Annotated in this window: 49 protein-coding genes and 1 pseudogene (2 of these 50 running past the window's edge); 33 read left to right on the top strand and 17 right to left on the bottom strand. The window is 70.5% G+C overall.

Going from position 1 to position 57671, the window contains the following annotated elements:
- From J8M50_RS11330 to fabF, 5 genes are all read left to right on the top strand, one after another.
- A protein-coding gene (locus J8M50_RS11330) for a PucR family transcriptional regulator (protein WP_029184000.1) crosses the window boundary here: on the top strand, positions 1-1059 show its 3' portion. The gene continues 144 nt to the left of window position 1, outside the view; 1059 of the gene's 1203 nt are visible here — the last part of the coding sequence; the start codon falls outside the window, past its left edge; it ends in the stop codon at positions 1057-1059.
- A gap of 89 nt (positions 1060-1148) precedes the next feature.
- On the top strand, positions 1149-2063 hold the full coding sequence (locus J8M50_RS11325; protein ID WP_010354713.1) for an ACP S-malonyltransferase: 915 nt from the start codon (positions 1149-1151) through the stop codon (positions 2061-2063).
- Positions 2064-2075: 12 nt separating this feature from the next.
- Positions 2076-3077 carry a ketoacyl-ACP synthase III gene (locus J8M50_RS11320; protein ID WP_010354714.1) on the top strand — a complete coding sequence of 334 codons (1002 nt, stop codon included), beginning with the start codon at positions 2076-2078 and terminating at the stop codon, positions 3075-3077.
- A gap of 87 nt (positions 3078-3164) precedes the next feature.
- Positions 3165-3413: an acyl carrier protein gene (locus J8M50_RS11315; RefSeq protein ID WP_010354715.1), complete on the top strand. Its 249-nt coding sequence runs from the start codon at positions 3165-3167 to the stop codon at positions 3411-3413.
- Between the two features lie 93 nt (positions 3414-3506).
- The gene (gene fabF, locus J8M50_RS11310) at positions 3507-4778 is read left to right on the top strand and encodes a beta-ketoacyl-ACP synthase II (protein ID WP_010354716.1); all 1272 of its coding nucleotides are present in this window, start codon (positions 3507-3509) and stop codon (positions 4776-4778) included.
- Positions 4779-4883: 105 nt separating this feature from the next.
- Here the strand turns inward: fabF and J8M50_RS11305 are convergent, their stop codons facing one another.
- Complete coding sequence (locus J8M50_RS11305) at positions 4884-5378, bottom strand: DUF3145 domain-containing protein (RefSeq protein WP_010354717.1); 495 nt, start codon at positions 5376-5378, stop codon at positions 4884-4886.
- Positions 5379-5672: 294 nt separating this feature from the next.
- Here J8M50_RS11305 and J8M50_RS11300 point away from each other — a divergent pair, with 294 nt between their 5' ends.
- The 3 genes from J8M50_RS11300 (at position 5673) to J8M50_RS11290 (ending at position 9102) form a co-directional block, all read left to right on the top strand.
- On the top strand, positions 5673-6569 hold the full coding sequence (locus J8M50_RS11300) for an SGNH/GDSL hydrolase family protein (RefSeq protein WP_050987259.1): 897 nt from the start codon (positions 5673-5675) through the stop codon (positions 6567-6569).
- Between the two features lie 45 nt (positions 6570-6614).
- Entirely contained in the window at positions 6615-7589 is a 975-nt protein-coding gene (locus tag J8M50_RS11295) for an aldose epimerase family protein (protein ID WP_010354720.1), read from the top strand.
- A gap of 277 nt (positions 7590-7866) precedes the next feature.
- Positions 7867-9102, top strand: coding sequence for a pyroglutamyl-peptidase I (locus tag J8M50_RS11290; RefSeq protein ID WP_010354721.1), 1236 nt, complete (start codon positions 7867-7869; stop codon positions 9100-9102).
- Between the two features lie 315 nt (positions 9103-9417).
- Here the strand turns inward: J8M50_RS11290 and J8M50_RS11285 are convergent, their stop codons facing one another.
- The 3 genes from J8M50_RS11285 to J8M50_RS11275 are packed head-to-tail and all read right to left on the bottom strand — an operon-like array spanning position 9418 to position 11861.
- Positions 9418-10578, bottom strand: coding sequence for a winged helix DNA-binding domain-containing protein (locus tag J8M50_RS11285; protein WP_010354722.1), 1161 nt, complete (start codon positions 10576-10578; stop codon positions 9418-9420).
- Positions 10575-11369 (bottom strand): EI24 domain-containing protein, encoded by a 795-nt coding sequence (locus J8M50_RS11280; protein ID WP_010354723.1) that lies wholly within the window; start codon positions 11367-11369, stop codon positions 10575-10577. Before J8M50_RS11280 ends, J8M50_RS11285 begins: the two co-directional genes overlap by 4 nt.
- Before the next feature lie 9 nt (positions 11370-11378).
- On the bottom strand, positions 11379-11861 hold the full coding sequence (locus J8M50_RS11275; protein ID WP_010354724.1) for a MarR family winged helix-turn-helix transcriptional regulator: 483 nt from the start codon (positions 11859-11861) through the stop codon (positions 11379-11381).
- Positions 11862-11953: 92 nt separating this feature from the next.
- On the opposite strand from J8M50_RS11275, the gene J8M50_RS11270 reads away from it, so the two are divergent.
- The 3 genes from J8M50_RS11270 (at position 11954) to J8M50_RS11260 (ending at position 16738) form a co-directional block, all read left to right on the top strand.
- The gene (locus tag J8M50_RS11270) at positions 11954-12952 is read left to right on the top strand and encodes an NADP-dependent oxidoreductase (protein ID WP_010354725.1); all 999 of its coding nucleotides are present in this window, start codon (positions 11954-11956) and stop codon (positions 12950-12952) included.
- 148 nt (positions 12953-13100) lie between these two features.
- Positions 13101-15590 carry a M14 family zinc carboxypeptidase gene (locus J8M50_RS11265; protein WP_029184002.1) on the top strand — a complete coding sequence of 830 codons (2490 nt, stop codon included), beginning with the start codon at positions 13101-13103 and terminating at the stop codon, positions 15588-15590.
- Positions 15587-16738: an EstA family serine hydrolase gene (locus J8M50_RS11260; protein WP_010354727.1), complete on the top strand. Its 1152-nt coding sequence runs from the start codon at positions 15587-15589 to the stop codon at positions 16736-16738. The genes J8M50_RS11265 and J8M50_RS11260 overlap by 4 nt, the downstream gene beginning before the upstream one ends.
- A 55-nt stretch (positions 16739-16793) precedes the next feature.
- Here the strand turns inward: J8M50_RS11260 and J8M50_RS11255 are convergent, their stop codons facing one another.
- On the bottom strand, positions 16794-17621 hold the full coding sequence (locus tag J8M50_RS11255) for an SCO2400 family protein (protein WP_029184003.1): 828 nt from the start codon (positions 17619-17621) through the stop codon (positions 16794-16796).
- A 212-nt stretch (positions 17622-17833) separates the two neighbouring features.
- On the opposite strand from J8M50_RS11255, the gene J8M50_RS11250 reads away from it, so the two are divergent.
- From J8M50_RS11250 to J8M50_RS11215, 8 genes are all read left to right on the top strand, one after another.
- Entirely contained in the window at positions 17834-18991 is a 1158-nt protein-coding gene (locus tag J8M50_RS11250; RefSeq protein WP_010354729.1) for a mandelate racemase/muconate lactonizing enzyme family protein, read from the top strand.
- Positions 18988-19992, top strand: coding sequence for a zinc-dependent alcohol dehydrogenase (locus tag J8M50_RS11245; RefSeq protein WP_010354730.1), 1005 nt, complete (start codon positions 18988-18990; stop codon positions 19990-19992). The genes J8M50_RS11250 and J8M50_RS11245 overlap by 4 nt, the downstream gene beginning before the upstream one ends.
- Positions 19993-20144: 152 nt before the next feature.
- A complete protein-coding gene (locus J8M50_RS11240; RefSeq protein ID WP_010354731.1) occupies positions 20145-21113 on the top strand; it encodes a hypothetical protein in 969 nt (322 codons plus the stop codon).
- Positions 21114-21190: 77 nt separating this feature from the next.
- Positions 21191-22300 (top strand): multiple monosaccharide ABC transporter substrate-binding protein, encoded by a 1110-nt coding sequence (gene chvE / locus J8M50_RS11235; RefSeq protein WP_029184004.1) that lies wholly within the window; start codon positions 21191-21193, stop codon positions 22298-22300.
- Between the two features lie 32 nt (positions 22301-22332).
- Positions 22333-23883 (top strand): multiple monosaccharide ABC transporter ATP-binding protein, encoded by a 1551-nt coding sequence (gene mmsA / locus J8M50_RS11230; RefSeq protein WP_010354733.1) that lies wholly within the window; start codon positions 22333-22335, stop codon positions 23881-23883.
- Complete coding sequence (mmsB, locus tag J8M50_RS11225) at positions 23880-25124, top strand: multiple monosaccharide ABC transporter permease (RefSeq protein ID WP_010354734.1); 1245 nt, start codon at positions 23880-23882, stop codon at positions 25122-25124. Before mmsA ends, mmsB begins: the two co-directional genes overlap by 4 nt.
- A gap of 57 nt (positions 25125-25181) precedes the next feature.
- Positions 25182-26378 (top strand): aldose epimerase family protein, encoded by a 1197-nt coding sequence (locus tag J8M50_RS11220; protein WP_010354735.1) that lies wholly within the window; start codon positions 25182-25184, stop codon positions 26376-26378.
- 209 nt (positions 26379-26587) lie between these two features.
- Positions 26588-28426: a pyridoxal phosphate-dependent aminotransferase gene (locus J8M50_RS11215; protein WP_010354736.1), complete on the top strand. Its 1839-nt coding sequence runs from the start codon at positions 26588-26590 to the stop codon at positions 28424-28426.
- 110 nt (positions 28427-28536) lie between these two features.
- Here the strand turns inward: J8M50_RS11215 and J8M50_RS11210 are convergent, their stop codons facing one another.
- Complete coding sequence (locus J8M50_RS11210) at positions 28537-29508, bottom strand: arabinan endo-1,5-alpha-L-arabinosidase (RefSeq protein WP_010354737.1); 972 nt, start codon at positions 29506-29508, stop codon at positions 28537-28539.
- Between the two features lie 268 nt (positions 29509-29776).
- Here J8M50_RS11210 and J8M50_RS11205 point away from each other — a divergent pair, with 268 nt between their 5' ends.
- The gene (locus tag J8M50_RS11205) at positions 29777-30556 is read left to right on the top strand and encodes an intradiol ring-cleavage dioxygenase (protein WP_010354738.1); all 780 of its coding nucleotides are present in this window, start codon (positions 29777-29779) and stop codon (positions 30554-30556) included.
- A gap of 51 nt (positions 30557-30607) precedes the next feature.
- Here the strand turns inward: J8M50_RS11205 and J8M50_RS11200 are convergent, their stop codons facing one another.
- The 7 genes from J8M50_RS11200 to J8M50_RS11170 form a co-directional block, all read right to left on the bottom strand.
- Complete coding sequence (locus J8M50_RS11200; protein WP_010354739.1) at positions 30608-31258, bottom strand: DUF4360 domain-containing protein; 651 nt, start codon at positions 31256-31258, stop codon at positions 30608-30610.
- A 215-nt stretch (positions 31259-31473) separates the two neighbouring features.
- The gene (locus tag J8M50_RS11195; protein ID WP_010354740.1) at positions 31474-31932 is read right to left on the bottom strand and encodes an RrF2 family transcriptional regulator; all 459 of its coding nucleotides are present in this window, start codon (positions 31930-31932) and stop codon (positions 31474-31476) included.
- A gap of 52 nt (positions 31933-31984) precedes the next feature.
- Entirely contained in the window at positions 31985-33496 is a 1512-nt protein-coding gene (gene arfA / locus J8M50_RS11190) for an arabinosylfuranosidase ArfA (RefSeq protein WP_010354741.1), read from the bottom strand.
- A gap of 63 nt (positions 33497-33559) precedes the next feature.
- On the bottom strand, positions 33560-34540 hold the full coding sequence (locus tag J8M50_RS11185) for an arabinan endo-1,5-alpha-L-arabinosidase (RefSeq protein ID WP_223786194.1): 981 nt from the start codon (positions 34538-34540) through the stop codon (positions 33560-33562).
- A gap of 23 nt (positions 34541-34563) precedes the next feature.
- Positions 34564-35424, bottom strand: coding sequence for a carbohydrate ABC transporter permease (locus J8M50_RS11180; protein WP_010354743.1), 861 nt, complete (start codon positions 35422-35424; stop codon positions 34564-34566).
- A complete protein-coding gene (locus J8M50_RS11175) occupies positions 35421-36368 on the bottom strand; it encodes a carbohydrate ABC transporter permease (protein WP_010354744.1) in 948 nt (315 codons plus the stop codon). The genes J8M50_RS11180 and J8M50_RS11175 overlap by 4 nt, the downstream gene beginning before the upstream one ends.
- A 70-nt stretch (positions 36369-36438) precedes the next feature.
- Entirely contained in the window at positions 36439-37797 is a 1359-nt protein-coding gene (locus tag J8M50_RS11170) for an extracellular solute-binding protein (RefSeq protein WP_010354745.1), read from the bottom strand.
- A 226-nt stretch (positions 37798-38023) separates the two neighbouring features.
- On the opposite strand from J8M50_RS11170, the gene J8M50_RS11165 reads away from it, so the two are divergent.
- The 4 genes from J8M50_RS11165 (at position 38024) to J8M50_RS11150 (ending at position 42620) form a co-directional block, all read left to right on the top strand.
- Complete coding sequence (locus J8M50_RS11165; protein WP_010354746.1) at positions 38024-39196, top strand: M23 family metallopeptidase; 1173 nt, start codon at positions 38024-38026, stop codon at positions 39194-39196.
- Positions 39197-39313: 117 nt separating this feature from the next.
- A complete protein-coding gene (locus J8M50_RS11160) occupies positions 39314-39886 on the top strand; it encodes a hypothetical protein (RefSeq protein WP_010354747.1) in 573 nt (190 codons plus the stop codon).
- Positions 39883-41241 (top strand): DUF6545 domain-containing protein, encoded by a 1359-nt coding sequence (locus J8M50_RS11155; protein ID WP_010354748.1) that lies wholly within the window; start codon positions 39883-39885, stop codon positions 41239-41241. The genes J8M50_RS11160 and J8M50_RS11155 overlap by 4 nt, the downstream gene beginning before the upstream one ends.
- Complete coding sequence (locus J8M50_RS11150) at positions 41238-42620, top strand: FAD-dependent monooxygenase (protein ID WP_010354749.1); 1383 nt, start codon at positions 41238-41240, stop codon at positions 42618-42620. The genes J8M50_RS11155 and J8M50_RS11150 overlap by 4 nt, the downstream gene beginning before the upstream one ends.
- 82 nt (positions 42621-42702) lie before the next feature.
- Here J8M50_RS11150 and J8M50_RS11145 read toward each other — a convergent pair whose 3' ends face one another.
- Together J8M50_RS11145 and J8M50_RS11140 are read right to left on the bottom strand one after the other, a co-directional pair.
- Positions 42703-43545: an SMP-30/gluconolactonase/LRE family protein gene (locus tag J8M50_RS11145; protein WP_010354750.1), complete on the bottom strand. Its 843-nt coding sequence runs from the start codon at positions 43543-43545 to the stop codon at positions 42703-42705.
- Positions 43545-44318, bottom strand: a complete 774-nt coding sequence (locus tag J8M50_RS11140; protein WP_010354751.1) for an IclR family transcriptional regulator — start codon at positions 44316-44318, stop codon at positions 43545-43547. The genes J8M50_RS11145 and J8M50_RS11140 overlap by 1 nt, the downstream gene beginning before the upstream one ends.
- Before the next feature lie 115 nt (positions 44319-44433).
- On the opposite strand from J8M50_RS11140, the gene J8M50_RS11135 reads away from it, so the two are divergent.
- On the top strand, positions 44434-45063 hold the full coding sequence (locus J8M50_RS11135) for a hypothetical protein (protein WP_010354752.1): 630 nt from the start codon (positions 44434-44436) through the stop codon (positions 45061-45063).
- Between the two features lie 9 nt (positions 45064-45072).
- Here the strand turns inward: J8M50_RS11135 and J8M50_RS11130 are convergent, their stop codons facing one another.
- Positions 45073-45939 (bottom strand): ATP-grasp domain-containing protein, encoded by an 867-nt coding sequence (locus J8M50_RS11130; RefSeq protein WP_010354753.1) that lies wholly within the window; start codon positions 45937-45939, stop codon positions 45073-45075.
- Between the two features lie 194 nt (positions 45940-46133).
- On the opposite strand from J8M50_RS11130, the pseudogene J8M50_RS11125 reads away from it, so the two are divergent.
- Positions 46134-47143 (top strand): annotated as a pseudogene (locus J8M50_RS11125) (MerR family transcriptional regulator).
- Here J8M50_RS11125 and J8M50_RS11120 read toward each other — a convergent pair.
- On the bottom strand, positions 47140-47865 hold the full coding sequence (locus J8M50_RS11120; protein WP_010354755.1) for a FadR/GntR family transcriptional regulator: 726 nt from the start codon (positions 47863-47865) through the stop codon (positions 47140-47142). The pseudogene J8M50_RS11125 and the gene J8M50_RS11120 sit on opposite strands and share 4 nt — an antisense overlap.
- A 321-nt stretch (positions 47866-48186) precedes the next feature.
- On the opposite strand from J8M50_RS11120, the gene J8M50_RS11115 reads away from it, so the two are divergent.
- The 7 genes from J8M50_RS11115 to J8M50_RS11085 all read left to right on the top strand — a co-directional run.
- Positions 48187-49632: an SLC13 family permease gene (locus tag J8M50_RS11115; RefSeq protein WP_010354756.1), complete on the top strand. Its 1446-nt coding sequence runs from the start codon at positions 48187-48189 to the stop codon at positions 49630-49632.
- Positions 49633-49782: 150 nt separating this feature from the next.
- Positions 49783-51225 (top strand): acyl-CoA synthetase, encoded by a 1443-nt coding sequence (locus J8M50_RS11110; RefSeq protein WP_010354759.1) that lies wholly within the window; start codon positions 49783-49785, stop codon positions 51223-51225.
- Entirely contained in the window at positions 51222-52634 is a 1413-nt protein-coding gene (locus J8M50_RS11105) for a carboxyl transferase domain-containing protein (RefSeq protein WP_010354761.1), read from the top strand. The genes J8M50_RS11110 and J8M50_RS11105 overlap by 4 nt, the downstream gene beginning before the upstream one ends.
- Positions 52635-52737: 103 nt before the next feature.
- Positions 52738-53079 carry a CU044_2847 family protein gene (locus J8M50_RS11100; RefSeq protein WP_010354762.1) on the top strand — a complete coding sequence of 114 codons (342 nt, stop codon included), beginning with the start codon at positions 52738-52740 and terminating at the stop codon, positions 53077-53079.
- Positions 53080-53088: 9 nt separating this feature from the next.
- Positions 53089-54906, top strand: coding sequence for a VMAP-C domain-containing protein (locus J8M50_RS11095; protein WP_010354763.1), 1818 nt, complete (start codon positions 53089-53091; stop codon positions 54904-54906).
- A 32-nt stretch (positions 54907-54938) separates the two neighbouring features.
- Entirely contained in the window at positions 54939-55949 is a 1011-nt protein-coding gene (locus J8M50_RS11090) for an AAA family ATPase (RefSeq protein WP_059047617.1), read from the top strand.
- A protein-coding gene (locus tag J8M50_RS11085; RefSeq protein ID WP_010354765.1) for an SAV_2336 N-terminal domain-related protein crosses the window boundary here: on the top strand, positions 55939-57671 show its 5' end (the start). The gene runs 2368 nt beyond the window's last position; only the first 1733 of its 4101 coding nucleotides appear in the window; its start codon is at positions 55939-55941; its stop codon lies beyond the right edge, outside the window. The genes J8M50_RS11090 and J8M50_RS11085 overlap by 11 nt, the downstream gene beginning before the upstream one ends.

Raw genomic sequence — 57671 nt, 5'->3', positions numbered from 1 at the left:
GCGATGCCCCCGGAGAACCGTTCCTGGATCGGCCTGGTCGCGCAGGCGGGCATCGCGGCGTTCACCGAGTGGTTCCGGCAGCCGGACGCCCCGCAGGCGATCTCGACGGACGTCTTCGGGACCGCGCCGAGGGAGCTGACGCGGGCGATCACGCTGCGGCAGACCGTCGAGATGGTCCGCACGACGATCGAGGTCATGGAGTCGGCGATCGACGAGGTGGCCGCGCCGGGCGACGAGGCGGTGCTCAGGGAGGCGCTGCTGGTGTACGCCCGGGAGATCGCGTTCGCGACCGCGCAGGTGTACGCGCAGGCCGCCGAGGCACGGGGTGCCTGGGACGCGCGCCTGGAGTCGCTCGTGGTGAACGCGGTGCTGAGCGGCGAGGCCGACGAGGGGGCGGTGAGCAGGGCCGCCGCGCTGGGCTGGAACTCCCCGGAGCACGTGTGCGTCGTTCTGGGCAAGGCCCCGGACGGTGACTCCGAGCTGACCGTGGAGGCGATCCGCCGCGCTTCCCGGCACTCCAAACTCCAGGTCTTGACCGGCGTGTTGGGCACCCGGCTCGTCGTCATCGCGGGCGGCAGCGACAACCCGCTCGCGGTCGCCAAGTCGCTGATCGGCCCGTTCGCCGCGGGCCCGGTGGTCGCAGGGCCCGTCGTACCGGACCTCCAGACGGCGACCCGCTCCGCGCAGGCGGCGGCGGCCGGGCTCAAGGCGTGTCTGGCCTGGCAGGACGCTCCCCGGCCGGTGCTGGCGGACGATTTGCTTCCGGAACGCGCGATGGCGGGCGATCCCACCGCGCGCGGTCAGTTGGTGGAGGAGATCTACAGACCGCTCGAAGAGGCCGGTTCCGCACTCCTGGAGACACTCTCCGTATATCTCGAACAGGCCAGCAGTCTCGAAGGCGCCGCCCGGATGCTCTTCGTCCATCCGAACACCGTGCGCTACCGGCTGCGACGTGTGACTGACGTCACCGGATGGTCACCCTCCGATGTACGCTCGGCCTTTACTCTGCGGATCGCGCTGATCCTGGGGCGCCTGGCCGACGGAGATCCCCAGACCTAGGCTTTTGTCGGGGCTCCACAAAACCCCCTGCTGTTCTTCGTCCCTGTCACCACGGGCGGCCGTGCCCGTCCCCAAGAGAGAGTGTGAGAGTGCTCGTACTCGTCGCTCCCGGCCAGGGCGCCCAGACGCCCGGCTTCCTGACCCCCTGGCTCGAACTCCCCGGTGTCTCCGACCAGCTCTCCGCCTGGTCCGAGGTCATCGGGCTCGACCTGGTGCACTACGGCACGAACGCCGACGCGGACGAGATCCGTGACACCGCCGTCGCCCAGCCGCTGCTGGTCGCGGCCGGGATCGTCTCCGGCGCGGCACTCGGTGCCATCACGCCGGGCGCGGTCGCCGGGCACAGCGTCGGTGAGCTGACCGCCGCCACGTGGGCGGGTGTCCTGACCCCCGAGGACGCGCTGTCCCTCGTCCGTAAGCGCGGTCTGGCGATGGCCGAGGCCGCCGCCGTCACCGAGACCGGCATGGCGGCGCTGCTCGGCGGCGAGCCCGAGATCACCCTCCCGCACCTGGAGAAGCTGGGACTGACCCCGGCGAACATCAACGGCGCGGGCCAGATCGTGGCGGCCGGTACGGCCGAGCAGATCGCGGCGCTGATCGCGGACAAGCCGGAGGGCGTACGGAAGGTCGTGGCGCTGAAGGTGGCGGGCGCGTTCCACACCCACCACATGAGCCCGGCCGTCGAGAAGCTCGCCGAGGCGGCACAGGCCCTCACCCCGGCCGACCCCACGGTCGCGTACGTCTCCAACAAGGACGGCAAGGCGGTCGCGACCGGCGCCGAGGTGCTGGAACGCCTCGTCGGCCAGGTCGCGAACCCGGTCCGCTGGGACCTGTGCATGGAGACGTTCAAGGAGCTGGGCGCCACCGCGATCATCGAGGCCGCCCCCGGCGGCACTCTGACCGGCCTCGCCAAGCGTGCCCTGCCCGACGTCCCGAGACTGGCCCTGAAGACCCCCGACGACCTCGACGCGGCCCGCGAGCTGATCGCGGAACACGGCGCCTGAGAGGAGATCCCGATGGCGAAGATCAAGCCCGGAAAGGGTCATCCGTACGCGCGCATCCTCGGTGTGGGCGGCTACCGCCCGACCCGTGTCGTACCGAACGAGGTCATCCTGGAGACGATCGACTCGTCCGACGAATGGATCCGGTCGCGTTCCGGCATCGAGACGCGGCACTGGGCGAACGACGAGGAGACCGTCGCCGCCATGTCGGTGGAGGCGTCCGGCAAGGCGATCGCGGACGCGGGCATCACCGCCGGGCAGATCGGCGCGGTGGTCGTCTCGACCGTCTCGCACTTCAAGCAGACCCCGGCCGTCGCGACGGAGATCGCCGACAAGCTGGGGACGAACAAGGCCGCCGCGTTCGACATCTCGGCGGGCTGCGCGGGCTTCGGCTACGGCCTCACCCTCGCCAAGGGCATGATCGTCGACGGCAGCGCCGAGTACGTGCTGGTCATCGGCGTGGAGCGGCTCTCCGACCTGACCGACCTGGAGGACCGGGCGACCGCCTTCCTGTTCGGTGACGGCGCCGGAGCCGTCGTCGTCGGCCCCTCGAAGGAGCCGGCGATCGGCCCGACGGTGTGGGGCTCGGAGGGCGACAAGTCCGAGACGATCCGGCAGACGGTGCCGTGGACGGACTACCGCGACGGCGTCGTCGACAAGTTCCCCGCCATCACGCAGGAGGGTCAGGCGGTCTTCCGCTGGGCCGTCTTCGAGATGGCCAAGGTCGCCCAGCAGGCGCTGGACGCGGCCGGCATCACCGCGAGCGAGCTCGACGTCTTCATTCCCCACCAGGCCAACGAGCGGATCATCGACTCGATGGTGAAGACGCTGAAGCTGCCGGAGCACGTCACGGTCGCGCGTGACGTACGCACCACCGGCAACACCTCGGCCGCCTCGATCCCGCTCGCTATGGAGCGGCTTCTGGCGACCGGGGAGGCGAAGAGCGGCGACACGGCGCTCGTCATCGGTTTCGGGGCGGGTCTCGTGTACGCGGCGACGGTCGTTACCCTCCCCTAGGCACCCGTTGCCGGATCACGCAATCCCGCACCCGGCGCGGTCAGCAGCACAGCCAACCCTCTGGAAAGAAAAAGAAGGAGCGCCACCATGGCCGCCACTCAGGAAGAGATCGTCGAAGGTCTCGCGGAGATCGTGAACGAGATCGCCGGCATCCCGGTTGAGGACGTCCAGCTGGACAAGTCCTTCACCGACGACCTGGACGTCGACTCGCTGTCCATGGTCGAGGTCGTCGTCGCCGCCGAAGAGCGCTTCGACGTCAAGATCCCGGACGAGGACGTCAAGAACCTCAAGACCGTCGGCGACGCGACCGACTACATCCTCAAGAACCAGGGCTGACCCTCCCTGGGCTCTGAGCCTGTGGGGTGATTGCCCCGCCACCCGGCGGTGGCGCCGTTTCATCCTCGAAATTCCGTAGGAGAGAGAATTCCCGTGAACTCGACCAATCGCACCGTGGTCGTCACCGGTATCGGCGCAACCACACCGCTGGGTGGCGACGCAGCCTCGACCTGGGAAGGTCTGATCGCCGGCAGGTCCGGCGCCAAGGCGCTGACCCAGGACTGGGCGGCCGACCAGGCCGTCAGGATCGCGGCCCCCGTCGCGGTGGACCCCTCCGAGGTGCTCCCCCGCCCGCAGGCCCGCAAACTCGACCGCTCGGCGCAGTTCGCGCTGATCGCCGCGCAGGAGGCGTGGGCCGACGCCGGCTTCACCGCCCGCGCCGGTGAGGACACCTCCGTCAACCCCGACCGGCTGGGCGCGGTCATCGCCTCCGGCATCGGCGGGGTGACGACGCTGCTCGACCAGCACGACGTGCTGAAGGAGAAGGGCGTACGCCGGGTCTCCCCGCACACCGTCCCCATGCTCATGCCGAACGGCCCCGCGGCCAACGTCGGCCTGTACGTCGGTGCCCGCGCCGGTGTCCACACGCCGGTCTCCGCCTGCGCCTCGGGCGCGGAGGCGATCGGCTACGCGATCGAGATGATCCGCACCGGCCGTGCGGACGTCGTCGTCGCCGGTGGCACGGAGGCGGCCATCCACCCGCTGCCGATCGCCGCGTTCGGCAACATGATGGCGATGTCCAAGAACAACGACGACCCGCAGGGCGCGTCCCGTCCGTACGACAAGGCGCGCGACGGGTTCGTCCTCGGCGAGGGCGCGGGCGTGATCGTCCTGGAGGCCGCCGAGCACGCGGCGGAGCGCGGCGCGCGGGTCTACGCCGAGGCCGTCGGGCAGGGCATCTCCGCCGACGCGCACGACATCGTGCAGCCGGAGCCGGAGGGGCGCGGCATCGCCGCCGCGCTCAACCACCTGATGGCCTCCACCGACCTCGACCCGGCCGAGATCGTGCACGTGAACGCTCACGCGACCTCCACTCCGGCCGGTGACATCGCCGAACTCAAGGCGCTGCGCAAGGTGTTCGGGGACCACGCGGACCACTTCGCGGTGTCCGCGACCAAGTCGATGACCGGTCACCTGCTGGGTGGCGCCGGTGGGATCGAGTCGGTCGCGACCGTCCTCGCGCTGTACAACCGGATCGCGCCGCCGACCATCAACGTCGAGAACCTCGACCCGGAGGCGGAGGCCAACGCGGACGTCGTCCTCGGCGAGGCCCGCAAGTTGCCCGTCGAGGGCCGTATCGCCGCGCTCAACGATTCGTTCGGGTTCGGTGGGCACAACGTGGTACTGGCGTTCCGGACGGTCTGAGAAAGCTCCGTACGACGCTTCCGTACGACGCTGAAGGGGCCCAACCTCACTGAGGTCGGGCCCCTTTGGCGTGTCCGGGGGTTGGTGGGTCTTGCGGTGTGATGATCAGACCACCTGGTGCAGCCACCGCACCGGCGCGCCCTCACCGGCGTACCGGAACGGCTCCAGCTCGTCGTCCCACGGCTTGCCGAGCAGCTTCGTGATCTCGGCCTCGATGTCGGTCTCCCCGCGCTGGGACCTCAACAGGGCGGCTCTGAGCCGGTCCTCGGGGATCAGGATGTCGCCGTGGATGCCGGTGACCGCGTGGAAGATGCCCAGGTCCGGCGTGCAGCTGTAGCGCTCGCCCTCGGCGCTCGCGCACGGTTCGGCCGTGACCTCGAAGCGCAGCATCTGCCAGCCCCGCAGCGCGGACGCGAGCTTGGACGCCGTACCGGCCTGGCCCTTGAAGGAGAACTCGGAGCGCCAGGTTCCGGGCGCGGCGGGCTGGCGGATCCAGTCGAGGTTGACGCGCGTGCCGAGCACCCCGGCGATGGCCCACTCGACGTGCGGGCACAGCGCGCGCGGCGCGGAGTGCACGTACAGAACTCCACGTGTCGTCACCGGGACCTCCGGGCAGAGCGGGACATCTTGCAGGGCTGGTTGAGCGGCGGCGTCAGGGCAGCCACGTTGATGGCGAGGCTACCGTGCGACGGGGTGAGGAGTGTGACGTACCGTCGGTCCAGGTGCCCCGAAAGGCCCGCCATTCACTCGGCAGGACGCCTGTGCGGGTGGGGAACGTTCCGTGGATCACGTCAGAAGTCGGCAAGGAAATGTCCTGAAGACAGTCCGGGAACTCGGGTGCGTTGTACTGGGTACGGGGGTCAGGGACCGGACGGCCGAAGGGACCAGTCGATCATGGGGACGACGCGAGGGCGGGGCGTGTTCGCCGGGGTGATGGCGGGGGTGTCGCTGACGGTGGCGGGATGTACGGGCGGGGTCGTGGGCGGGGGCGCTTCGGGCTCCGCGACTCCTTCGGGGACCCGCGCGGGGGCGAAGCCGCCTCCGGTGTGGAACACGCGGCCGGGGTCGCTGGCGGCCGTCGGGGACTCCATCACGCGCGGGTTCGACGCGTGCGGGATCCTCCAGGACTGTCCGCAGGTGTCGTGGGCGACGGGCGACAGCGAGGACGTCGACTCGCTCGCCGTACGCCTGCTGGGGCCCGCGAAGGCGACGACGCACAGCTGGAACTACGCCAAGACCGGTGCCCTGATGGCCGATCTGCCGGGCCAGATGGCGCAGGCGGGGACGCGGAAGCCGGCGCTGGTGACGGTCATGGCGGGGGCGAACGACGCGTGCCGGGACACGGTCGAGGCGATGACGCCGGTCGCGGCGTTCCGTACGTCGTTCGAGCAGTCGATGGCCGCGCTGCGGTCGGTGTCGCCGACGTCCCAGGTGTACGTGTCGAGCGTGCCCGATCTGAAGCGGCTGTGGTCCGAGGGGCTGACCAAGCCGCTCGGCAAGGTCGTCTGGAAGCTGGGGATCTGTCCGTCGATGCTGGCCGACGCGACCTCGAAGGACCAGGCGGCGGTCACGCGGCGGGACTCCGTGCAGGAGCGGGTGCGGGAGTACAACTCCGTGCTGAAGGAGGTGTGCGCGAAGGATCAGCGGTGCCGGTTCGACGGTGGGGCGGTGTACGACTTCCGGTTCGGGACGGAGCAGTTGAGCCGGTGGGACTGGTTCCATCCGAGCAAGGACGGGCAGGCTCGGCTGGCGGAGATCGCGTACGGCAAGGTGACGGCGCCGGAGGCGTGAAAGGGACGTGTTCCGGGGGCTGGGCCGTGACTTAGGGTTTCGCTCATGAGCGAACACTTCGGCACACTTTCCGACGGCACCCCGGTGCACCGCTGGACCCTGGAGCGGGCCGGGACGCGGGTGCGGATCCTGTCGTACGGCGGGATCGTGCAGTCCGTCGAGGTCCCCGACCGGGACGGGCGTACGGGCGATGTGGTGCTGGGGTTCGCCGATCTCGCGGGGTACCTCGGCCATCCGGAGCCGTTCCTGGGCGCGTTGATCGGGCGGTACGCGAACCGGATCGCGGGGGCGCGGTTCGCGTTGGACGGGCGGGAGTACACGCTGGCGGCCAACAACGCGCCGAACTCGCTGCACGGGGGGCCGGTGGGGTTCGACAAGGTCGTGTGGGACGCCGAGGAGGTCGGTCCGTACGGTGTGCGCCTCAGCCGCGTCTCCCCCGACGGCGAGGAGGGGTTCCCGGGGCGGCTGGACGTCTCGGTGACGTACGCGCTCGACGCGTCCGGCGGACTGCGGATCTCGTACGAGGCGACGACCGACGCGCCGACCGTCGTGAACCTCACGAACCACAGCTACTTCAACCTCGCGGGGTCCGGCGTCGCGACCGGCCACGAACTCCGCGTCGCCGCCTCGCGGTACACGCCGGTCGACGCGACGCTGATCCCCACGGGCGAGCCGGCCGACGTCTCCGGCACGCGCTTCGACTTCCGTACGTCCCGCAAGGCGGGCGACGGGTACGACCACAACTTCGTGCTGGACAAGGGGGTGACGGCGGAGGCGGAGGAGATCGCCGAGCTGCACGATCCGGCGTCGGGGCGGACCCTCACGGTCGCGACCACGGAACCCGGTATCCAGGTCTACACGGCCGACCATCTCTCGGCGCCGTTCGCGCCCTGCGAGGGCATCGCGCTGGAGACCCAGCACTTCCCTGACTCGCCGAACCGGCCGGAGTTTCCGGGGACTGTGCTGCGGCCGGGTGAGGTGTACCGGTCGGAGACGGTGTACGGGTTCTCGGCACGGTAGTTGAGCGGGGTGGTCGGGCGGGGTTTCATGCGGGGTGTACCCCGGTCCAGGGGTCAGGGTCCCGGACCGGGGTAGCTCCCGAGGGGAACCCCGCATCGCAGGCTATCCGCGTGCGGCGATTCCACCGTCCTCGGACGATCTACCCGCGTTAATTCCGAACGAACCCTTCACAACTCCCGCTCCATGGGGGCTTCTTGTGGACCACTCCCGTCACGGGATAATTCTGGGGCCCCGGCCGTCTCGGCCTCGGCACCTCGGAAGGAACGGAAACCCCCACATGCCCTCCTCCCTTCGCGTCCACTTCGGCGCCCTCGGTCTGGCCCTCCTCGCGGGCCTCGCCTCCCCCGTCGCCGCGAGCGCGGCACCTGCGCTCGCACCGACCGTCGAGGAGCAGCGCCTCGACCGTGCCGTGCCTCAGGAGATCCTCGCCCGGTCCGGATTCGCCTCCGTGGCACCGGAGTTCGCGCGGGCGCTCGGCGGGGCGCGCAGCTATGCGCAGGCCCGTGCGGTCGTCGTGCGGGAAGGGTCGGCGCTGTGGCGGCGGGCGGTGGACCGTGCGCAGGGGCGGGGGCCGGTGGTTGGTGATCTGAGCCGGGGTGACGATCGGCCGCTGTACTGGGCGCGGTTGGGGATGACGCGTGAAGTGCGGGGCTGGGAGCCGTCGTTCGGGCTGAGCCCGGCGCAACGTGCCGCGCTGCTGGACGAGTTGGAGCGTACGTCCCGTGGGCAGACGGACATCGCCTATCCCGCCCGCGACAAGGGCCTCAAGCGTGTCCTCGTCACCGGGTTCGACCCCTTCACCCTCGACGCTGACATCCGTATCTCCAACCCGTCCGGCGCTACGGCGCTCGCGCTGGACGGCACGGTGATCGAGACCGCGCACGGTCCGGCCCGCATCGAGACGGCCGTCTTCCCTGTTCGCTGGCAGGACTTCACGGACGGCACGGTCGAGCGTGTGTTGAGGCCGCAGCTCCCCCAGGTCGACCTCTTCACCACCGTCAGTCAGGGCCGCGTGGGCCGCTTCGACATCGAGCGCACCAACGGCGCGTGGCGCGGCGGCTTCGGCGACAACGAGAACATCGGCCGCACGGAGACGATCCCGGTCACGGACCCGGCGACGCAGCCGCAGTGGACGACGACAACGCTCCCGTACGCGGCGATAGTCGCGGCCCACACGGGCCCGTTCCCGGTGTACGACAACACGACGGTCACGGAGATCCCGGCGGGCGCCACAACACCGGTGGACCGCCCGGACGGCCCGACCCCGGGTTCAACTGCGCGCGAAGGGGGCGGCGGTGACTACTTGTCCAACGAAATCGCGTACAGGGCAACCCTGTTGAGGGACCGCCTGGGCCTGCACAACTCCCTGCCGGGAGGCCATGTGCACACGCCGGTACTGCAGTTCGGGGCGAGCAACACGACAGAGGTAACAGACCCGGAGTTCGTGAGGAACAGGGAGGAGATCGTGAGCCAGGTGAGGGAGATAGTGCGAACGGCGGCGTCGGGGAGCTGACGACACGGCGGGTGGGCGGGGGTCTTCAGGGGCGCGGAACTGTCTGCACCGGCGGGTCGGCGCGGCTCTTTCAGAGGCGCGTAACTATTGCAGCGGCGGTCAACGCGGCTCTTTCAGGAGCGCGGAACTGTTTGCACCGGCGGCTCGGCGCAGCTCTTTCAGGGGCGCGGAACTTACAACGGCGGACCGGCGTGGTTCTTTTAGCGGCGCGGGACTGCTGGCAACGGCGGGTCGCAAGTCTTTTAGGGGCGCGGGGAACTGCGCGACAAGCCACAACGGCGCCGCACCCGCCAACGCACCCCATCGCGGCACCCCCTATTGCGCACCCCCCACCACCCGCACCTCCTCCGCCTCCGGCAACTTCCCCCACCACCTCCCGTACCTCTTGTACGGATCACCACCTCTCCCCTCCAACACCCCCCACAACTCCCCCGCCTCAGCCGCAACCCCCTCCCACGCCTCCCCCGAGATCCGCCGAAACGCACTCACCTCGATCCCCCCGTCGACCACCCGCCACACCCCCGCAACCCGCCCATCCACCAACACCGTAGGCAGCACATCCCCGTTCACCCGGATCACCACCCGCCGATACTCCTCCGGCAACACCCTCCCCCGCTCCGCATGCGCCAACAACACGCTGTCCCACATGGGCAGAAGCCGAGGCGGCGCAACAACGTCCGCATCGGGCCGCACCCCACCGGGAACGTCGTAATAGACCACACCCCCAGGCCCACTCAACCGCTCGACCTCATCCCCGAGTTCCCGCAACGCCTCCTTCACCGGCCCCGTGTACAGCAACCCGAACCGCGCAACATCCGCAGCGGTCGCCGGCCCGAACGCGGCAAGGTACCGAAGGATCAACTCCCGCAACCCCACAGGATCCGGCACCCGGTCAACGTACGGAAACCCTCCCCCGACCGGCGCCGAGACGTACGAGTTACGCGGCCCGCCGAACAACCAGGGCCCACCCGTGGGGACATGGAGCAGCGGCGCATACGCCCGCAACCCCCACCACGCCCCCGCCGCCTTCTCCGCCCCGAGCCGCTCCCGCAACCACCCCTCGACCTCGGTCGACACACGGGGCCGGGACGCGAACTCCAGCAGCTCCGGCACGACCCGGTTCGCGTCGGCGGGAGTGAGCCCCGCTTCGGCGAAGGCGTACCCGAGGCGCGCGGCGTACAGCGTCTGCTGCATGGCACCGCGCAGGACAAGGTGATCGTCGGCGTGAACGGCATGCAGCGTGATCCGCATCAACGTCGCCTTGACGACGCTCTGTTCGGCGAACGCCGTGTCCAGCTCGGCGGGGTCGAACCCGGCGACCCGGTTCCACAGGGCGAGATAGGGCGACGCGGCCTGCTGAGCCTGGAGCGCGAGGACGCGCCGTACCGCCTCGGGAACCGTCAACGGCTCGCGGCGCAGAAGGAGTTGCCGCGCGAGGGTGGCACGGCCGAGCGCGCGGGGGCTGAGATCGGTCAAGCGGCGTTCACCTCCGCGTCGTCGTCCTGGTGGTCCTCTGCGCGGTTCTCCTCGTCGAGCAGGTGCCGGGACATGAGGGTCGCCCCGGCGACCGCGCCCGGCATGAGGAAGACGGCGACGACGGGGACGAGGAAGGCGATGCCCAGGGGCGTACCGAACCCCCAGACGAGCAGCTTGCGGGAGCGCAGCATGCCGAGGCGGGTGCGCAGGTCGATGCCCCGGCGCTGGAGGGCGACGGCGGTGAGTTCTTCCGTGAGGAAGAAGCCGGTGACGAAGAAGCCGATCACGGGGACGACGGTCTGGCCGACGACGGGGAGGAAGCCGAGGCCGAAGAGGAGGACGCTCCACAGGCCCGCGCGCAGGAGGACGCGGAGGCTGTCGCGGGCGGAGATCAGGAGGTCGCGCCAGAGGGGGAGGCCGGACTCGGGGGCGGTGCCGTCGGCGGAGACGTCCCGGTCGACGCTCTCGGAGAGGCTCTCGTAGAACGGCTGGCCGATCAGCAGCGTGACGGCCGTGAACGTGAGGACCGCGAGGAGCAGCGCGAGGGCGAACAGGACGACCGTGAGGAAGCCGCGGAAGAGGCCCTGCCAGGGGCTGGACCAGTCGTCGGCGAAGGGCGTCGCCCAGGAGACGAGGTCGCCGCCCCACATGATCAGGGAGGCGAGGGCCGCGACGTACAGCACGAGCGTGATCAGGCCGGGGATCAGGCCGAAGCCGTACTGCCTCCCGTGCCCGGCCACCCACCGCTGGCCCTGCACCAGATACCCGAAACCCGCCCCAAGATCGCGCATGGGAAAACTCTATCGGCCGCCACTGACAACGCCCTCCGCTCCGCCCGAACCTTCTTCGGGCTCGCCGATCATGCGGCGCAGCAAGCTGCGCAGGACCTCCCGCTCGGTCCGGGTGAGCTCCGCGAACGGCTCGTGCGCGAAGCGCAGCGAGTCGCGCAGGTCGCGGGCGACCTTGCGGCCCTCGTCGGTGGCGGCGGCGAGCTTGACGCGGCGGTCGGCGGGCGCGGGGCGGCGCTCGACGAGGCCGCGGGTTTCGAGGCGGTCGACGATGCCCGTGACGTTCGACGGCTCGCACTTCAGGCGCTCGGCGATCTTGCGCATGGGGAGCGGTTCGACGGCGAGGAGGCTGAGCAGGCGGGCCTGCGCGCCCGTGAGGGAGTGTTCCGTGGCCGCCGAGTCGTAGTCGTCGTGGAAGCGGGCCACGACCTCGCCGATGAGTTCGATGACTTCCACGGTGAGGGGGTCGTAGCGGCGGATGCTGTCTGTGGCCATGCTCACCAGGGTACCCCGATACTTGACAACATGAAATATCCAGAGGCATGGTTGTTTCAGGTAATGAAGTAAATGTGAGGAAGGGTCCCCCCATGCTCAACCGTGAATGGCACCTGCTCAGCCGTCCCGTCGGCTGGCCGAAGACCGAGGACTTCGCCCTGGTCGAGGCGGAGGTCCGCCAGCCCGGTGAGGGTCAGGTGCTGGTCCGGAACAAGTACCTGTCGGTGGACCCGTACATGCGCGGGCGCATGAGCGCCGCGAAGTCGTACACCGCCCCGTTCGAGCTGGGCAAGGCCATGCAGGGCGGTGCGGTCGGCGAGGTCGTCGCGTCGAACGCGGAGGGCATCGCGGTCGGCGACCACCTCCTGCACTTCGGCGGCTGGCGCGAGTACGCGACGTTCGACGCGAAGCAGTCCGTCAAGGTCGACCCCGAGGCCGCGCCGCTCTCCACGTACCTGGGCGCGCTCGGCATGACCGGCCTCACCGCGTACGCGGGCCTGCTGCGCACCGGCGCCTTCAAGGAGGGCGACTCCGTCTTCGTCTCCGGCGCGGCGGGCGCGGTCGGCAGCCAGGTCGGGCAGATCGCCAAGCTGAAGGGCGCCTCCCGGGTCATCGGCTCCGCCGGGTCCGACGAGAAGGTCAAGCTCCTCGTCGAGGAGTACGGCTTCGACGCCGCGTTCAACTACAAGACCGGCAAGGTCTCCGACCTGCTGCACGAGGCCGCGCCGGACGGGGTCGACGTCTACTTCGACAACGTCGGCGGCGACCACCTCGAAGCCGCCATCGGCGCTCTCAATGTCAACGGCCGGATCGCCGTCTGCGGCATGATCTCGATCTACAACAACACGGAGCCGGCCCCCGGCCCCCGCAACCTCGCCCGTCTCATCCAGACGCGCGGGCGCATCGAGGGTTTCCTCGTCAGCGACCACAGCGACCTCCAGCCCGAGTTCGTCGCCGAGGTCGCCCCCTGGATCGCCTCCGGCGCCCTCAAGTACCGCGAGACGGTCACCGAGGGCATCGAGAGCACCCTCGACGCGTTCCTCGGCGTCCTGCGCGGCGACAACATCGGCAAGATGGTCGTCAAGGTCTGACCCCGCCCCGCGCACTCCGAAGGCCGTACCCCTGGACGTGGGGTGCGGCCTTCGCGCGTACGTGTGCGAGCCGTGGTGATTTCCGCGCCCTCTTGTTGCCGTTGAGTCGAACGGGTACATCTCGCCGTACCGATCTGAGGAGGTACGCGTGAGGAGCACGAGAACCATCCCTGTCAGACCGTTGCTGATCGCCGGCGTCGTGGGGGCCGTTGCGGGTTCGTTTTTGTTGGGGCCGGGGACGGCCAGTGCGGAGAACGAGCGGCCCAGCAGGGAACGGGAGTTCACCGGCGGTGCTGCCGACTCGGGCGCGGAGGCGGCCAGTCGGGCGCTCGGGGCGCCCGTCGCCGAGTTGGGGAAGGACACGCGGGGGTATCCCCGGCGGGTGGTGCTCTCGCCGGACCCCGTCAACTCCGGTGACAAGTCCATCAAGTTGGGGCTCACCCCGTATCACGCGATCGCGACCAAGCTGAACTCGCTCCAGCGGCTGGGCAACCGGGTGAGTGTGGAGGTCACCGGGCGGTCTGCGGGCGGGCATCGGCTGTACCTGGTGACCGTGACCGCGCCGGAGAGTGCCGCGCAGGCGCGGATGCAGGAGCGGACCCGGCGGCTGATCGAGGACGCGAAGGTGTCGTGGGCGAGGCAGGTCGCCGGGTACAAGGCGCCCGTCTTCTTCAACAGCAACATCCACGGCAACGAGTGGGAGGGCACCGACGCCTCCCTGAAGGTGATCGAGCGGCTCGCGACGGCGAACGACGCCCGGACGAAGGATCTCCTCGCCCACACCCGGCTGTACTTCAACGTCACCGCCAACCCGGACGGCCGCATCGCCGGCACCCGCGCGAACGCGAACGGCTTCGACCTGAACCGCGACTTCGTGACGGCCTCGCAGCCGGAGACGAGGGCGATGCGGCAGATCCAGATCGACAAGCAGCCGGCGGTCATGCTGGACCTGCACGGGTACGTGAACGGCACCCTGATCGAGCCGACCACTCCCCCGCACGGCGAGAACTACGAGTACGACCTGTTCCTGAAGAACACGTACGCGAACGCCCTCGGCATGGAGAAGTCCGTCAACTCCCTGGGCTACACGCCGAGTCGGGACGGAGTCGAACCCGCGCAGATCCCGTTCCGCGACCAGCAGGAGGGCTGGGACGACTGGCCGCCCATCTTCACCCCGCAGTACGCGGCCTTCCACGGCACGGTCGCCGCGCACACGGTCGAGATCCCGCTCACGGTCAACAACTCGGCGTACAACCTGCCGGTCGAGGAACTCCGGCGTCGCTCAAGCATCAACACCGCGGTCGCCGCCGCAGCCGTGAACGCCACCCTCGACTTCGTCCGCACCCGCCGCACCCAGCTGATCGCCGACCAGGTCGAGGTCTTCCGGCGCGGCGCGCGAGGCGCGGCCCAGACCCCGGTCTCCCCCGCAACTGTCCCCGGCGTACCGGGAATCGGCCCGGAGGACGTCTACACGACGAAGTTCCCGCGCGCGTACCTGATCCCGTCCGGCACGACGGCAGCGGCCCGCCTGGTCGACCACCTCATCGCCAACGACGTACGCGTCACCCGCGCCAACTCCCCTGCGGGCACCTACCTCGTGGACATGCGCCAGCCCAAACGCGGCCTGGCGAACGCCCTGTTGGCCGACGGCCGCGACATCAGCGGCAAGGTCACGACGATGTACGACATCTCGGGCTGGAGCCTGGGCCGCCTGTGGGGCGCGAAGATCGAACCGGTCACCACGGGCCGCCTCCCCGCAGCACACGCCATCTCCCGTGCGGCGCCGGTGAGTTCGGTCCCGTCCTACGGCAACCTCCGGCTGAGCCTGGACGACCCGAACGCGTACGCGGCCCTCAACTCCCTGCTGAAGCAAGGCGTTTCGGTACGCCGGGACAGCGCCACCAGTGTCATCGTCCCGGCGTCCGCCCGCCGCGCGGCTCTGGCAGCCGCCCGCACCCACAATGTCGCTTTCACCGCGACGCCGTTCACCGGCACGGCCCCGCTGCACCGGGTCCGCGTCGCCGCCGCCGTCACCTCCGGGGAGCTGTTCGCCCTGCGGGAGATGGGCTTCGAGGTGACGCCGGTCTCCACCGAGGTCCTCAACGCGGGCTTCAAGTGGTCTTCCGTGGACGTCCTGTTCGCGTCGGCCGGGCTCGACCACGCCGGCCTGAACGCGGACGCGCGCAGCGCGCTGGACACGTTCCTGGCGGGGCACGGGCTGGTCGGCCGGGGCGTCGTCGGGGCTGAGGTCAACGCCGGGGCGGGGCTGTTGGCGGTGACCGCCGTCGAGGGCAACGAGGACGCCAACGGGGTTGTCCGCGTGGCGAGTTCTTCCTCGAAGGGGTACGCGTTCGCGTACGCCCCCGTCTGGTTCACCGGCCTCGGCGCGGGGGTGCGCGTGGAGGAGTCGTACGCCGCCGGGAACCCGCTCCTCTCCGGCCACTGGCGGTCGCGGTCCGACGGCACCGGCGGTCCGGCCGCCGCAGCCGGGCGGCCGTCGGTCGTGAGCGGGCCGCATGCCGTCCTGTTCGGCACGGAACCCCTCTTCAGGGATCATCCGAAGGGGGAATTCCCCCAGGTCGCACAGGCTTTGTTCACCATGGCACACGCAAGCGGTCTGGTTGAGGAGAGCGGATGACCCTGGAGATCCACGGCACCGTCGCGGACGGTTTCGCGTCCGTACGGGAAGAGTTCGCCGCGTTCGTGGCGACCGAACGGCCCGATTACGAGGGCCAGTTGTGCGCGTACGCGGACGGCCGCAGAGTGGTCGACCTGTGGGCCGGCGAGGAGGCCGGTCCCGACTCCCTGTACGGGGTGTTCTCGTCGTCGAAGGGCGCCGCGCACCTGGTCCTCGCGCTGCTCGTCCAGGACGGCACGCTGGAGCTGGACCGCAAAGTCACCTACTACTGGCCGGAGTTCGCCGCCGAGGGCAAGGGTCAGCTGACCCTGCGGGACCTGGCCACGCACCGCGCGGGCGTGGTCGGTCTGGACGCCGGTTTCTCGGACGCGGAGCTGGCCGACGACCGGCTGCTCGCCGAACGCCTCGCCGACCAGCGGCCGTTCTGGCGCCCCGGCACGGCGTTCGGGTATCACGCCCTGGTGATCGGGGCGTTGACGGGCGAGGTGGTGCGCCGGGCCACCGGCCGCAGCCTTCAAGAAGTGTACGAAGACCGGGTGCGGGGGCCGTACGGGCTCGACTTCTTCCTCGGGCTGCCGGAGGCGCTGGAACCGCGCTTCCGGTCCGTGCAGCCGATGCTGCCGACTCCCCGGCAGCAGGCGGAACTCGACGCGGTTGCCCGCGACCCGCACTCCCTGGCGTCCATCGCGTTCAACACGCACGTGCCGGATCCCGGGGACCTCGTCTCGTACGCCAACTCCCGTGCCGTGCGCGCCAAGGGGCCCGCCTCGGCGGGTGGCGTCGGCGCCGCGCGGGGGCTCGCGGGGATGTACGCGGCGGTGCTGTTCGAGGTGGACGGGCGGCCTCCGCTGCTGAAGCCGGACACGATCGCCGAGGTCGGGCAGATCCACTCCACGGGGTACGACCTGGTGGCGCGGACGCACAAATCGTTCGGGCTCGGGTTCCAGGCGGTCGCCGACAGCGCGTACCCGTTCCTCGGCGCCGGCTCCTTCGGGCACAGCGGCGCGGCGGGGTCCCAGGCGTTCGCCGATCCGCGCGGGGGGTTCGCCTACGGGTACACCCGGCGCCGGCTGGCGTTCCCGGGCGGGGCGGCGCCGGAGAACGAGCGGCTGGTGCGGGCGGTGCACGAGGCGGTGCTCGCGATGTGAGGCAGGGCGCTCCACATCGTACGTAGGTCGTACCCCGGTACCCCCGAGGTACGGCCTACGTGCACCACCACAGGAAACGGTTGCAGGTTTCCGACGGCGACGGCTGCGGGGACGGCGCGGTGGGTGTCGGGTCCGCCGAGGGGCTCGTGGGGTCGGGGTCCGTCGGGGTGGACCCTGCCGGGGCCGTCGGCGCCGCGTCGGCCGGGGCCGTGCCGGGGCCCGTCTCCGTCGGCGTCGGGGACGCGCTGCCCGACGCGGAGGGGGAGGGCGAGGCCGACGGGGAGGCGGACGCGCTCGGGCCGGACGTCGCAGGTGAGGGGTTGTCCAGGGGGCGGGCCGGGTCGCCGGGCGTCGGGGACGCGCCGTCCACCTCGGCGGACTCGCCGCCGGCCGCCGCCGGCTTGCCGGAGGAGGAGCCGGGGGCGTCCATGCCGAGTTCCGCGAGGCCGACACCGGCCGTCAGCAGGATCACGCCGGCCGCGATCATGACGACACGGCGACGGCGTCTTCGGTGCGCGGACGCCTTGCGATCGCGACGGCTCGCTCCGGACGTGGGGTGCGCGTCCTCGCCGTCGGCGCCATCGTCGTCGTAGGCGTCGTCGTTCTCCGGGGGGACGGTACGGCCCCGGCGGCGGGCGGCGCGGCCACCCTCCGCGAGTGGTGTCGTACCCGTAGTACTCGCGGGGTCCTCGGGTGCTACCGATTCGATAACGGGCTCCGTGACCGGTTCCGGGGCCGGCTCGTACCCGTACGACTCCTGAGTCACCCCGCCCTGCTCCCCGTACCCCTCGGGATACGCGCGTAGAGACGCGGCAGCGGCGCCGCAGCCAGGGCAGACGAGTGCGCCGTTCAGGTGGCGTCGGCAGGAGTGGCAGTAGTCCATGACGCGGGAAGACTAGGTTCCCGACACGGGGATTTCCTAGACGAGTCTGTGGAGGTTTCGTGGGAACAGGCGCCCGAAACCTCGGCGCCCGGAGCGAAACTGTCGAAACCGTTATGCGTTCGACCCATTGACACTCCCCTCACGCCATCCTTACTGTCACGCCAGCATTTCGAACGTGTGACGAAATCTCGAACAGCTGAGGGGCAACATCCGTGCGTATCACCGGAATCAGCACACACGTGGTCGGGACGCCGTGGCGCAACCTGACCTACGTGCAGGTGCACACTGACGAAGGGATCACCGGAGTCGGCGAGACCCGGATGCTGGGCCACACCGACGCACTGATCGGCTACCTGCGCGAAGCCGAGAACAACCACATTCTCGGCTCCGACCCGTTCGCGACGGAAGACCTCGTGCGCCGGATGAAGTACGGCGACTACGGCCGCGCCGGCGAGATCGTGATGTCCGGCATCGCGGTCATCGAGATGGCCTGCTGGGACATCAAGGGCAAGGCCCTGGGCGTGCCGGTGTGGCAGCTGCTGGGCGGCAAGGTGACCGACAAGGTCAAGGCGTACGCGAACGGCTGGTACACCACCGAGCGGACGCCTGAGGCGTACCACAAGGCCGCGCAGGGCGTGATGGCGCGCGGGTACAAGGCGCTGAAGATCGACCCGTTCGGAACCGGCCACTTCGAGCTGGACCACGACGAGACGCTGTACGCGGTGTCGCTGATCGAGGCCGTGCGCGACGCGATCGGTCCGGACGCCGAACTGATGCTGGAGATGCACGGCCGGTTCTCGCCGGCCACCGCCGTACGGCTCGCGAACGAGCTGGCGCCCTTCAAGCCCGCGTGGCTGGAGGAGCCGTGCCCGCCGGAGAACCTGAAAGCTCTCGAAAAAGTTGCGGCGAAGGTCGGCATCCCGGTCGCGACCGGTGAACGCATCCACGACCGCATCGAGTTCCGCGAACTCTTCGAGAGCCAGGCCGTCGACATCATCCAGCCGGACGTCGGCCACATCGGCGGCATCTGGGAGACCCGCAAGCTCGCGGCGACCGCCGAGACGCACTACGTGCTCGTCGCGCCGCACAACGTCGGCGGGTCCGTGCTGACCGCCGCCTCGCTCCAAGTCGGGTTCAGCTCACCGAACTTCAAGATCCTGGAGCACTTCAACGACTTCGCGGACGCGGAGATCAAGAAGATCGTGAAGGGTGCGCCGGAGGTCGTCGACGGGTACTTCCACCTGTCGGACGCCCCGGGTCTCGGCGTCGAGTTCGACGCCGACGCGGCGGCCGAATTCCCGCAGCAGCAGGCCCGGTTCGACCTGTGGGCCGAGGGCTGGGAGCAGCGCAAGCCGAAGGGCACGCAGTGAGCACGCAAGTCGTCGTCCAGGCGCCGGGCGAGCACCGCGTCGAGCCGCACACGCCGCGCGAGCCGCTGGCGGGCGAGGCGCTGGTGCGGGTCCACGCGACGGGCATCTGCGGCAGCGACCGCGAGGTGTACCAGGGCAACAGGCCCGAGGGGTACGTCCGTTACCCGCTCACGCCGGGTCACGAGTGGTCCGGGACCGTCCAGGCCGTCGGCGCCGGTGTGCCTTCAACTCTCGTAGGCCGCAAGGTCGTCGGGGAGGGCTTCCGCAACTGCCAGGTGTGCGACCGGTGTCACGCCGGTGAGACGACGCTGTGCACCGACGGGTACGAGGAGACCGGGTTCACGCAGCCGGGCGCGATGGCCTCGACGCTGACGCTTCCGGCGCGGTTGCTGCACGTCCTGCCGGACGACGCGGACCTGACCGCCGCCGCGCTGCTGGAGCCGGCCGCCTGCATCGCGGCTGCCGCGATCAAGGCGAACGCGCTGCCGGGCGAGCGGGTGGCGGTCGTCGGGACCGGGACGCTCGGAATGTTCGCCGTTCAGTTCCTGAAGGCGGGCTCGCCGGCCGAGCTGCTCGTCGTGGGCACCCGGGGCGACCGGGAGGCGCTGTCGCGGCAGTTCGGCGCGAGCGACTTCCGGACGCGCGACCAGGAGTTGCCGGACGACTTCGACGTGGTGATCGAGACGGCCGGTTCCGCCTCGGCGGCGCGTACGGCGGCCTCGCTGCTGCGGCGCGGGGGGCGGCTGGTGCTGACCGGGATCCCGGCGCCGGGCGCCGACGGTCTCGACCCGACCGACCTCGTCGTACGGCAGCTGGAGGTGCACACCGTGTTCGGGGCGCCGCCGGACGCCTGGGCGCACACGGTGCGGGTCTTCGGTGCCGGGCTCCTCGATCCGCTGCCCCTGGTGACGCACGAGCTGCCGCTCGCGGAGTTCTCGGAGGCGATCGAGCTGGTCGGCTCCGGGGATCCGAAGGTCGGCAAGGTCCTGCTGAAGCCGTAGTCCTCACGTCGTACGCCGGTACGGGGACACCTGACGGTTCCCGTACCGGCGTACACCCCGTAGCTCCCGAGAACTACCCCGCGCTCCACCCGTACCCCGAGCCGCGAACCTCGTCCGAAATATCGAACCTCCAGGACAACGAAGGAAAGCTAGTGACCGACGCTTCCGTTCCGGCAGCCCGTCGTCCCGGTGAGCCCGTGCTCACCGCGCTCGGCCTGGGTGCGCCCGCCCTCGACCCCGCCGACGCCTCCGCCCACACCTTCCCGGGCGGCGGCACCTGGCGCACCGAGGTCCCTTCCTGCGAGGGTCCCGAAGCGCTGGCCGTCATCCTCAAGGAGTCCTCCCGCCTCGATGTGCCGATCCACCGGATCAGCCAGGGCAGCGGGGTGTGGATGCTGTCCGACGCCGAGATCACCGAGATGGTCGAGGCGACCGCCGAACGCGACATCGAGCTCTGCCTGTTCACCGGCCCGCGCGGCACCTGGGACATCGGCGGCTCGACGCGCACCGACTCGCGCGGCGGCGGTCTGCGCGCCCGCGGCCACGACGCGGTCGCCGGCTGTGTCGAAGACGCCGTCCGGGCAACCGAGTTGGGCGTCAAGTGTCTGCTGGTCGCCGACGAGGGCGTGCTGTGGACCTTGCACCGCGCCCGCGAGCAGGGCATCATCCCCGCCGACACCACGCTGAAGGTGTCCGCGCTGATCGGCCCGGTCAACCCGGCGGCGTACGCGGTCTACGAGCGTCTCGGCGCCGACTCGCTGAACGTCCCCAGCGATCTGACGCTGGATCACCTCACCGAGATCCGGCGGGTGTCGGGCGCCCCCATGGACATGTACATCGAGGCCCCCGACGACCTCGGCGGCTATGTGCGGATGTACGAGGTGGCCGAGCTGATCCGGCGCGGCGCACCGCTCTACCTCAAGTTCGGTCTGTCCAAGGCTCCTTCGATCTACCCGTGGGGCACCCATCTGCGGGACGTCACCCTGGACACCGCCCGGGAACGGGTCCGGCGCGGCCGGCTCGCCCTGGACCTGCTCGCCCGGCACGGCGCGGACGGCGCGATGGCGCCGCTCGGCTCCCGGCTGCCGGGAACGCTCAACCGCTTCCCGACCGGGGACTGAGCAGTCATAGCTCGCACGACCCGGCGCCTGACGGGGACGCCGGCCTCTCAACGACGAGAAACCAAGGATTGATCACCATGCGCAACCGCAGAGCCGTACTCGCCGCCATAGCCGGCGCCGCCTCCCTCGCCCTGACCCTGTCCGCCTGCGGCCAGAGCGGCGAGGGCGGCAGCGACGACAAGACGGGCGACACCACCAAGGGCGCCCTGGTCGGTATCTCGATGCCGACGAAATCCTCCGAGCGGTGGATCGCCGACGGCAAGAACGTCGTGAAGGACCTTGAGGCCAAGGGCTACAAGACGAAGCTGGTCTACGGCGAGGACGAGCCCGACCAGCAGGTCTCGCAGATCGAGAACCTGATCACGCAGGGCGTCAAGGCGCTGATCATCGCGGCGATCGACAACAAGTCGCTGGGCAACGTCCTCCAGCAGGCCGCCGACGCGAAGATCCCGGTCATCTCCTACGACCGCCTGATCCTCGGCACGAAGAACGTCGACTACTACGCCTCGTTCGACAACGAGAAGGTCGGCCGCCTCCAGGCGCAGTACCTCGTCGACAAGCTGGGTCTCGCGAGCGGCAAGGGCCCGTTCAACATCGAGCTGTTCGCCGGCTCCAACGACGACAACAACACCAAGTACTTCTTCGGCGGCGCGATGAGCGTCCTCAAGCCGTACATCGACTCGAAGAAGCTCGTCGTCAAGTCCGGCCAGACCGAGCTGACCAAGGTCACCACGCTGCGCTGGGACGGCGCGACCGCGCAGCGCCGCATGGAGGACATCCTCACCTCGACGTACACCTCGGGCCGGGTCGACGCGGTGCTCTCGCCGTACGACGGCATCTCGATCGGCATCATCGCCGCGCTGCGCTCCGACGGCTACGGCACCGCCGCCAAGCCCCTGCCGGTCATCACCGGCCAGGACGCCGAGATCGCGTCGGTGAAGTCGATCATCGCCGGCCAGCAGTCGATGACGGTCTTCAAGGACCTGCGCAAGCTCGCCCAGTCCGCGACCGACATGGTCGACGCGTCGCTGAACGGCAAGACGCCGCAGACCAACGACACGAAGACCTACGACAACGGCACGAAGGTCGTCCCGGCCTTCCTGCTGGAGCCGGTGAGCGTCGACAAGACCAACTACGAGAAGGAGCTCGTCCAGAGCGGCTTCTACACGGCGGACCAGCTCAAGTAAGCGTCGGCCCTTAAGGATTGGAAGGCACGACCATGGCGGGACCCGTCCTGGAAATGCGCTCGATCGTCAAGACCTTTCCCGGTGTCAAAGCGCTCTCGGACGTCACTCTGACCGTCCGTCAGGGCGAGGTCCACGCCATCTGCGGGGAGAACGGCGCCGGCAAGTCGACCTTGATGAAGGTCCTCTCCGGCGTCCACCCGCACGGGAGTTACGAGGGGGACATCCTCTTCGAGGGTGAGCCCTGCGAGTTCAAGGACATCCGGGCGAGCGAGCACCGCGGCATCGTCATCATCCACCAGGAGCTGGCGCTGTCGCCGTACCTCTCGCTGGCGGAGAACATCTTCCTCGGCAACGAACATGCCAAGGGCGGGTTCATCGACTGGCGCGAGACGCTGCGGCACGCGACCCAACTGCTGCGCCGGGTGGGCCTCACGGACCACCCGGACACCCGGGTCGCCGACATCGGCGTCGGCAAGCAGCAGCTGGTGGAGATCGCGAAGGCGCTCTCCAAGAAGGTGAAGCTGCTGATCCTCGACGAGCCGACGGCGGCGCTCAACGACGAGGACAGCGACAAACTCCTCGATCTCATCCTGGAGTTGAAGAACCAGGGCATCACCTCGATCATCATCTCCCACAAGCTCAACGAGATCCGCAAGGTCGCCGACTCGGTGACGATCATCCGCGACGGCCGGTCCATCGAGACGCTGGACGTGAAGGCCGCGGAGACCACCGAGGACCGGATCATCAGCGGCATGGTCGGCCGCGACCTCGACCACCGCTTCCCCGAACGCAGCACGTACGACGGGGAGATGGACGACGCGCCGGCCCTGGAGATCAAGGGCTGGACCGTGGGGCACCCGATCGACCAGCACCGCAAGGTGGTTGACGATGTGTCACTTCACGTACGGCGCGGGGAGATCGTCGGCATCGCGGGTCTGATGGGCGCCGGCCGCACCGAGCTGGCGATGAACGTCTTCGGGCGCACGTACGGCCGTTACGGCGGCGGCACGGTCCTCAAGGACGGCCACGAGATCCGCACGAAGACGGTCGCCGAGGCCGTCCAGCACGGCATCGCGTACGTCACCGAGGACCGCAAGCACTACGGCCTGAACCTCATCGACACCATCAACCGCAACATCTCGCTGACGGCGCTGAACAAGGTCGCCAAGCGGGGGATCGTCGACGAGCACGAGGAGCAGAAGGTCTCCGAGGGCTACCGCAAGTCGATGAACATCAAGGCGCCGACGGTGTTCGAGCCGGTGGGCAAGCTGTCCGGCGGCAACCAGCAGAAAGTCGTCCTCAGCAAGTGGATCTTCGCGGGTCCCGAGGTGCTGATCCTGGACGAACCCACGCGCGGTATCGACGTGGGCGCCAAGTACGAGATCTACACGGTCATCGACCAGTTGGCCGCCCAGGGCAAGGCGGTCGTCTTCATCTCCTCCGAACTGCCCGAACTGCTCGGCATGTGCGACCGCATCTACACCATGGCCGCCGGGCGGCTCACCGGTGAGTTCTCGCGGGCCGAGGCCACGCAGGAAGTGCTGATGCGTCAGATGACGAAGGACAAAGAGGTAACGCGATGAGCACCGACGTGACCAAGAGCCCGGCAGCGGCTCCGCCCGGCAAGAGCGGGGGCTCCGGGGCCGGCGGCAACCTGCTCCAGCTGATGCTGAACGGCCTGCGCCGCAACATGCGCCAGTACGGCATGCTGATCGCGCTCGGCCTGATCATCGTGCTGTTCCAGGTGTGGACGGGCGGCGACCTGCTGCTGCCGCGCAACGTCTCCAACCTGGTCCTCCAGAACAGCTACATCCTGATCCTGGCGATCGGCATGATGCTGGTCATCATCGCCGGGCACATCGACCTGTCGGTCGGTTCGGTGACGGCGTTCGTCGGTGCTTTCGCGGCCGTACTGACCGTGCAGCACAACGTGTCCTGGCCGGTCGCGCTGGTGCTGTGCCTGCTGGTGGGCGCGGTCGCCGGCGCCGTACAAGGCTTCCTCATCGCCTACTTCGGCATACCGTCGTTCATCGTCACTCTCGCCGGGATGCTGCTCTTCCGCGGTCTGACGGAGATCCTGCTGGAGGGCCAGACCCTCGGCCCGTTCCCCGACGGGCTCCAGAAGATGGGCAACGGCTTCCTGCCCGAGGCCGGTCCGAACACCAACTACCACAACATCACGCTGCTGTTGGGGTTCGTCCTGATCGCCTTCACGGTCATCCAGGAGGTCCGGGACCGCAAGCGGCAGCAGGAGTTCGCGCTCGACGTCGTGCCGCGCAACCTGTTCCTGCTGAAGATCGTCGCGATCTCGGCGGCGATCCTCGCGGTGACGATGCTGCTCGCCAGCTACAAGGGCGCGCCGATCATCCTGCTCATCCTCGGTGTGCTGGTGGTGGGTTACGGCTACCTGATGCGCAACTCGGTGTTCGGGCGGCACATCTACGCGATCGGCGGCAACCTCCCGGCGGCCAAGCTGTCCGGCGTCAAGGACAAGAAGGTCACCTTCCTTGTCTTCCTCAACATGGGCGTGCTCGCGGCCCTGGCGGGTCTGGTGGTCGCCGCCCGTCTGAACGCGGCCTCTCCGAAGGCGGGGCTCAGCTTCGAACTGGAGGCCATCGCCTCCTCGTTCATCGGTGGCGCGTCCATGAGCGGCGGTGTGGGTACCGTCCTCGGCGCGATCATCGGTGGTCTGGTCCTCGGCGTGCTGAACAACGGCATGAACCTTCTGAGTGTCGGCTCCGACTGGCAACAGGTCATCAAGGGCCTCGCCCTGCTGGCGGCGGTCGGGTTCGACGTGTGGAACAAGCGCAAGTCCGGTTCGTAACCATCTCCGGGCCTCACCCCCGAGGGGGTGGGGCCCTTCCCATAAGGGGCCGCAGATATGGAACTGAACAGACGCACGGTCATCGCGGGCGCCGCAGCGGCGGGTATCGCCGCGAGCACCCTCGGCGGGACGGCCGAGGCGAGCACGGGCAGTACTTCAGGGGCGGGTACTTCGGGGGGTGCTTCGGGCGGCGGCAAGACGCCGTCGAAGAAGCTCTTCGGCACGCTCGCCGACGGCACCAAGGTGTACGTCTGGTCGCTGGCCAACGGCGGCACGAAGCTCAAGGTCCTGTCGTACGGCGGTATCGTCCACTCGCTGGAGACGCCGGACCGGCACGGTCACTACGCGAACGTCTCCGCCGGGTTCGACAACCTGGACGACTACGTCGCCAAGTCCCCCTACTTCGGTGCGCTGATCGGGCGGTACGGCAACCGCATCGACAAGGGCCAGTTCACCCTGGACGGCAAGAAGTACCAGCTGTCCGTCAACGACGGCGTCAACAGCCTGCACGGCGGCGCCAAGGGCTTCGACAAGCACGTCTGGAGCGTCGAGCCGTTCGTCAAGGGCACGGACGTCGGGCTGCACCTGCACTACACCAGCGCCGACGGGGAGATGGGGTACCCGGGGACGCTCAAGACCAAGGTGACGTACACGCTCACCAAGCACGGCGACTGGATCATCGACTACGAGGCCACCACCGACAAGGCCACCGTCGTCAACCTCACGAGCCACGTGTACTGGAACCTCGCGGGCGAGGGCAGCGGCACGATCGAGAACCACGAGCTGACGATCGCCGCCACCCGCTACACCCCGACCGACTCCGGCCTCATCCCCACGGGTGAGCTGGCGCGGGTCGCCGGTACCCCCTTCGACTTCCGCAAGGCCAAGCCCATCGGGCGTGACATCCGCGCCGGGCACGACCAGCAGATCCTGGCCAAGGGGTTCGACCACAACTGGGTGCTGGACAAGGGGATCACGGCGAAGCCGGTGCACGTCGCGACGCTGCGCGACCCGAAGACCGGCCGCACCCTGAAGATCGCCACCGACCAGCCGGGGCTGCAGTTCTACTCCGGCAACTTCCTCGACGGCACCCTGTCCGGGACCGGCGGCCACGTCTACCGTCAGGGTGACGCGCTCTGCCTGGAGACGCAGCACTTCCCGGACGCGCCGAACCAGCCGACGTTCCCGTCGACGACGCTGCGGCCGGGGCAGACGTACCGGACGCGGACGGTGCACACCTTCAGCGCGCGGTAACTTCCCTTTGGGGGCCGGGCTTTGGGGAACCAGCCGTAGCTGTACGGCTGTTGCCCACAGAAGACTCACAACTTCTTACCGATTTCTCAGTGGGTGAACAGCGTCACCCCAGCCTCCGTATGTAAGGGCGGCCCGTGCTTCTCCGCACGGGCCGCCCAGCCGCGACGGGCCCGGTCGTCCCCAACGGGCCCGCCCACAACGGAGGTTCCATGGCCGACAACGTCACCTCGTTGTTCCGCAGCACGGCGGCGCACAGCCCGTCGATGGCCGCGTTGACGCGAGAAGGCGGGGAGGGCACCGGCCCGGTCGACTTCTGTATCCCGTGCAACCCGTACTTCCCGACGCCCGCGATGTACGACGACATGGCGGCGCGGTTCCGCGACATCATCACGTACTACCCGAGCAGCGCCGACACGATCACGTCCGAGCTGTGCAACCTCCTCCAACTCCCCCCGCAGGCCGTGGCGATGGGGAACGGCTCCACCGAACTCATCACCTGGATCGACCACTTGCTGGTGCGCGAGTCGCTCGCGGTGCCGGTGCCGACGTTCGGCCGGTGGACCGACCAGCCGATGGAGACGGGCAAGCGGGTCGACATGTTCCCGCTCCAGGAGGCCAACGGGTTCGTCCTCGACCTCGCGCAGTACGCGGAGTTCATCCGCACCCGGGGGACGCGGGTCGCCGTGATCTGCAACCCCAACAACCCCGACGGCGGCTTCCAGCACCGGCAGGCGCTGGTGCAGTTCATGGACGCGATGGCCGACCTCGACCTCGTCATCATCGACGAGTCGTTCCTGGAGTTCTCCGACGCCGAGCAGGAGCCCAGCGTCGTCCAGGAGGCCATGCTGCGGCCGAACGTCATCGTGCTGCGCAGCCTCGGCAAGAACTTCGGGCTGCACGGGATCCGGTTCGGCTACCTCGTCGCGAACCCGTCGCTGGCCGGCAAGATCCGCTCGATGCTGCCGAAGTGGAACCTCAACTCCTTCGCCGAGCACGTGGTGTTCATGCTGAAGGACCACGGGCCCGAGTACGCCCAGAGTCTGATGCAGGTGCGCAGGGACCGGCTGGAGATGGCGAGCCAGCTCTCCGCGCTGCCGGGTCTCACGGTCTACCCCTCGCAGGGGAACTTCCTCTTCGTCCGTCTTCCGGTGGGGGCCGAGGGGACGGTGGTCCGCGACCGGCTGCTGACCGAACACCGGGTCCTGGTCCGGGAGTGCGGCAACAAGATCGGCTCCTCCAGCCGCTTCCTGCGGCTCGTGGTGCGCCCCCAGGTCGACGTACGCCGTCTGGTGTCCGGCATGGAACAGGTGCTCTACGGGACGCGCAGGGGCAACCCCGTGCCCGAGCTGGCCCCCGCGGTGGGGTACAGCTCCGGTACGGCCGCTGTCGACCGGCTGGTCACGAACGGCGCCGGCATGCAGGGACTTGCCGCTCAGGCCCTCGCGGCCGGCGCCCCGGCTCCGATGGCGGCGGCCGTCGGAGCCGGATTGCCTGCGCAGGTGGCTCCGCCGGTTCAGCCGACTCCCTTGGCGCCGGTGGCTTCCATGGTTCCGGCTGCTCCGGTGGCCCCGGCTGCTCCGGCTGCGATGCAGCCTGCGGCGATGGCTCCGATGCCTATGGCGCCGATGCCTATGGCGCCGCCTGCGATGGCGCCTGCCGCTATGGCACCGGCCATGGCTCCTGCCGCCGCTATGGCGCCGCCGCCCGCCGCGCCGGCTCCTATGGGGCAGGCCATGGGTCAGGCGCCGATGGGGCAGGCGCCGATGGGGGCGCCGATGATGGCTCCCCAGGTGCCGCAGCAGATACCTATGCCGTCGAACGGGGCGGGGATTCCAATGCCGGCGCCTCAGGCGGTTCCGGCTCCTCCTCCGGCCCCGATGCCGACTCCGGTTCCGCCTCAGGGGATGACCCCGCCCGGTGTGCCCGCGCGGGGTGGGCTCACCGCGGCTCAGGTCCGGGGGACGAACGGGTTGACTCCGGCGCCGGCCACGGGGTGGCCGAACGCGGGGAGCTGGCCGAACGCGGCGGGGATGGGGCAGGCGGGGTAGGGGCGGGGTAGTACCTGAGAGCCAGGGCGGTATCCGTAGTACTTCAGTATCGGGAGGGATACTGGGGGACTACGGGTGCCGCCCTTTCTTCGCGCCGGTGGCGGTGCCGGTCAGTAGGCCACCGGCCAGCCCGAGCTCCAGTTCAGCAGGTTGATGCCGAGCTTGGGGGTGCCGTTGTCGTTGCCGTCGTAGTAGTGGTAGACGATCAGGTCGCCGTCGGAGTCGGCCATGACGGACTGCCCGCCAGGGCCGATGACACTGCCGTGGGTCTCCAGGACGGGGGTGCCGCCGTTGTTCGTCAGGGCGACGCCGTTCTTGTCGTAGTACGGGCCCGTGACACCGGTGGCGCGGCCGACCTTGACCTTGTACGTCGAACTCGTGCCCGCGCAGCAGGTGTCGTACGACGCGAAGAGGTAGTAATACCCGTTCCGCTTCACCACGAACGGCGCCTCGACCGCCTTCGTCCCGGTGGGGCGGGACGCGATGGAGTACCGGGTCGTGTTGCTCGCGAGCTGCTTGCCGGTGCCGGGGTCGAGCTGGATCATCTTCAGCCCCGTCCACCAACTCCCGAACGACAGCCACCACTTGCCGTCGTCGTTCACGAAGAGGTTGGGGTCGATGGCGTTGTAGTCGCTGGAGGTGGCGGAGGTGTAGACGGTCCCCTGGTCGGTCCAGGACCCGGGCAGCCCGGTGGCCGAAGTGGCCAGCCCGATCGCCGACTTGTTGGACCCGAAGGTCGAAACGGCGTAGTAGAGCAGGTACTTGCCCCCACGGTACGAGATGTCCGGCGCCCACGCCTCGGTGGCCCCGTACGAGGACCACCAACTCGGCTTGTTGGCAAAGGCGTCGGCCCCGGCGCTGAAGGCGACCCGGTCGGTGGAGGTCCGGTACGAGATCCCGCCCCCGGTCCCGTACACCAGGTACCGCCCGCCGGACGTCCGGATCATCGTCGGGTCGTGAACGACCGTACTCCCCGTCACCCGGCCGGGGTTGGGGTAGGCGGACGCCGCACTCGGCATCAACGCGAGCAGGAACGCGGCGGGTACCGCGAGCAAGGCGGCCCGGCGGGAGGTGCGGATCATCTGGACGCTCCTTGAAGTGGGGGGAGGCGAGGGGGAGTTCGAGGGGGAGGTTGCCGTTCGATGTCCCGAACGGCGGTCGCGTCATCGGACGGGACGGTAGAAGCGAACCCTTTGCGCGTCAACGCCCCCGGCAACCACTCGAAACTCTTCGAAAACACCGGGCCCCACCTCCTCCTCCAACACTCCTGTCCGACACATGACTTGACGAGCCATCACTTTGCTTATCTGACAGCTCAGATACAGAAACCCCTCCTAAGATGCCGTGTCCATGACAGTCAAACCATCGAGCACCCCAGAACCCCGCCTCCCCGTCGGCCGCCGCACCGTGCTGGTCGCGGGCGGGGCGACGGCCGCGGCCCTGGCCGTAGGCGTCGCGTCCGCGCGAGGAGAGGCCGACTCGCAGGCGGTGAAGGCGCAGCCGGTCGCAGCGGCGGCCGTCTGCACGCTGACGAAGGAGTTGACAGAAGGTCCCTACTACCTCGACGGGCAGTACGTCAGGGCGGACATCACCGAGGGCAAGGCCGGCTTCCCGCTGAAGCTCACGCTCACCGTCGTGGACGACGACACCTGCGCGGTGATCCCGAACGCGCTGGTGGAGATCTGGCAGGCGGACGTGCTGGGCGAGTACTCCGGCTTCGTCGGCAGCAACGGCCACAGCGAACCGGACAACGGCACGTTCCTGCGCGGCGGCGTCCTCACGAACTCCGCCGGGGTCGCCACCCTCACGACGGTGTACCCGGGCTGGTACCGGGGACGCTGCATCCACATCCACGTGAAGGTCCACACGAACGTCACGCTCACCCCGGACGGCTCGTTCACCGGCGGCCAGGAACTCCACACCGGCCAGCTGTTCTTCGACGAGACGGTCACGGCGAGGGTCGGCGCGCTGGCGCCGTACAACACGAACACGGTGCCCCGTACAACGCTCGCGCAGGACTCGATCTACGACGACGGGGGCGCCGCGTCGGGCCTCCTCACCCTTGCGGCGCTGGGCAGTTCACCGGCCGCTGGCTACTCCGGCGCTCTCACGCTCGGCGTCGAGCGGTAGCCGGTCGGGGCGGTCCCGGCGTCAACCGGGGCCGCCCTGACGGGTGTTGCGTCACTTCGCCGGGCACTCCTTCCACGCGACGTGGTAGATCGTCGAGAAGTCGCCGTCCGTCGAGTCCATGGTCATGAAGCTGACCTTGCCCGGCGACTGCGACCCGGCGGTCACCCGCACCTCGGTGTTGACGTTGAAGTTGCGCTGAACTCCGCAGGGCGCCCACACCAGTTGGGCCCACTCGGTGGAGTCGGTGGCCTGCCAGTTGTCGGTGAGGGCGCCGTTGAAGCTGTGGCTCTTGGCCACCGTCTGCGAGGACCCCTGGAAGTAGTACGAGGCCCGCTGCATGCCGCTCGCGCCGCGCTGGAGGGACGCGAAGCCCCGGTAGTCGACGCTCGCGATCGCGTAGGTGAAGCCGCCGGGGACGTGGACGACCATGCTGAGCTGGCAGTTCTTGCGGAACGCCGTCGGGTCGGAGCTGCCGCCCGCCTGCGCGAGGTAGTCGCTGTAGGTGACGGTGAACGCGGTGTTGTCCTCGGAGACCGCGACGGCGGCGGTGCCCGCGGGGCAGCCGGAGCCGTTGATGGTCGCGAGGTTGATGACGATCTTGTCCGGCGGCGGGTCGACGAACACCGGGTCCGCCTGGGCGGGAAGCGCCGTGGCGAGGAGGGCGGCTGTCGCGCCGCCGAGCAGAAGTGCACCGGTTCTCATGGGGTCTCCCGTGAAACGGTCCGTGGGGGGTGGTCACGCCTCGGCCGGAAACCTATGGAGAATCTGTGCGGTTTCCGTGAAGGCCGGGGCGAACGCATCGTAGGGACTGGGGAGTTCGGCGCCTACGTCGAACTCCGGCCATTCACAGGAGTCCCGTTCACATACGGGTACTACGTGAGTACTACACGGTTACGACTCAAGGGCTACCTCGGTGCTCAGGGGTTCTCCCAGGCCGCCGGTTCCGCCGCCAGCGCCCGTACCGGACCCGGCAGCGCGTCCCCCGCGAGGTCCGCGATCGTGACGCCCTCCAGGATCCGCCGCACGTTGGCCCGCAGCGCGATCCACAGCGGGAGCAGCGGCTCGGCGGTCCCCTTGTACGTCAGCTCCGTCGGCCGCTCCCCCCGTACGGAGACGATCGGCCCGTCCACCCCCCGGATGACGTCCGCGACGGTGATCTCGGCGGCGTCCCTCGCGAGCCGGTATCCCCCGCCCCCGCCGCGCCGGCTGTCGACGACGCCCACGCGACGCAGATCGCCGAGGATCCCTTCCAGGAACTTGTGCGGAATGTCCTGCGCGAGGGCGACGGTCTCCGTCTTCACCGGGTCGTCGCCCTGGCGTACGGCGATCTCCAGTACCGCCCGTACCGCGTAGTCCGCCCGTGCCGAGATCCTCATGCGCCCATTGTGGGGGCAGTCTCCGGCACGGGCGGAACGAGGCGGACGCGCCTCAGGCGAGCCGGATGACGTTCCAGGAGAGCGGCTCCAGTACGGCCGTGAGGGTACCGTCCGTCAGCGCGGTGCCCTCGGCCGTGTGCGGGGCGACCCGCTCGGGCTCGGCGAGGGTATTACGCGCATCGGGGTCGGCGTCGGCGAGGACGCTGTGCTCGACGATCCGCTCGACGCCGAGCCCCCCGAGGGCTACCTCCAGCGGTAGCCCTTCAGTACGACTCCGGTTCACCGCGAACACGGTCACCGACCCGTCCTCCCCGCGTACGGCGGTGGCGTGCAGGAGGTCGGTCTCGCCGAACTTCTTCGTGTCGTACGTCGGCGAGTCGGCCCGGACGTCGAGGACCTCGCCCCGGCCGTACCGGGAGGCCTGGGCGAACGGGAAGAAGGTCGTCTGGCGCCAGGCCTGGCCGCCGGGCTCGGTCATGATCGGGGCGATCACGTTGACCAGCTGGGCGAGGCAGGCGACGGTGACGCGGTCGGCGTGCCGGAGCAGGGCGATGAGCAGCGAGCCGAAGACGACGGCGTCCATGACGCTGTAGTTGTTCTCCAGGAGGCGGGGGGCCTCGGCCCAGTCCCGCGCGCCGGAGTTCTCGATCTCGTGCCACTCCGAGATGTACCAGACGTTCCACTCGTCGAAGGAGAGGTTGATCTTCTTCTTCGACTTCAGCTTCGCGCCGATGTGGTCGGCGGTGGCGACCACGTTCTCGATGAAGGACTCCATGTCGACGGCGGAGGCCAGGAAGGAGTCGACGTCACCGTTCTCGGGCTGGTAGTAGGCGTGCAGGGAGATGTAGTCGACGAGGTCGTACGTCTCCTCCAGGACCGTCGCCTCCCAGGCGGCGAAGGTCGGCATGGACTGGCTGGAGGAGCCGCAGGCGACGAGTTCGACACCGGGGTCGATCTGGCGCATCGCGCGGGCGGTCTCGGCGGCGATCCTGCCGTATTCCCCGGCGGTCTTGTGGCCGGTCTGCCAGGGGCCGTCCAACTCGTTGCCCAGGCACCAGAGTTTGATGCCGAAGGGCTCCTTGTCGCCGTGTGCTACCCGTAGCTCCGCGAGGGTAGTACCTGAGGGGTGGTTGGCGTACTCCTGAAGTTCGAGGGCCTCGGCTACCCCCCGGGTACCGAGGTTGAGGGCCATCATCGGCTCCGCCTGCGGGCCGAGCTTGCGCAGGAAGTCGATGTACTCGGAGAGGCCGAAGCGGTTGGTCTCGGTGGAGCGCCAGGCGAGGTCGAGGCGGCGGGGGCGGTCCTCGGCCGGGCCGACCGAGTCCTCCCACTTGTAGCCGGAGACGAAGTTCCCGCCGGGGTAGCGGATGGTGGTGACACCGAGTTCACGGACCAGGTCGAGGACGTCCTGGCGCAGGCCCTCGGCGTCGGCCGAGGGGTGGCCGGGCTCGAAGATGCCGGTGTAGACGCAGCGGCCGAGGTGCTCGACGAACGAGCCGAAGAGCCGGGGGCTGACCTCGCCGACCGTGAAGGCGGGGTCGAGGGTGAAGCGGGCGGTGCGCATGTCTTCCTTTCGTGCTGCGGTGCTGTGGGCCGGGGCGTGCTGCGGTGCTGTGGGCCGGGAGGGCTAGGCCACGTGCGGCCAGCCGTCCCTCGTCCAGTCCAGCCGGTTCAGTCCCAGCTTCGGGACGCCGTTGTCCTCGGCGTCGTAGTAGTGGTACGCCAGCCAGTCCCGGCCCCGGTCCCGGAAGACCGACTCGCCCCCCGTACCCACGTACCTCCCGTGGCTCTCCAGTACGAGATCGCCGCCTCCCTCCAGCATCGGCCGGCCCTGGCTGTCGGTATAAGGGCCGGTCACCGAGGTGGAGCGGCCCACCCTGATCTTGTACGTGGAGTTCACTCCGGCACAACAGGTGTCGTAGGAGGCGAAGAGGTAGTAGTACCGGCCGTGCCGGACGACGGACGGCCCCTCGACCGCGTACGGCGCGTCGGGGCGGGTCGCGAGGTGGTGGACCTCGGCGCCCTCGACGGCCCGGCCGGTCCTGCGGTCCAGTTCGACCATGCGGATGCCGGTCCAGTACGAGCCGAAGCTCATCCAGAGCTTCCCGTCGGCGCGGATCAGCGCCGGGTCGATGGCGTTGAAGGTGTCGGTGCGTTCGGAGGTGAACGCCTTGCCGTGGTCGGTCCAGGTGCCGGGGAGGCCGGAGGGGGAGGTCGCGAAGCCGATCGCGGAGTGGTTGGTGCCCCAGGACGAAACGGCGTAGTACAGCCAGTACTTGCCGCTGCGGTACGAGATGTCGGGGGCCCAGGGGTCGCCGGTGTCGTTGTACTCGTACCACCAACTCGGGGGCGTCGCGAAGGCGTTGCCCGCGTCGGTCCAGTGGACGCGGTCCGTGGACAGGCGGGCGCCGATCACGCCGCCGGTCGAATAGGCCACGTATCCGCCGGAGTTGAGGCGGGTGACGGTGGGGTCGTGGATGATCTGCTGGCCGGTGATGGGCTGGGGGTCGGGGTAGACGGGGGTAGCCGCGCGGGTGGGGGTGGAGGTGGCGGCGTTCGCCGTCATGGGCGCGAGCGCGAGGAGTGCCGCGGCCAGAACTGTCGTCATCCGCAGGCGCATCGGAGCCCCTCTCACTGGCCCGCCAGACCGGTGTGGGCGACGCCGCGCACGATCTGGCTCTGGAAGAAGACGAAGACGATGATGAGCGGCAGCCCGGCGATGAGGCCGCCGGCCATGAGCTGCGGCCAGACGATGCCGAACGCGTTCTGGACGGTGGCGATGCCGTTCGGCATGGTCATCAGGTCGGGGTTGTTGGTCACCATGTACGGCCACAGGAAGTTGTTCCAGGACGCGATGAAGGTGAAGATGCCGACCGCCGACAGGGACGGCTTGGACAGCGGCAGCACGATCGTGAAGAAGATCCGCCAGCGTCCGGCGCCGTCGATGAACGCCGCTTCCTCCAACTCCCGTGGCAGGGACTGGAAGAACTTGTACAGGATGTAGACCATCGCGGCCGGCGCGCACTGCGGCAGGATCATCCCCCAGTACGTGTCGACCATGCCGAGGGACTGGACGGTCGTGAAGAGCGGCACGCCGAGGATCGCCGGGGAGAACATCAGGCCGGCCATGGTGAGCGCCAACAGGGCTGATTTTCCCCGGAATTCGGTGCGCGCGAAGCCGTATCCCGCGAGGGCGGAGACGATCAGGACGAGGAAGGTGACGCAGACCGACACCACCACCGAGTTCACGAACCAGTTGGGGATGTTGCCGGCGTCGAAGACCGCCTTCCAGGACTCCAGGGTGAAGTCCTCCGGGATCCAGTGCGGGGCGGCGACCGACTCCTCGGGTGTCTTGAGGGACGTCGACAGCGCCCACGCGAGCGGGGCGAGCCAGAGCAGGGAGAGGCCGGCCGCGACGACGGTCAGCGCGATCTGTCCGGGCGTCCAAGTGCTACGGGGCTTGCGGAGCACGGGAGTTGGCGTGGTGCTCATCGGGTGCCCGCCTCCTCTCGGTTGCGCAGCAGCCACATCCGGCCGAGCGCGACGGCCGCGACGATGACGAACAGGACCATGGAGATCGCCGAGGCGTATCCCACGCGGTAGTTGGTGAAGCCCTCTTCGAGCGTGTACTGCACGAACGTGCGCGTCGATTCCTCCGGTCCGGGGCCGAACTGGTACATGACCACCACCTGGTCGAACACCTGGAGCGAGGCGAGGACTTGGAGCGCGATGACGAGCCCGGTGATGTTCCTGAGGCTCGGGACGGTGATGTACAGCAGCCGCTTGAAGGCGTTCGCGCCGTCCAACTCGGCGGCCTCGTACAGGTGTTGGGGTACCGCCTGGAGTGCGGCCAGGTAGAGGAGGAAGGAGAAGCCGACCGTCCACCACAGGGTCGCGACGACCACGGCGAGCAGGGCCGTCGACTTCTGGGTGAGCCAGGGGGTGTCGAGGCCGAGGACGTGGTTGACCATGCCGTTCGTCGGCTGGAACAGCCACCACCACAGGTTGCCGATGACCGCCGAGGGCAGCAGGAACGGCGCGAAGAAGCACAGCCGCCACACCCACTTGAAGTGCGCGGCGTGGTGCGCGATGAGGGCCATCAGCAGGGCGACGACGACGATCGCCGGGACGACGTACAGGGTGAACTTGACGCTGTGCCACAGCGAGGACCAGACCAGGGAATCCCCCAGCGCCTCACGGTAGTTGGCGAGTCCGACGAAGCTCGTGTGGTCGCCGGAGATGTTCGCGTCGGTGAGGCTGAGGTAGAGGCCGCGCACGACCGGCAGCAGCACGAACAGGCCGTACAGGACGAAGAAGGGGGCGACGAACCAGCCGCCGTGCTGGAAGCGGCGGCCCCAGCGGGCCCTGGCCGAGTCGGCGGCGGTGGCGGTGCGGGGGCGCGCGGCGCGGGCGCCGAGTACGCCGGTGCTGCTCATACGTCAACTCCCTTGTGTTCTCCCCGGTGTTGGGCGAGGTGGCGGGCGGCGCTCTCGCGGTCGGCGGTTCTCATGCGCCCTCCCCCTTCGCCTCCTGTGCGGCGGTCAGTCCGTCCATCGGGTTCTTCGACGCCAGCAGGTCCTCCAGCTCGCGCTTCATGCGGCGGGCCGCGTCGGCGGGCTTGCTGGAGCCGAGGCTGGAGGCGGCGATGACGGGGCCGACCTTGTTGGCCAGTACGCCGGTCGACCCCGCGAACCAGATGTGCGGCTCGGTCGCCGGGTGGTCCATCGCGGGCCGGGAGTACTCGTTCTGCGGGCTGAGCTTGACGTACTCCGGGTCTCTGAACGTCGGGAGATAGGCGGGGATATGGCCGCCGCCCGCCCATGCGGTGGCGTGTTGCACGAGGTACGCGGCGAGCCGGTGCGCGCCGTCGTTCGCGGCGCCGCCCCGGTCGGCCTGGTGGGGCAGGACGAAGGAGTGCGACTCGACGTGCGTCGCTGGCCTGCCGAAGACGGGCGGCAGCGGCTGAGCGCCGAACTCGACCTTGGCGCCCGCGTAGTACGGCACGGACCAGTTGCCCTCCCACGCGAACGGCGACCCGGCGATGAACGCCTCGCCGTCCGAGGCGCCGACGGTGACGTACCCGTCGGTGACGTGCTTGCGGAGGAACTCCAGTACCTCGGTGGCCTTTTCGGTGTCGAAGGTGACGTGGGTGCGCGCGTCGTCGAAGTAACTCCCGCCGAGCTGCTGGTAGAAGGCGACGAAGAACCACCAGGCGAAATTCTGGTCGTTGGCGTGCAGCCCGAGTGTCTGTACGCCGGGCCCCAGCTGTTTCTTGGCCGCTTTGAGGACGTCGAACCAGGCGTCGACCGAAGTAGCCTCCGGCAGGCGGTCGTTGGCGTCCAGGAGCCCGGCCTTGCGGCAGACGTCCTTGCGGTAGAAGTTGAGCTGCGCGTGGATGTCGAGCGGCAGAGCGTACAACTCGCCGCCGACGAGGCCGCGTTGCCACAGCACCGGGTTGAAGTCGGCTTCCTTCACCCCGTACTTGGCGAGGAGGTTCATGTCCCAGGGGTCGAGCAGCCGGCCCGGCGCGAAGCCGGGGACCCTGCCCTGGTGCATGACCCCGAGGTCCGGCGCGCGGTTGCCGGCGGCGGCCATCGCGAGCTTGGTGTAGTAGGGGCCGCCCCAGGAGAGGGTGGAGTCCTTGACGTCGATGTCGGGGTCGGCCTTGCGGAAGGCGTCGACCATCGCGACCATGTTGCCGCCGTCGCCGCCCTGGAAGAGGTTCCAGTAGCTCACCCGCGTCCGTGAGCCGGAGGCGAGCGCGTCGGCTCCGCTGCCGAGTGCGGCGAAGCCGAAGCTGCCCGCGACCACGAGGCCGCCGGCCGCTGCGAGAAGTTGCCTGCGATTCAGGTCAGGTCGTCCCATTGCCTGCCCTTGCTCTTCGAGTCCCGTTTATTGTCCGAAATATCGAATGATGCTCGTAACTTCGAACAGGGACCGTAGGTTCACTTCCGCCTCACGTCAATGGGTGCGACATGACTCGCACGGAACGCGAACTCCGGGAGGAAACCTCGCCACGTTCTTGATCGTCTTGCAGGTACCCCGGTAGCTGTAGTCCTCAGGTACCCCGCCCCCAGATAGGACCTCCACGATGCCCGACCTCCCCCCGGAAGCCGCGGCCCTGGCCCGCTTCCTCACGGCGGCCCCGGCCGACCGGCCCGCGCTGGCCCCGACCGTGGCCGAGGCGGTCGGTGCCGAGCGGCTGGAGGAGGTCGTCCAGGCGACCCTGGAGCGGATCGGCGGCTTCGAGGCCGTCGAGGACAGCCCCGACGGCCTGCTCCTGCGCGGCGGCGGTACGGACCGGGTCCGGGCCTGGGCGGCGACCACACCCGACGGCGAGCTGACCGGCCTGCTCTTCGAGAACGTCCCCTACACCCCGACGCCCCCGGTACGGCGCCTGCCCGCGCCCCTGACCTGGGCGTTCATCCTGCTCCCGGTCGCCCTGTGGATCGTCCTGCCGCTCTGGGGCGCCGACGACCGCCTCACCTGGCTCGGCGACCTGTCCGTCCTCGCCGCGCTCCTCGTCCTCGCCGGCGGCTGGGGCGCGCCCGCCCAGCAGCCGCGCACCTCGCGCCGGCTCGTCGTCACCGCCGCCGTCACCGCCGCTCTCGCCTCCGCCGTACGCCTGCCGGACCTGCCCACGGGTAGCCCTGGAGTACCCCTGGTCCTGGGTACGGGCCTCCTGCTCGGGGCCGTAGCCCTGGTGACGTACGCGCGCCGCTACCGCTGGGGTACGACTCTGTCCACGCCGCTGCGCTTCCCGCTGGACGGCACCTGGTACGTCCTCCAGGGCGCCGGTGCGCTGATCAACCACCACGCGCGGATCCCCGAGCAGCGCGGGGCCGTCGACCTCGTCGGCATCGGCCCGCTCGGCACCCGGACCGGACCGGGCCGCGACGCGCCCGCGTACGCCGCGTACGGGCGGGCCGTGCACGCCCCCTGCGACGGCCGGGTGGTCTCCGCGGCCTGCTCGATCGACGACCAGAAGCCCGGCGAGATCCGCTACCAGCCCCTGTACGGCAACCATGTGTTCCTCGACACCGGGCACGAGATCGTCAAACTCGCCCACCTGCGCCCCGGTTCGGTCACCGTGCGCCCCGGTGACATCGTCCGCACCGGCCAACTCCTGGGCGAGGTCGGCAACTCGGGCAACACCACCGAACCGCATCTCCATCTGCACGCCGAACGCGACGGGGTCGGCCTGGACCTGTCCTTCACCGACGTTCCCGGCCGGCTCTACCGGGGGCGGACGATCCGCCGGTGAAGGTGGCGGATCCGCTGGTGAGGGTGGCGCCGATTTCCACCGCTCCCTCATGACGCGGACACATCCACCCGCGTAGTCTCGAACCGGCTGCCGCAGGGCAGTCAGAAGGGGGCACCGATGGACATCGCGGGCGCGGCCCGGTTCACCTCCGCGCTGCGGCGGGCGAGGACCGGCTCGGCCATGCGCGGGCTCACCGCCGACCTGCTGGAGGGGCTCGCCCGGCGCGACCGACGCCCGTCCGGCGCACGGGAGTTGTGTCACGCGCTGTGCGAGGAGATGACCGCGCGGCGGGGCGGGCGGCGGGTCGAGGTCCGGTTCGAGCGCTTCCCCGACGAGATCGACGTGACCGGACTGTGGGTGGAGTTCCAGGAGTTCGACCTGGTCATCGTCGAGGAGCGGGCCGAGGAGGTGCAGCAACTCGTCATCCTGGGCCACGAGTTGTGGCATCTGCACGCCCGGCACCGGCATCGGCACGCCGCCGTGGACGCGCTGTCCGGCTGGGAGGGCGTCCCGCTGACGGCCGCCGCCCGCGACGGCTCCCGCAAGGTCGACGAGGCCGAGGCCGACGACTTCGGCCACCGGCTCGCCGCCGCCGTACGCCCCTATCTGCGCCCGGAGGACGGCGAGTTGGTGCCCGGAACAGCGCAACGGCTGCTGGGATACCCCGGGTTCGGGGGCCGGGGCCGATGAGGGTCGACCCGGTCGCCGTCTCCTTCTGGGTGCCGACCGTCATGCTGTGCGCGGCGCTCGCCATCAAGTTGCCGACGATCGTGCGGCTGTGGCGCGACCCTTTGCTGCGCGCGGTCGGCGGGCTGCTGCTGCTCGCCTGCGCGGTGTTCGTGTTCGTGGCGCCGTCGACGATCAGCTGGACGAACCGGGTCACGGGCGTGCCCAACATCTCGGCGCCGTGGTGCTATTCGCTGCTCACCGCGTTCGCCGGTTCGTGTCTGCTGCTCATCATCGCCTGGCGCAACGGCCTTTCGGACCTGACGCCCTCGACGCGACGCGCGATGTGGTGGGTGATCGGCGTCTACTCGGGGGTCATCGTCGCGCTGTGGGTGCTGTTCCTCCTCGCGGACGTGCCCGTCGAGCGGGTCCGCGACCTGGACACGTACTACGCCAACACCCCTTTCATGCGGGAGGAGATCGTCCTCTACCTCCTCGCGCACTGCGTCGCCGTCCTCGTCACGAGCCGCCTCATCTGGAACTGGGTGCGCACCGAGGGCCTCGACGCGTGGCTGCGCTCGGGGCTGGTGTTCCTGGTCATCGGCTACGCCCTGAACCTGGTCTACGACGCCCTCAAACTCACGGCGGTCGTGGCCCGTTGGACCGGCAACGACCTGGACCTGCTGAGTACGACGGTGGCGCCGCTCGCCGCGTGCCTGTCGGCGGTGCTGGTCGCCCTCGGCTTCATCCTCCCGCACACCGGTCAATACCTGCGCGAACGCTGGCTGTTGCACCGCACCCGCATCGAACTGCGCCCGCTGTACGTGCTGTTGAAGAGGGCGCAGGGGTCCGGTGTCCCGTTCACCTTGCGCGCGGGCGCCGAACTCCGCCTGATCCGGCGGGAGACGTTCATCCGCGACGTCCTGCTCACGCTGACCCGCCGACTGGACGGGGCGGAGGCGAGCCGCGCCTACGAGGCGGCGGTGGCGCTGGGACACTCCGCCGAGCGGGCCCGCGCGCTGGCCGCGGCCGTCGCGATCGAGGACGCGGTGACCCGCCCGGCCGACGGCGCGTGGTCCGACGCCGCCGACCATCCCGACCCGACAGCCCTGCTCCAGACCATCCTCGACGTCTCCCGAGCGCTGCGCCGACCGGACGAGGTCGCTGCCGTGAGGGCCGCCGCCTGCCGGAAACGCGCCGCTTCTCAGGAGCTTGCCGCCTCCCGGGAAGCCTCGGCCCTCGGGAACCCCGACGCCTTTCGAGAACCCGCCGCCACCCGGACACCCGGCACCTCCCGGAAGTCCGCCACTCCTCAAGAACCCACCGCTTCCCGGAAACCCGCCGTCTCCGGGAAGCCCTCAGAAAGCAACCGCCCATGACCCGCACCGCCGTAGTCCTGGGCGGCTCCCTCGCCGGGCTTCTGGCAGCCCGCGCCCTCGCCGAGACCACGACCGAAGTCACCGTCGTGGAACGGGACTTGCTCCCCGCCGGAGCCGCTCCCCGCAAGGGCCTCCCGCAGGCGCGCCACGCCCACCAGCTCTGGTCCGGCGGCGCCCGCGCCCTCACCGACCTCGTCCCCGGCATCGCCTCCCGGCTCGCCGGGGCGGGCGTACGACGCCACCCGGTGACCGCCGACATGGTGGCCCTCTCCCCGCACGGCTGGTACCGCCGCTGGCCGGAGTCCCATCACATGCTGCTGGCGAGCCGGGATCTCCTGGACGCGACGGTCCGCGAGGCGGTCCTCGCCCACCCGCGCATCCAACTCCTCCAGGAGACGGAGGTATTGGGGCTGACGGGAACGCGGCAGGCGGTCACCGGAGTGCGGGTCCGCCACCGGGACGGCACCGAACGGACCCTGGAAGCAGCCCTGTTCGTGGACGCGACCGGCCGGACCTCCCGAACTCCCCACTGGTTCAAGGAACTCGGGCTTCCCGACCCGCCGCGCCGCGAGGTCGACTCCGGCGTCGCCTACGCCACCCGCCTCTTCCGCGCGCCCGAGGCCGCGCACGGGTCGTTCCCCGTGGTCAACCTCCAGCCCGACCCACGCACCGGCGAGCCCGGCCGGGGCGGAGTGCTGCTCCCCATCGAGGACGGCACCTGGCTCGTCACCCTGTTCGGCAGCCGGGGAGCCGAACCCACCGCCGACACCGAGGAGTTCAGCGCCTACGCCCGTACACTGCGGCACCCGGTCATGGCCGACCTGATCGCGCGAGCGACACCGCTGACCGACGTCTCCTTCACCCGGACCACCACCAACCGGCGCTTCTTCTACGAACGTGTCCGGGCCTGGCCGGACAACTACACGGTGCTGGGCGACGCGTTGTGCGCCCTCAACCCGATCTACGGTCACGGCATGTCGGTGGCCGCACAACAGGCGCTAATCCTGCGCGATGTGACGATCCGTCACGGACTCGGCGCGCCGGGGCTGTCCCGTCGGATCCAGAAGGCGGTGTCCCGCCCGGCGTCGGCGGCCTGGGACCTGGCCCTCGGCATGGACGTCTTCTACCCCGGGGCCACGGAGACGGGGCCCACCCTCAGGGACCGCGTCCTCGCGGCGTACGTGGGCCGGTTGCTCCACACGGCGACGGGCAACGGACGGATCGCGCGGGCGGTCACCGACGTGACCGCGCTGGAGCGAGGGGGCCACGTACTGCTGGCCCCCTCGGTGCTGCTGGCCGCCGCGATCGGCCCGCTCCAACCCCCGCTGACGGACCCGCCGTTGACGGCGGAGGAGAGGAAGCGGGCGGGGCTGGAGTAGCGGTAGACCGGCCGGGATGTGGGAGCAGCGGGGCGGGGCCCGAAAGCCGGCCCCGCCCCGCCACTGCTCAGATCGCCTTCCCTCACCCCGCGAACGCGGGAAGCTCCAGCCCCTTCCCCGCCCCGGGCACCACCAGCAGCGAGCCCGCGACCGGGTGCGGATCCGTGAGTCCGATCCGCGCGGTCGTGATGTACAGGTCGCTCAGGTCGGGCCCGCCGAACGCACAGGCCGTAACGCGCGGCGTGGGCAAGGAGATCACCCGGTCCAGCTTCCCCTCGGGGGTGTAGCGGCGTACCGCACCGCCGTCCCACAGCGCGACCCACACGCAGCCGTCCGCGTCGACCGTGAGACCGTCCGGGAATCCGGCGCCGTCCTCGATCGTCACGAACTCCCGCCGCCCGCTCACCCGTTCGCCGTCGTAGTCGAAGACGTCGACACGGCGGGTGGGCGAGTCGACGTAGTACATGAGCGTCCCGTCGGGGCTCCAGCCTGTGCCGTTGCTGACGGCGACGTCGTCAAGGACCGTCTCCAGCAGGCCCGTTGGGCCGAAGCGGGCCAGCGTGCCGCCGCCCGGTGCCTCGTCGTAGCGCATCGTGCCGGCCCACAGCGTCCCGTCGGGGGCGACGGCCGCGTCGTTCGCGCGACGGCCGGGGACGACCTCGCGGTGCAGCCAGCGGAAGGTGTCGTCGGGGTCCAACAGGCCCACGCCGTCACGGAGGTTGAGGACGAGCCCACCGCCGGCCCGGGGCTTGGCGGCGCCGACGTGCTGGTCGGTCGTGCGCAGGGTCTGCCGCCCGCTCGACGGGTCGTACGAGTAGACCCGCGACCCGAGGATGTCGAGCCACAGCAGCCTGCCCGCGTCCGCGTCCCACGTGGGCCCCTCGCCGAGGGTCGCCTCGGCCCGTACCGCTACTTCGTACCCCATCACGTCACGCTCCGGTATCCGAGCCGCTCCGACAGGTCGACGGCGCCCTTGGCCGCCAACTGCTCCAGTTCCACCCGCCGTTCGTCGCTCCACCGGATCATCGGGACGGAGATGGAGAGCGCGGCGACGACCTGCCCGGTACGGTCCCGGACCGGCGCGGCGACACAGCTCACGTCGGGGTTCGACTCCCTGCTCTCCACCGCGACACCCCGCTCACGAATGACGGCGAGCGCCTCCCTCAACGCCCCTGGTTCGGTGATGCTGTTGGGCGTCATCCGCACCAACTCGGCGTCCACCGGCAGCCGTACGTTCAGCTCGTGCTCGTGGAGCGAGGCGAGCAGCATCTTCCCCACGGACGTGCAGTGCGCGGGAAGGCGCCGTCCGGCGGCGGAGACCATCCGCACCGCGTGCGTCGAGTCGACCTTGGCGATGTAGATGACGTCCGCGCCTTCGAGGATCGCGACGTGCACGGTCTCGTCGCAGGTCTCGGCGACGGACCGGGCGACGTTCTGCCCCTCCGCCGCGAGGTCGAGCTGCTCCGCGTACCGGCTGCCGAGCTGGTACGGCCGTACGCCGAGCCGGTACCGTCCGGGCTGGCCGGGCACCGGCACGATGTACGACCGGGCGGCGAGAGTGGTGACGAGTTCGTGCACGGTGGTGCGCGGAAGCTGGAGCCGGCGCACGATGTCAGGGGCGGAGAGCGTGCCGTCCCCGTCGAGGAAAAGCTCCAGAATGTCCAGAGCCCGGGTTACGGCAGGTACCAGACGTCCCACGGCCGGCCCCCTCCCTATAAGTGTGTTCGATATTTCAACAGTCGATCGGGATGACGAACACAGGCTAATCAGAAGCCACCGACCGGGCAATGGTCGTGAAAAGACCCGATCCACAATGGGGGACATGCCACCCACCCCGCACCCCTTCACCCCGCTCGACTTCCAGCTCGTCCTGCTGCGCCGCATGGCCGACCACAACCCCGGCCTGGTGGACGAGGCGCGCCACCAACTCGGCGCCTCCGCAGGGGAGATGCGCGAGGCGAACAAGCGCTGGCAGGCGATGCGGCACGCACCCCGAGGCCGCGCGGCGGCAAGCCTCCCCCAAGTTCTCGGCTCCGCTCGAACAGGGGGGACCCCCATCCGTACGTTTCTGGGTGCCCCGGAGACCACGTCCACCCGCCGTATCGGCGACCTGACCTGCGAGTCCTGGCTCTGGCCGGTCCCCCTGTGGCCCACCCTGCGCTTCGAGGTCCTGCTCTCTCCCACGGGCGCGATCTGGAACGAATGGCTGATCCGCTCCCCCGGTACCCCTCCCCCTACCCTGGAGGGACTCCCCGACCTCACCCCCTGGTCCTGCACGGTCGACGAGGCGGCCACCGCCTTCGCCCCGGCCCGCCCGCTGGAGGGCACCGCCCCTACCCGCTGGGGCCTGTCCTTTACGGCCCCCGACGAGCAGGGGGCACCCCGCCAGGTGGTGGCGGAGTTCACCTGGGGCCTCCTGCAACGGGTCGCGGTCAGAGACTGAGCCGCGCGCTCACACCCGCTCCAGCACCGCCGCCACGACCCGGTCCACCGACCCGGTGTGCAGCGACAGGAACAGGTTCGGCTCGACGAGTTCCAGCTCCATCACGCAGGGCCGCCCGTCGTCCCCGTCGACGAGGTCGACCCGCGCGTACAGCAGCTCCTCACCCCCGGGGACGGCGGCCAACGCCCGCTCGGCGGTGGCGAGTTCGGCCTCGGTCGGCTCCCACACGGTCAGCCCCGGATGCGCGACCTTGTCCGCGTCGTACGCCGTCCCCGGAGCGAGCACCGCCCCCTTGCGACTGACGTGCAGCAGCCGCCCCCCGAAGAACTGGAGCGCCCGCTCCCCGTTGGCGTCGATGCTGCGCACGTACGGCTGGATCATCGCCGTGAACCCCTCGGCGTGCATCCGCTCGATATGGCGTACGGCGGTGTCGTGGCCGTCGGGGGTGTAGCGCGCGGCGAAGCGTGCGCCGCCGGCGGAGGTGGGTTTGACGACGTACTCGTACTCGCGGGGTAGCTCCGGAGTCTCACCCGGCGCCACATACCTGGTGGGGACGGTGGCGACGCCGGCCGCCGCGAGCTCCCCCAGGTACCGCTTGTCGGCGTTCCACCGCACGATCTCCGCCGGGTTGGCGAGCTGCGTGAGGCTCGCACACTTGCCCGTCCAGGCCAGAAACTCCGCCGCCCGCCAGGAGTAGTCCCAGGTCGACCGTATGACGGCGAGGTCGAAGGACGCCCAGTCGACCTCGGGGTCGTCCCAGACCACCGCCTCCGCCTCGGCCCCGGCCGACCGCAGCGCCGCGACCAGCCCCGGCAGATCGGGATCGGCGACGACCTCGGGTCCGGGACGGCAGGTGACGAGCGCGATACGAGGCACGGGGACCCCTACTTTCGTACGACGGTATGAGCCACAGACGCCTTTGAACTGTAGATCCGGGCCCGCCCCCACGGCCAACGGGACCCCCGTAGCCCTCAGGTATGACCTACCCCACCCGGCGCTTGACCTTCCCCCTCGGTGAACCCCCAGCATCGACACCGGACCGCCCCCGAGCCGCACCCCGAAGGAACCGGATGCCTCTGCTGACGATCGGCGCCTTCGCCCGGGCCTGCCGCCTCTCCCCAAGGCCCTGCGCCTGTACGACGAACTGGACCTGCTGCGCCCCGCACACGTGGACCCCGACACCGGCTACCGCCTGTACACACCGGAGCAGTTGGACCAGGCCCGCCTGGTGGCATGGCTGCGCCGCCTCGGCATGCCGCTCGCCCTCATCCGCGACCTCGCGGAATATCTCGCGGAATACCTCGTGGACCACCTCTCCCCCCTACCCAGGAAGGACACCACTGTGCTCGAACTCCACCACCACACCCGCTCGGACTGCGGCCTCATCCGCCCCACCAACCAGGACACCGCCTACGCCGACCACCGCCTCCTGGCCGTCGCCGACGGCTACGGCACGGCGGGCGACACCGTGAGCGGCGCGGCCGTAGCCGCCCTGCGCGCCCTCGACACCGAACGCCTCCCGTCCGGCGGCGTCCTCGGCCTCCTGGAGGACGCCGTCACCTCCGCGACCGAGGCCGTCCGCAACGCCACCGAGGGGGGCGAGGACAGCGGTACGACCCTGACCGCCCTGCTGTGGACCGGCAGCCGCCTCGGCCTGGTTCACATCGGTGACTCCCGCGCCTACCTCCTGAGGGGTACGGGTCTCTTCCGCATCACCCACGACCACAGCGTCGTCCAGTCCCTCCTGGACGAGGGACGCCTCACCGAGGAGGAGGCCCTCTCCCACCCGGACCGCATGCTGCTGCTGAAGTCCCTCGACGGAAGGGGAAGCACCATAGGTACTCCCGACCTACACCTCCACGAGGCCCGCCCCGGCGACCGCTACCTTCTCTGTTCCGACGGTCTTACCCGGGTAGTACCCGAGGACCAGATCCGCGCCGTCCTCACAACGGCCACGACCCCGGACGACGCCACCCGCGCCCTGATCGACGCGGCCAACGCGGCTGGCGGCGAGGACAACGTGAGCTGCGCGGTCGCGGACCTGACGGAGCCGGCGGAGACGGCTGAACCGGCGGCCTAGACGTCCTCGGCGTCTGTCTCGGCCTCCGCCGGTTCCCAGTCCAGGAGCCGCACCTTCGCCACCGTCCGGACATGCGTACGCATCGCGGTCGCCGCCTTGCGCGCGTTGCGCTCGGCGATCGCGTCGAAGATGGCCTGATGCTGAGCCCACGACCGGCTCGGCCGCCCCGGCTGACGCAGCGACTCCGTACGGCTCTCGGCGATCTGCTCGGCGATGGACCGCATGAACTCCGCGAGCAGCGCACTGTGCGCCGCCGCCGTCACGGCGGAGTGGAAGAGCCGGTCGCCCTCGATGCCGGGAGCGCCGGACTCGATCTCCTCGGCCATGTGCGCGAGGGCGGCCCGCATGGCGTCGAGGTCCTCCTCGGTGCGCCGCTCGGCGGCGAGTTCGGCGAGTTTCGTCTCCAGCGCCTCGCGCGCCTCCAGCACGTCCGGCAGCCGCCTGCGCCGCTCGACCATCCGGTCGACGGGCTCGACGTCGAGGCTGTCGCGCACGAGGTACGTCCCACCGCCGTGCCGCGCCTCGACCAGGCCCTGCACCTCCAGGACCACGATCGCCTGCTTGACGGAGGCCCGGCTGACCCCGAGCCGCTGGGCGAGATCCCGCTCCGGCGGGAGCCGGTCCCCGGCGGCGAGTCCGCCGTCGACCACGTACTGCCGCAACCGGTCGAGCACCTGCTCGTACAGGCGCTGCTTCATCATCGGCCGCAGGGCGTCGTTCACGGGATCCCCCTCTTTCGGGCGGGAGCCTAGCATCGGGAGGCTGGGCCGAAGTGGCTCGGTGGACGGGTGGTTGAGTGGCTGAGTGGTCAAGTGGCTGAGCCAATTCTCGCGCACCCTCTTGACGGCCGTCGAGCCGCGCAATCTAATCAGCCGACACAAGAAAGTGGCTCAGCCACTCGACCACTCCCAAAAGTGGCTCAGCCACTCAGCCAATGAACCACTCGGCCGCTTGCCCACTGGGTGGCTCAGCCACTCAGCCACTCGGCCGCCCCCACTCCCACCCCACCCCTGCCGCTCCGGGACCCAACGACGGGAGCCCGTATGTCCCCCGAACTCATCTCGATCCTCGTCCTGGTGGTCGTGTTCGTCATCGCCACCACCCGTTCCGTCAACATGGGCGCACTCGCGTTCGCCGCGGCCTTCGGCGTCGGTGAACTCGTCGCCGACCTCGACGCGGACGGCATCTTCGCCGGCTTCCCCGGTGACCTGTTCGTCGTCCTGGTCGGCGTGACGTACCTCTTCGCGATCGCCCGCGCCAACGGCACCACCGACTGGCTGGTGCACGCGGCGATCCGGCTCGTGCGCGGGCGCGTCGCGCTCATCCCGTGGGTGATGTTCGCGCTGACCGGCGCGCTCACCGGCATCGGCGCGGTGAGTCCGGCGGCGGTCGCGATCGTCGCGCCGGTCGCGCTCAGCTTCGCCGCGCAGTACGGGATCAGCCCGCTGCTGATGGGCGCGATGGTCGTGCACGGCGCGCAGGGCGGCGGCTTCTCGCCGATCAGCATCTACGGCACGATCGTCAACGGCATCGTCGAACGCGAGAAGCTGCCCGGGAACGAGATCGCACTGTTCCTCGCGTCGCTGTTCGCGAACCTCGTCATCGCCGGGGTGGTGTTCCTGGCGTGCGGCGGGCGGAAGCTGTGGCGGCAGGGGGTGGTGCCGGTCGGGGGTACGGGGGGCGTGGAGTCCTCAGGTACTACGGGAGCTACGGGAGCTACGGGGACTACGGGTATGACGGGGCCGTCCGGCGGCGGGTCCGGCACGGCCGAGAGCGCCGAGGGGGCGTCAACTGGCGGGTCCCCCGGAGGTATTACGGGTACTACGGGTGCGAACGCCCCCATCCAGACCATTCCCCGTACGGCGGCGGAGGACACGTCGGACGGGGTCCGGCTGAACCCGGCCCGGATCGCGACCCTCGTCTCGCTGGTCGCGCTGGTGCTCGCCGTGCTGGTGCTCGACCTGGACGCGGGGCTCACCGCGATCACGCTGGCCGTGGTGCTGAGCACGGCGTGGCCGGCGGACAGCCGCAAGGCGGTCGGGGAGATCGCGTGGTCGACGGTGCTGCTGATCTGCGGAGTGCTGACGTACGTCGGCGTGCTGGACCAGATGGGCACGATCACCTGGGCCGGTGAGGGCGTCGGCGGCATCGGGGTACCGCTGCTCGCGGCGGTGCTGCTGTGCTATATCGGCGCGCTGGTCTCGGCGTTCGCCTCGTCCGTCGGCATCATGGGCGCGCTGATCCCGCTCGCCGTGCCGTTCCTCGCGCAGGGCGAGATCGGGGCGGTCGGGATGGTGTGCGCGCTGGCGGTGTCGGCGACGGTGGTGGACGTGAGCCCGTTCTCGACGAACGGCGCGCTGGTACTGGCCGCGGCGCCGGACGTCGACCGTGAGCGTTTCTTCCGGCAGTTGATGATCTACGGGGGGATCGTGGTCGCGGTGGTACCCGCGGTGGCATGGCTGGTGATGGTCGTGCCGGGCTTCGGGTGAGCCGCGTGGTACCCGTCATACCCGTAGTACCCCTAGTACTTCCGGGCTACGGGTATGACCCCCACCGAAGACCGAACGCCTGACACCGACCGACCGACACCAAACGCCCGACGCCCGACGCCCGACGCAGAACAGCAAGGAGTACGACGCGTGTCCCCTCTCTTCCCCGCCCTGACCGACGCCCCGTCCGACCGGCCGGCCCTCTCCTTCGGCCCACGCTCCCTGACGTACGCGCAGCTCGCGGCGGCGGCCGGGGCCGTCGCGCAGCGGCTGGCAGGGGGGCGCCGGGTCGCGGTGTGGGCGACGCCGGAGCTGGAGACCGCCGTCGCGGTCGTGGGGGTGCTGCTGTCGGGCGGCACCGCCGTGCCGCTGAACCCGAAGTCGGGTGACAAGGAGCTGCGGCACATCCTGTCCGACAGCGCCCCCACCCTGGTCCTGACCGCACCGGGCACCGAACTCCCCGAGGCGCTACGGCAGTTCGAGCGGGTCGAGGTCGACGTCCGGGCCACCGGCACCCTCCCCGAGGACAGCTTCGGCCCCGACTCCCCCGCCTTCGTGGTCTACACGTCCGGTACGACGGGCCCGCCGAAGGGCGCGGTCCTGCCCCTCCGGGCGATCACCCACACCCTGGACGCGCTCGCCGACGCCTGGCAGTGGACCGGCGAGGACGTCCTGGTGCACGGCCTGCCCCTGTTCCACGTGCACGGCCTGGTCCTCGGCACGCTCGGCCCCCTGCGGCGCGGCGGCAGCGTCCGCCACCTGGGCCGCTTCTCCACCGAGGGCGTGGCGAAGGAGCTGAACGACGGCGCGACGATGCTGTTCGGCGTCCCGACGATGTACCACCGCATCGCCGAATCCCTCCCGGCCGAACCGGAGTTGGTGAAGGCGCTCACCAACGCCCGCCTGCTGGTGAGCGGTTCGGCGGCGCTCCCCGTGCACGACCACGAGCGGATCGCGCGGGCCACGGGCCGCCGGGTCGTCGAGCGGTACGGCATGACGGAGACCCTGATGAACACGAGCGTCCGCGCGGACGGCGAGGCCCGCGCCGGAACCGTCGGACTCCCGCTGCCCGGCGTCGAGTTGAGGCTGGTCGAGGAGGACGGGACGGTGATCGACGGGTACGACGCGGAGCGCGTCGGCGAGATCCAGGTGCGCGGCGCCAACCTGTTCACCGAGTACCTGAACCGCCCCGACGCGACCGCCACCGCGTTCACCCCGGACGGCTGGTTCCGCACCGGCGACATGGCGGTGCGCGACCCCGACGGCTATGTCCGCATCGTCGGGCGCAAGGCCACCGACCTGATCAAGAGCGGGGGTTACAAGATCGGGGCGGGCGAGATCGAGAACGCGCTCCTCGAACACCCGGGGGTACGGGAGGCCGCGGTGACCGGGGAGCCGGACGCGGACCTCGGCGAGCGGATCGTGGCGTGGATCGTGCCGAGCGACTCCGAACACCGGCCGTCGGCCAAAGAGTTGGCGGATCACGTCGCGTCCCGGCTGGCTCCGCACAAGCGTCCCCGGGTCGTCCACTACCTCGACGCCCTGCCCCGCAACGACATGGGGAAGATCATGAAGCGGGCGCTGGCCTCGTGACCCGCTTCTCCGCCCGCGAGGTCATCGCGCTCGTCACCGACACGTTCACCGAACTCCCGTACCCCGACAAGGAGTCGGCGCCCGACGGCCCGCTCGGCTGGGAGGGCTACGACGCCTCGCTCGCCCGTGCCGCCGGGCGTACGGGCGAGAGCGAGTCCGTGGTCTGCGGCACCGCGGACATCGAAGGCACCCAAGTCGTCCTGATCGCCTTCGAGTTCGGCTTCCTCGGCGGCTCCCTCGGCGAACGCACCGGCGACCGGCTGGAGTCGGCGTACCGGCACGCCCGCGCGCACCGGCTCCCGGTCGTCCCCCTCGTCGCCACCGGCGGCAGCCGGATGCAGGAGGGCATGCTCGCGCTCACCCAACTCCAGCGCGTCGCCCGCGAGTCGGCGCTCACCCGGGCGGCGGGCCTGCCGCAGATCGCGGTCCTGCGCGACCCGACGACCGGCGGCGGCTGGGCGACCCTCGGCGCGGGCGCGGACGTGATCCTCGCCCTGCCGGGCGCCCAAGTGGGCTTCGCGGGCTCCCGAGTTCGCCCGCCGGACGCGGACCCGGCCGCGTACACGGCGGAGGCCCAGGTGGCGGCGGGCTCGGCCGACGCGGTCGTACGTCCGGAGGAGTTGCGGGAGACGCTGGGGCTGTGGCTACGGCTGCTGAGCGCCCGGCCGACCGCCACCCCGTCGGCTCCGGAAGCGACCGCACCATCCAACTCCCTGCCGTCGCCGAACACTTCGACGCCCGCAGCGCCCCGCCCCGCCCCGGTCCCCACCCCCCTCGGCGCCACAGACCTCCCCCTCTCCGGCTGGGACGCGGTCCAGCGCGCCCGCTCCCCCCAACACCCCCGCGCCCACGCCTACTTGGACACCTACTTCACCCACCGGGCCGAGATCAGCGGCGACCGCTGCGGCGGCACCGACCCCGAGGGCATCCTCTGCGGGTTCGGGCTGCGGCCGGACGGGCAGGTCGTCGCCTTCGCCGCCCAGACCGGCGCGGCGACGCGGCCCGCCGGGTACCGGACCGCCGTACGGCTGATCAGGCTCGCGGACCGGCTCGGCATTCCGGTGCTGACGCTGGTGGACACGCTGGGCGCGGCGAACGACGCGGAGGCCGAGCGGCAGGGGGCGGGCGCGGCGATCGCCGAACTGTTCACGGCCGTCGCCGAGGTGGGCACGCCGGTCACGACGCTCGTCATCGGCGAGGGCGGCTCCGGCGGGGCGCTCGCGCTGGCCGCGCCCGGCCGGACCTGGGCGACGCCGGACAGCTACTTCTCCGTCATCGCACCGGAGTTGGCCGCCGCGATCCTGAAACGCCCGCCGGAGGAGGTCGAGGCGACGGCCGGTCAACTCCGGATCAGGCCGCAGGACTTGGCCGCGCTGGGCGTGATCCGAACGGATGACCGCCGGCCATGAGAAACCCACCGCGTTCACAAGAGGAACACGCAGGACAGCGCGACAATCTCAAGTACCGTACGTAACAATGGGAGTGCACTGAGGCACGTACTACGGGGGCGTCATGGAAGGGCTCGTGGAGTTCAAGACGGAGGACGGCGCGGTCGTCGCCGTCGAGGCCGTCGACGAGCGGGGCGGTTCGCGGCTGGCGTCGCGGGACGGCAGCGTGCAGGCGGCGAGGACGTTCGAGGCCGCGCTGGACGGCGTACGGACGGCCGCGCAGTCGGCGCTGCGGGTGTTCCGGGAGGGCGCGCTGAAGCCGGACGGCGTGGAGATCGAGTTCGGTGTCAAGCTGTCCGCCGAGGCGGGCGCGATCATCGCCAAGGGGACCAGCGAGGGCCATCTGGTGGTGAAGCTGACGTGGGGGGCGTCGCCCTCGGACTCCCCCGCTACCCCCGCAGAGTGAGAGCCACCGATGAAGAGCGCCGCGTGGCACGCCCGGGTCGAGGCGTCCGGCAGGGTCCTGGGCGCCGGTTTCCTGGTCACCCCGGACACGGTCGTGACCTGCGCGCATGTCCTGGACGGCCGGACGGACGGGCTCACGGTGTCGTTCACCGAGCGCCCCGGCACCGACCCCGTACCCGTACGACTTCTGGCACACGGCGGCTGGAGCGCGCGGGCGGGTCACGATCGTGGGGACGTCGCCGTACTACGACTTGAGAGGGACGCCGGTATCACTCCCGCGGTGCTGGCCCCGCCGGGGGCGGTGCACGGGAGGGCGGCGGACGGGGGCCCGAGGAAACTCGTCGTCTACGGTTTCCCCGCCGGTTTCGACGAGGGGACGATCGCCGAGTACCGGGCCACTTCACGGCAGTTGATCAGCGACGAGTGGAACCAGCTGGAGTCCTGGCAGCAGGGCGGGCAGTCGCTCGCGCCGGGGTTCAGCGGAGCGGCCGTCGCGCTGGAGGACACGGGCGAGGTCGTCGGCATGGTGACGGCCGCCGCCGGGGCGCGCGGGGTGTCCAACGGGCGGATGATGCCGACCGAGGTGATGAAGCGGTACTGGCGCGACCTCGACGGTCTGATCCCGGTCGCCGGTCACCGCCCCGCCGACCGGGCCCGGCTGTACCGGCTCGTGGAGCGGGCCGAGTCGGCGGGCCTGGGCGGCAATTGGACGCGGCTCTACAACGCCGTACGCGACCCGCTCGACCCGAGACCACCGGAGGACGGCTTCTCCTCCCTGCGGTCGGCGGCGCTGTTCGTGCTGTCGGAGCTGGAGGGCGAGGAGGCGGTGGGGACGGTGGTGCGGTTCGCGGAGCGACTGGAAGCGCTGCTGACCGCGTACGGCACGCAACTCACCTCACCCGAGGCCCCGTTCACCCCGCCGGACACGCAACCCACCCACCCAGGCACCCCATTCACCTCGTCGGGCACGCAACCCACCTCTCCCGACACCCCGTTCACCCCGCCCGGCGCACCCCCCGAATGGGCCCCCATCCTCGTAGACCTCCACCACAGCGGCGCCGGCGACGACCGCGTCCGCGTCGAGGTGTCGGCCTACAGCGGTGGCCGCCGGCACCCGATCGGCTCGGACACCGTGTCGAAGGACGGGCTCGCGGAGTACGTACAGCGCCAGATCGAGGCGGCGTTCGGATTCCTGACGCCGGGCGCGGACGAGCTGATCGCGTTCGCGCTGCCCCGCAACTGGCTCGATCTGCCGGTGGACCGGTGGCCCAGCGGCCCCGACGACGAGACGCCGCTGGGCTGTTCGTTCCCCCTGGTCGTCACGGACCACGCGCGCCGCAGGAACAGCACCCGCCACGTCCTGACCCGCGCGTGGAAGCGGCTGGACTCCGTACCGGGCGCGCGAGTCGACCGCGTCGAGTGCGGGAACACCGAGGAGCCGGGGAAGCTGCGCATGCGGCTGCGGAGACCGGACGCCTGCCTCGCGGGCTTCTCCACCGCCCCGGCCGCGCAGCGCACCCGCGCGCACTTCGACGTCACGCTCGTCGCCCCCGCGCCGATCGTCGTGTGGTCCCGCGAGGGCTGCGACAGCGGCCCGCAGGAGGAGTGCGCGGGCGGCGTCGGCTGCGCGGGCAAGACGTTCCTGGACCAGCTGGACTCGCGCGTGTCCGGGGTCCCGCCCGCCGAACTCCCGCGCCACATCATGGAATTGCGTGAGGAGGCGGCGGCCGAGGAGGAACACTGGGCGCGGGGCATCCAGCTCCTGTGGGACGACCCGAGGCTGTTCCCCGACCTGCCCACGGCCCACAGCCACTCGCCGGTGGCCTGACCGACACGACCCACGAGAAGAGCCCGACTCGCATGCCGCACTGGTCCGTCTACACCGGCTCGAACCAACCCCACGCCGGAATCCGGGAGTTGCCCGCCCCGCCGCCGTGGCGCGCGTTCGACGGCGCCCCCGTCCTGCCCGCGCCGCGCGACGCGGACGACGAGTCGGCGGTCTCCCCCGACCGCGTCCACCGCGCCCGCACGTACGTCGCCGCCCCGGAGAGCGTCGAACTCGTCAACGCCGCCCTGATCCTGCGCCGCCCGCTCCTGGTCACCGGCCCGCCCGGCACCGGCAAGTCGTCCCTCGCGTACGCGGTGGCAAGGGAGTTGGGGCTCGGCCCGGTGCTGCGCTGGAACATCACGAGCCGCAGCACCCTCACGGACGGCCTCTACCGCTACGACCCGCTGTCCCGCCTCTACGCGGCCCGCAAGGACGAGGCGCACGACGGCGTCGAGGACCACCTGCGCCTCGGCCCCCTGGGCACCGCCCTGCTGCCGTACGAGCAGCCGCGCGTCCTGCTGGTCGACGAACTCGACAAGAGCGACCTGGACTTGCCGAACGACCTGCTGAACGTCCTGGAGGAGGGCCAGTACGACATCCCCGAACTCCTGCGCGCCGCACGGCTGTCGGCGGACGACGGCCCGACCGTGGAGGTCCTCGCGGACGGCTCCGAGACCCCCGTGGAGATCACCCGGGGCCGGGTCCGCTGCCGCGCGTTCCCCTTCGTCGTCCTCACCAGCAACGGCGAGCGCGAGTTCCCGCCCGCGTTCCTGCGCCGCTGCGTACGGCTGCGGCTGCGGCGCCCCGACCGCGCCCAGCTCACCGACATCGTCCGCGCGCACCTGGATACGCCGACCGCCGAGGCGGAGCCGCTGATCGAACGCTTCCTGGAACGCGCCACGAACGGCGACCTGGCGACCGACCAGCTCCTCAACGCCCTTTACCTGACCGGAGTCACGGGTCTGGAAGCCGCCGACCGCAGCGAGCTGGCGGAGCGGCTCATGCCCTACCTGGACGCGGTGGCGGACGCGGATGGACTCTGAGGGCTCCCTCGCCCGGCTGGCCGCCCTGCTGGACGCCGCCGCCGAGGGAACGGGACCGACCCCGCGCGAACTGGCCGAAGTGCTGTGGTTCGCCCGGCAGTTGAGCGACGACACCGAGACGTCGTCCCCGAACTCCCCTACGCCCCTTGTCCGTTCCGAACCGCCCGTCCCCTGGCCCGCCCAGTCCGACCCCGCCATCGCCCTCCCTCCGATCTCCGACCCGCCCCGCGTCCCCCTCCACCTCCCGAACGCGAACCCGAACCCGGACCCGGACGGGACCCCGCCCACGACACCGCCCCCCACCGAAACCCAACCCCCCACCCAGCCACCCGCCGAAGCCCGAACTCCCGCAGGCGGCAAGCCACTCAGCATCCCCGTCCCCCCGATGCTCCCCCACCCCCTGACCCTCCAACGCGCCCTCCGCCCCCTCAAACGCACGGTCCCCTCCCCCCACGCGCACCTCCTCGACGAGCCCGCGACCGCCGACCGCATCGCCCGCCTCGGCGCCTCCCCCGAGGTGTGGCTCCCGGTCCTGCGCCCGGCCCGGGACCGCTGGCTGCGCCTGTGCCTCGTGCACGACACGGGCCCGACGATGCCCGTATGGCAGCCGCTGGTACGGGAGTTGCACACCGCGCTCGCCCAGTCGGGCATCTTCCGCACGGTCTCCCTGCACCCCCTCGCCCCCGACGGCCGCACCCGTGGCGTCATCGCCCCGGCCGACGGCCGCACCGCGATCCTCGTCCTCAGCGACTGCATGGGCCCGCAGTGGCGCCCGGGCCCGGACGGCGACCGCTGGTACCGCACCCTGCTCCACTGGGCAACTCACGCTCCACTGGCCGTCGTTCAGCCCCTCCCCGAGCACCTGTGGCCGCCGACCGCGCTCCCCGCCGAACCGGGCCTGTTCACCTCCCCGTCCCTCGCGGCCCCGGCGTCGGCACTCGCCTTCACCCCGTACGACCCCGACGTCACCGCCCCCGCACCGGACGCCGTCGCGCTGCCGGTCATGGAACCGGACGCGCCCTGGCTCGCCAACTGGGCGGCGCTGCTGGCGAGTCCGGGCGGCGGACGGACCCCCGGCGCGGCGGCCTGGCTGACGACCACGCCCGCCGCTCCTGAAGAGGCGTCGGACATAAGGGATCTGACGGCTCGTGAGATCGTCCTGCGGTTCGAGTCCACTGCCTCCCCGGAGGCGTTCCGGCTGGCCGGGCACCTGTCGCTGGCGGCGCCCTCGGTGCCGGTGATGCGGCTCGTGCAGCACGCGGTGCAGAAGGACCCCCGGCCCCGGCACCTGGCCGAGGTCATCCTCAGCGGGATGCTCACGGCCGTCGACGGACCGCCCGGGTCGTACGCGTTCCGGCCCGGGGTACGGGAGTTGCTGCAACGCACGCTGCCCCGGACCGTGCGCGGACGCACGAGTGAATTCCTCGCGCGGATCGGCGAGTTGATCGACGAACGCGCCGGGTTCGCGCCCGGGGCGTTCCGGGCGCGCGGGGGCGGCGGGGCGGGGGACGGGGAGGCGTTCGCGACCGTACGCGGCGAGACCGTCGACCGGCTCGGCGGGACGCCGGAAACCGCGCTCCTCGGCGGGCGGTACCGGGTGCTCGGGCAGCGGGGTCCGGGGCAGCGGGTGCGGGAGGCGGTGGACACGCGGACCGGGGAGCGGGTCGCCGTCCATCTCTACCCCGAACAGCCGGAGTATCTCGGCCGGTTCGCGGAGGGCGC

This window comes from Streptomyces acidiscabies, from assembly GCF_020010905.1.
Lineage (GTDB): Bacteria > Actinomycetota > Actinomycetes > Streptomycetales > Streptomycetaceae > Streptomyces > Streptomyces acidiscabies.
The sequence above is the reverse complement of the archived record's forward strand: the minus strand, read 5'-3'. Positions and strand labels throughout refer to the sequence as shown.

Excerpts from the sequence above, each read along its gene's own strand:
- J8M50_RS11320 (WP_010354714.1), top strand. The coding sequence starts at position 2,076 with ATGGCGAAGATCAAGCCCGGAAAGGGTCATCCGTACGCGCGCATCCTC.
- J8M50_RS11315 (WP_010354715.1), top strand. The coding sequence starts at position 3,165 with ATGGCCGCCACTCAGGAAGAGATCGTCGAAGGTCTCGCGGAGATCGTG.
- J8M50_RS11300 (WP_050987259.1), top strand. The coding sequence starts at position 5,673 with ATGGGGACGACGCGAGGGCGGGGCGTGTTCGCCGGGGTGATGGCGGGG.
- J8M50_RS11295 (WP_010354720.1), top strand. The coding sequence starts at position 6,615 with ATGAGCGAACACTTCGGCACACTTTCCGACGGCACCCCGGTGCACCGC.
- J8M50_RS11290 (WP_010354721.1), top strand. The coding sequence starts at position 7,867 with ATGCCCTCCTCCCTTCGCGTCCACTTCGGCGCCCTCGGTCTGGCCCTC.
- J8M50_RS11280 (WP_010354723.1), bottom strand. The coding sequence starts at position 11,369 with ATGCGCGATCTTGGGGCGGGTTTCGGGTATCTGGTGCAGGGCCAGCGG.
- J8M50_RS11275 (WP_010354724.1), bottom strand. The coding sequence starts at position 11,861 with ATGGCCACAGACAGCATCCGCCGCTACGACCCCCTCACCGTGGAAGTC.
- J8M50_RS11270 (WP_010354725.1), top strand. The coding sequence starts at position 11,954 with ATGCTCAACCGTGAATGGCACCTGCTCAGCCGTCCCGTCGGCTGGCCG.
- J8M50_RS11260 (WP_010354727.1), top strand. The coding sequence starts at position 15,587 with ATGACCCTGGAGATCCACGGCACCGTCGCGGACGGTTTCGCGTCCGTA.
- J8M50_RS11255 (WP_029184003.1), bottom strand. The coding sequence starts at position 17,621 with ATGGACTACTGCCACTCCTGCCGACGCCACCTGAACGGCGCACTCGTC.
- chvE (WP_029184004.1), top strand. The coding sequence starts at position 21,191 with ATGCGCAACCGCAGAGCCGTACTCGCCGCCATAGCCGGCGCCGCCTCC.
- mmsA (WP_010354733.1), top strand. The coding sequence starts at position 22,333 with ATGGCGGGACCCGTCCTGGAAATGCGCTCGATCGTCAAGACCTTTCCC.
- mmsB (WP_010354734.1), top strand. The coding sequence starts at position 23,880 with ATGAGCACCGACGTGACCAAGAGCCCGGCAGCGGCTCCGCCCGGCAAG.
- J8M50_RS11220 (WP_010354735.1), top strand. The coding sequence starts at position 25,182 with ATGGAACTGAACAGACGCACGGTCATCGCGGGCGCCGCAGCGGCGGGT.
- J8M50_RS11215 (WP_010354736.1), top strand. The coding sequence starts at position 26,588 with ATGGCCGACAACGTCACCTCGTTGTTCCGCAGCACGGCGGCGCACAGC.
- J8M50_RS11210 (WP_010354737.1), bottom strand. The coding sequence starts at position 29,508 with ATGATCCGCACCTCCCGCCGGGCCGCCTTGCTCGCGGTACCCGCCGCG.
- J8M50_RS11205 (WP_010354738.1), top strand. The coding sequence starts at position 29,777 with ATGACAGTCAAACCATCGAGCACCCCAGAACCCCGCCTCCCCGTCGGC.
- J8M50_RS11200 (WP_010354739.1), bottom strand. The coding sequence starts at position 31,258 with ATGAGAACCGGTGCACTTCTGCTCGGCGGCGCGACAGCCGCCCTCCTC.
- J8M50_RS11195 (WP_010354740.1), bottom strand. The coding sequence starts at position 31,932 with ATGAGGATCTCGGCACGGGCGGACTACGCGGTACGGGCGGTACTGGAG.
- arfA (WP_010354741.1), bottom strand. The coding sequence starts at position 33,496 with ATGCGCACCGCCCGCTTCACCCTCGACCCCGCCTTCACGGTCGGCGAG.
- J8M50_RS11185 (WP_223786194.1), bottom strand. The coding sequence starts at position 34,540 with ATGACGACAGTTCTGGCCGCGGCACTCCTCGCGCTCGCGCCCATGACG.
- J8M50_RS11180 (WP_010354743.1), bottom strand. The coding sequence starts at position 35,424 with ATGAGCACCACGCCAACTCCCGTGCTCCGCAAGCCCCGTAGCACTTGG.
- J8M50_RS11175 (WP_010354744.1), bottom strand. The coding sequence starts at position 36,368 with ATGAGCAGCACCGGCGTACTCGGCGCCCGCGCCGCGCGCCCCCGCACC.
- J8M50_RS11170 (WP_010354745.1), bottom strand. The coding sequence starts at position 37,797 with ATGGGACGACCTGACCTGAATCGCAGGCAACTTCTCGCAGCGGCCGGC.
- J8M50_RS11165 (WP_010354746.1), top strand. The coding sequence starts at position 38,024 with ATGCCCGACCTCCCCCCGGAAGCCGCGGCCCTGGCCCGCTTCCTCACG.
- J8M50_RS11160 (WP_010354747.1), top strand. The coding sequence starts at position 39,314 with ATGGACATCGCGGGCGCGGCCCGGTTCACCTCCGCGCTGCGGCGGGCG.
- J8M50_RS11155 (WP_010354748.1), top strand. The coding sequence starts at position 39,883 with ATGAGGGTCGACCCGGTCGCCGTCTCCTTCTGGGTGCCGACCGTCATG.
- J8M50_RS11150 (WP_010354749.1), top strand. The coding sequence starts at position 41,238 with ATGACCCGCACCGCCGTAGTCCTGGGCGGCTCCCTCGCCGGGCTTCTG.
- J8M50_RS11145 (WP_010354750.1), bottom strand. The coding sequence starts at position 43,545 with ATGGGGTACGAAGTAGCGGTACGGGCCGAGGCGACCCTCGGCGAGGGG.
- J8M50_RS11135 (WP_010354752.1), top strand. The coding sequence starts at position 44,434 with ATGGGGGACATGCCACCCACCCCGCACCCCTTCACCCCGCTCGACTTC.
- J8M50_RS11115 (WP_010354756.1), top strand. The coding sequence starts at position 48,187 with ATGTCCCCCGAACTCATCTCGATCCTCGTCCTGGTGGTCGTGTTCGTC.
- J8M50_RS11100 (WP_010354762.1), top strand. The coding sequence starts at position 52,738 with ATGGAAGGGCTCGTGGAGTTCAAGACGGAGGACGGCGCGGTCGTCGCC.
- J8M50_RS11095 (WP_010354763.1), top strand. The coding sequence starts at position 53,089 with ATGAAGAGCGCCGCGTGGCACGCCCGGGTCGAGGCGTCCGGCAGGGTC.
- J8M50_RS11090 (WP_059047617.1), top strand. The coding sequence starts at position 54,939 with ATGCCGCACTGGTCCGTCTACACCGGCTCGAACCAACCCCACGCCGGA.